52 protein-coding genes, 1 tRNA gene and 1 pseudogene (2 of these 54 cut by a window edge) are annotated in these 56,200 nt (G+C 71.1%); 36 read left to right on the top strand and 18 right to left on the bottom strand.

The genetic code is table 11. The features are described from left to right. From ACLJQM_RS46195 to ACLJQM_RS46130, 14 genes are all read left to right on the top strand, one after another. A protein-coding gene (locus tag ACLJQM_RS46195; protein ID WP_247018365.1) for a DUF501 domain-containing protein crosses the window boundary here: on the top strand, positions 1-113 show its 3' end. Its footprint begins 397 nt before the window's first position; 113 of the gene's 510 nt are visible here — the last part of the coding sequence; its start codon lies beyond the left edge, outside the window; it ends in the stop codon at positions 111-113. Positions 114-253: 140 nt separating this feature from the next. Continuing rightward, complete coding sequence (locus tag ACLJQM_RS46190) at positions 254-1,426, top strand: lytic transglycosylase domain-containing protein (protein ID WP_410636425.1); 1,173 nt, start codon at positions 254-256, stop codon at positions 1,424-1,426. Positions 1,427-1,435: 9 nt separating this feature from the next. Next, the gene (locus ACLJQM_RS46185) at positions 1,436-2,389 is read left to right on the top strand and encodes a Ppx/GppA phosphatase family protein (RefSeq protein ID WP_247018367.1); all 954 of its coding nucleotides are present in this window, start codon (positions 1,436-1,438) and stop codon (positions 2,387-2,389) included. 354 nt (positions 2,390-2,743) lie between these two features. After that, the gene (locus tag ACLJQM_RS46180; RefSeq protein WP_410636424.1) at positions 2,744-4,369 is read left to right on the top strand and encodes an ABC transporter substrate-binding protein; all 1,626 of its coding nucleotides are present in this window, start codon (positions 2,744-2,746) and stop codon (positions 4,367-4,369) included. 105 nt (positions 4,370-4,474) lie between these two features. Next, positions 4,475-5,404, top strand: a complete 930-nt coding sequence (locus ACLJQM_RS46175; protein ID WP_247018370.1) for an ABC transporter permease — start codon at positions 4,475-4,477, stop codon at positions 5,402-5,404. Further along, positions 5,397-6,350 (top strand): ABC transporter permease, encoded by a 954-nt coding sequence (locus ACLJQM_RS46170; protein ID WP_410636423.1) that lies wholly within the window; start codon positions 5,397-5,399, stop codon positions 6,348-6,350. The genes ACLJQM_RS46175 and ACLJQM_RS46170 overlap by 8 nt, the downstream gene beginning before the upstream one ends. Positions 6,351-6,356: 6 nt before the next feature. After that, positions 6,357-7,352 carry an ABC transporter ATP-binding protein gene (locus tag ACLJQM_RS46165; RefSeq protein ID WP_247018373.1) on the top strand — a complete coding sequence of 332 codons (996 nt, stop codon included), beginning with the start codon at positions 6,357-6,359 and terminating at the stop codon, positions 7,350-7,352. After that, positions 7,345-8,343, top strand: coding sequence for an ABC transporter ATP-binding protein (locus tag ACLJQM_RS46160; protein ID WP_247018375.1), 999 nt, complete (start codon positions 7,345-7,347; stop codon positions 8,341-8,343). The genes ACLJQM_RS46165 and ACLJQM_RS46160 overlap by 8 nt, the downstream gene beginning before the upstream one ends. A gap of 103 nt (positions 8,344-8,446) precedes the next feature. Beyond that, positions 8,447-10,138 (top strand): S8 family serine peptidase, encoded by a 1,692-nt coding sequence (locus ACLJQM_RS46155; protein ID WP_247025510.1) that lies wholly within the window; start codon positions 8,447-8,449, stop codon positions 10,136-10,138. Positions 10,139-10,218: 80 nt separating this feature from the next. Beyond that, positions 10,219-11,055, top strand: a complete 837-nt coding sequence (locus ACLJQM_RS46150; protein WP_410636422.1) for a hypothetical protein — start codon at positions 10,219-10,221, stop codon at positions 11,053-11,055. 45 nt (positions 11,056-11,100) lie between these two features. Beyond that, positions 11,101-11,856 carry a hypothetical protein gene (locus ACLJQM_RS46145; protein WP_410636421.1) on the top strand — a complete coding sequence of 252 codons (756 nt, stop codon included), beginning with the start codon at positions 11,101-11,103 and terminating at the stop codon, positions 11,854-11,856. A 166-nt stretch (positions 11,857-12,022) separates the two neighbouring features. Beyond that, positions 12,023-12,808, top strand: a complete 786-nt coding sequence (locus ACLJQM_RS46140; RefSeq protein ID WP_410636420.1) for a hypothetical protein — start codon at positions 12,023-12,025, stop codon at positions 12,806-12,808. After that, the gene (locus ACLJQM_RS46135) at positions 12,805-13,632 is read left to right on the top strand and encodes a hypothetical protein (protein ID WP_410636419.1); all 828 of its coding nucleotides are present in this window, start codon (positions 12,805-12,807) and stop codon (positions 13,630-13,632) included. Before ACLJQM_RS46140 ends, ACLJQM_RS46135 begins: the two co-directional genes overlap by 4 nt. Further along, the gene (locus ACLJQM_RS46130; RefSeq protein WP_410636418.1) at positions 13,629-14,420 is read left to right on the top strand and encodes a hypothetical protein; all 792 of its coding nucleotides are present in this window, start codon (positions 13,629-13,631) and stop codon (positions 14,418-14,420) included. The genes ACLJQM_RS46135 and ACLJQM_RS46130 overlap by 4 nt, the downstream gene beginning before the upstream one ends. Here the strand turns inward: ACLJQM_RS46130 and ACLJQM_RS46125 are convergent. Further along, complete coding sequence (locus tag ACLJQM_RS46125) at positions 14,398-15,891, bottom strand: S10 family peptidase (protein WP_247018388.1); 1,494 nt, start codon at positions 15,889-15,891, stop codon at positions 14,398-14,400. The genes ACLJQM_RS46130 and ACLJQM_RS46125 overlap by 23 nt on opposite strands. Positions 15,892-15,922: 31 nt before the next feature. Here ACLJQM_RS46125 and ACLJQM_RS46120 point away from each other — a divergent pair, with 31 nt between their 5' ends. The 3 genes from ACLJQM_RS46120 to ACLJQM_RS46110 all read left to right on the top strand — a co-directional run bounded on the left by ACLJQM_RS46120 (position 15,923) and on the right by ACLJQM_RS46110 (position 18,681). Further along, on the top strand, positions 15,923-16,582 hold the full coding sequence (locus ACLJQM_RS46120) for an endonuclease V (RefSeq protein ID WP_410636417.1): 660 nt from the start codon (positions 15,923-15,925) through the stop codon (positions 16,580-16,582). Beyond that, complete coding sequence (locus ACLJQM_RS46115) at positions 16,579-17,262, top strand: uracil-DNA glycosylase (protein WP_247018391.1); 684 nt, start codon at positions 16,579-16,581, stop codon at positions 17,260-17,262. Before ACLJQM_RS46120 ends, ACLJQM_RS46115 begins: the two co-directional genes overlap by 4 nt. An 84-nt stretch (positions 17,263-17,346) precedes the next feature. After that, positions 17,347-18,681, top strand: coding sequence for an NAD(P)/FAD-dependent oxidoreductase (locus ACLJQM_RS46110; protein ID WP_247018393.1), 1,335 nt, complete (start codon positions 17,347-17,349; stop codon positions 18,679-18,681). A gap of 241 nt (positions 18,682-18,922) precedes the next feature. Here ACLJQM_RS46110 and ACLJQM_RS46105 read toward each other — a convergent pair whose 3' ends face one another. Beyond that, entirely contained in the window at positions 18,923-19,114 is a 192-nt protein-coding gene (locus tag ACLJQM_RS46105) for a hypothetical protein (RefSeq protein WP_247018397.1), read from the bottom strand. Between the two features lie 79 nt (positions 19,115-19,193). Then, positions 19,194-19,904 (bottom strand): NUDIX hydrolase, encoded by a 711-nt coding sequence (locus ACLJQM_RS46100; RefSeq protein ID WP_247018399.1) that lies wholly within the window; start codon positions 19,902-19,904, stop codon positions 19,194-19,196. A 169-nt stretch (positions 19,905-20,073) separates the two neighbouring features. Here ACLJQM_RS46100 and ACLJQM_RS46095 point away from each other — a divergent pair, with 169 nt between their 5' ends. The 4 genes from ACLJQM_RS46095 to ACLJQM_RS46080 all read left to right on the top strand — a co-directional run bounded on the left by ACLJQM_RS46095 (position 20,074) and on the right by ACLJQM_RS46080 (position 24,696). Then, positions 20,074-20,946, top strand: a complete 873-nt coding sequence (locus ACLJQM_RS46095) for a purine phosphorylase (protein ID WP_410636416.1) — start codon at positions 20,074-20,076, stop codon at positions 20,944-20,946. Beyond that, complete coding sequence (locus ACLJQM_RS46090) at positions 20,943-23,081, top strand: hypothetical protein (RefSeq protein ID WP_410636415.1); 2,139 nt, start codon at positions 20,943-20,945, stop codon at positions 23,079-23,081. The genes ACLJQM_RS46095 and ACLJQM_RS46090 overlap by 4 nt, the downstream gene beginning before the upstream one ends. Before the next feature lie 186 nt (positions 23,082-23,267). After that, positions 23,268-24,596 (top strand): ricin-type beta-trefoil lectin domain protein, encoded by a 1,329-nt coding sequence (locus ACLJQM_RS46085; RefSeq protein WP_360782250.1) that lies wholly within the window; start codon positions 23,268-23,270, stop codon positions 24,594-24,596. Between the two features lie 23 nt (positions 24,597-24,619). Beyond that, positions 24,620-24,696: transfer RNA gene (locus tag ACLJQM_RS46080), tRNA-Leu, on the top strand. 32 nt (positions 24,697-24,728) lie between these two features. Here the strand turns inward: ACLJQM_RS46080 and ACLJQM_RS46075 are convergent. Continuing rightward, on the bottom strand, positions 24,729-25,652 hold the full coding sequence (locus tag ACLJQM_RS46075) for an alpha/beta hydrolase (protein ID WP_410636414.1): 924 nt from the start codon (positions 25,650-25,652) through the stop codon (positions 24,729-24,731). Between the two features lie 66 nt (positions 25,653-25,718). Between ACLJQM_RS46075 and ACLJQM_RS46070 the strand changes: the two genes are divergently transcribed. Further along, positions 25,719-26,315, top strand: a complete 597-nt coding sequence (locus ACLJQM_RS46070; protein WP_410636413.1) for a TetR/AcrR family transcriptional regulator — start codon at positions 25,719-25,721, stop codon at positions 26,313-26,315. A 124-nt stretch (positions 26,316-26,439) separates the two neighbouring features. On the opposite strand, the gene ACLJQM_RS46065 is transcribed toward ACLJQM_RS46070, so the two are convergent. Next, positions 26,440-26,637 (bottom strand): hypothetical protein, encoded by a 198-nt coding sequence (locus tag ACLJQM_RS46065; RefSeq protein ID WP_410636412.1) that lies wholly within the window; start codon positions 26,635-26,637, stop codon positions 26,440-26,442. A 439-nt stretch (positions 26,638-27,076) separates the two neighbouring features. On the opposite strand from ACLJQM_RS46065, the gene ACLJQM_RS46060 reads away from it, so the two are divergent. Next, positions 27,077-27,913, top strand: a complete 837-nt coding sequence (locus ACLJQM_RS46060) for a hypothetical protein (protein WP_410636411.1) — start codon at positions 27,077-27,079, stop codon at positions 27,911-27,913. Between the two features lie 189 nt (positions 27,914-28,102). Next, positions 28,103-28,996, top strand: a complete 894-nt coding sequence (locus ACLJQM_RS46055; RefSeq protein ID WP_410636410.1) for a hypothetical protein — start codon at positions 28,103-28,105, stop codon at positions 28,994-28,996. Positions 28,997-29,168: 172 nt separating this feature from the next. Here ACLJQM_RS46055 and ACLJQM_RS46050 read toward each other — a convergent pair whose 3' ends face one another. Continuing rightward, positions 29,169-30,107, bottom strand: a complete 939-nt coding sequence (locus ACLJQM_RS46050) for a lysyl oxidase family protein (RefSeq protein WP_410636409.1) — start codon at positions 30,105-30,107, stop codon at positions 29,169-29,171. Between the two features lie 104 nt (positions 30,108-30,211). On the opposite strand from ACLJQM_RS46050, the gene wecB reads away from it, so the two are divergent. Beyond that, the gene (gene wecB / locus ACLJQM_RS46045) at positions 30,212-31,375 is read left to right on the top strand and encodes a non-hydrolyzing UDP-N-acetylglucosamine 2-epimerase (protein WP_410636408.1); all 1,164 of its coding nucleotides are present in this window, start codon (positions 30,212-30,214) and stop codon (positions 31,373-31,375) included. On the opposite strand, the gene ACLJQM_RS46040 is transcribed toward wecB, so the two are convergent. Both ACLJQM_RS46040 and ACLJQM_RS46035 read right to left on the bottom strand, forming a co-directional pair. Further along, entirely contained in the window at positions 31,345-32,673 is a 1,329-nt protein-coding gene (locus ACLJQM_RS46040) for an NAD(P)/FAD-dependent oxidoreductase (RefSeq protein WP_410636407.1), read from the bottom strand. The genes wecB and ACLJQM_RS46040 overlap by 31 nt on opposite strands. Before the next feature lie 7 nt (positions 32,674-32,680). Further along, positions 32,681-33,493 carry a glycosyltransferase gene (locus ACLJQM_RS46035; protein ID WP_410636406.1) on the bottom strand — a complete coding sequence of 271 codons (813 nt, stop codon included), beginning with the start codon at positions 33,491-33,493 and terminating at the stop codon, positions 32,681-32,683. A gap of 229 nt (positions 33,494-33,722) precedes the next feature. On the opposite strand from ACLJQM_RS46035, the gene ACLJQM_RS46030 reads away from it, so the two are divergent. Together ACLJQM_RS46030 and ACLJQM_RS46025 are read left to right on the top strand one after the other, a co-directional pair. Then, positions 33,723-35,150, top strand: coding sequence for an exopolysaccharide biosynthesis polyprenyl glycosylphosphotransferase (locus tag ACLJQM_RS46030; RefSeq protein WP_410636405.1), 1,428 nt, complete (start codon positions 33,723-33,725; stop codon positions 35,148-35,150). Continuing rightward, entirely contained in the window at positions 35,150-36,424 is a 1,275-nt protein-coding gene (locus ACLJQM_RS46025; RefSeq protein WP_410636404.1) for a putative glycoside hydrolase family 15 protein, read from the top strand. Before ACLJQM_RS46030 ends, ACLJQM_RS46025 begins: the two co-directional genes overlap by 1 nt. Here ACLJQM_RS46025 and ACLJQM_RS46020 read toward each other — a convergent pair. Genes ACLJQM_RS46020 through ACLJQM_RS45980 form a run of 9 tightly spaced genes read right to left on the bottom strand, consistent with a single transcriptional unit; the run spans position 36,372 to position 46,250 of the window. After that, positions 36,372-37,529, bottom strand: a complete 1,158-nt coding sequence (locus ACLJQM_RS46020; protein WP_410636403.1) for a glycosyltransferase family 4 protein — start codon at positions 37,527-37,529, stop codon at positions 36,372-36,374. The genes ACLJQM_RS46025 and ACLJQM_RS46020 overlap by 53 nt on opposite strands. Next, positions 37,526-38,635: a glycosyltransferase gene (locus tag ACLJQM_RS46015; RefSeq protein ID WP_410636402.1), complete on the bottom strand. Its 1,110-nt coding sequence runs from the start codon at positions 38,633-38,635 to the stop codon at positions 37,526-37,528. The genes ACLJQM_RS46020 and ACLJQM_RS46015 overlap by 4 nt, the downstream gene beginning before the upstream one ends. Next, positions 38,632-40,068 carry an oligosaccharide flippase family protein gene (locus tag ACLJQM_RS46010; protein ID WP_410636401.1) on the bottom strand — a complete coding sequence of 479 codons (1,437 nt, stop codon included), beginning with the start codon at positions 40,066-40,068 and terminating at the stop codon, positions 38,632-38,634. The genes ACLJQM_RS46015 and ACLJQM_RS46010 overlap by 4 nt, the downstream gene beginning before the upstream one ends. Next, positions 40,065-41,324: a glycosyltransferase 87 family protein gene (locus tag ACLJQM_RS46005; protein ID WP_410636400.1), complete on the bottom strand. Its 1,260-nt coding sequence runs from the start codon at positions 41,322-41,324 to the stop codon at positions 40,065-40,067. Before ACLJQM_RS46005 ends, ACLJQM_RS46010 begins: the two co-directional genes overlap by 4 nt. After that, positions 41,321-42,199: a hypothetical protein gene (locus ACLJQM_RS46000; protein ID WP_410636399.1), complete on the bottom strand. Its 879-nt coding sequence runs from the start codon at positions 42,197-42,199 to the stop codon at positions 41,321-41,323. Before ACLJQM_RS46000 ends, ACLJQM_RS46005 begins: the two co-directional genes overlap by 4 nt. Then, positions 42,196-43,251 (bottom strand): glycosyltransferase, encoded by a 1,056-nt coding sequence (locus tag ACLJQM_RS45995; RefSeq protein ID WP_410636398.1) that lies wholly within the window; start codon positions 43,249-43,251, stop codon positions 42,196-42,198. Before ACLJQM_RS45995 ends, ACLJQM_RS46000 begins: the two co-directional genes overlap by 4 nt. Then, positions 43,226-44,464: an O-antigen ligase family protein gene (locus ACLJQM_RS45990; RefSeq protein ID WP_410636397.1), complete on the bottom strand. Its 1,239-nt coding sequence runs from the start codon at positions 44,462-44,464 to the stop codon at positions 43,226-43,228. The genes ACLJQM_RS45995 and ACLJQM_RS45990 overlap by 26 nt, the downstream gene beginning before the upstream one ends. Continuing rightward, on the bottom strand, positions 44,461-45,420 hold the full coding sequence (locus ACLJQM_RS45985) for a polysaccharide deacetylase family protein (protein ID WP_410636396.1): 960 nt from the start codon (positions 45,418-45,420) through the stop codon (positions 44,461-44,463). Before ACLJQM_RS45985 ends, ACLJQM_RS45990 begins: the two co-directional genes overlap by 4 nt. Next, a complete protein-coding gene (locus ACLJQM_RS45980; RefSeq protein ID WP_410636448.1) occupies positions 45,417-46,250 on the bottom strand; it encodes a hypothetical protein in 834 nt (277 codons plus the stop codon). Before ACLJQM_RS45980 ends, ACLJQM_RS45985 begins: the two co-directional genes overlap by 4 nt. A 489-nt stretch (positions 46,251-46,739) precedes the next feature. On the opposite strand from ACLJQM_RS45980, the gene ACLJQM_RS45975 reads away from it, so the two are divergent. The 6 genes and pseudogenes from ACLJQM_RS45975 to ACLJQM_RS45950 all read left to right on the top strand — a co-directional run. Beyond that, positions 46,740-47,105: a hypothetical protein gene (locus ACLJQM_RS45975; protein WP_410636395.1), complete on the top strand. Its 366-nt coding sequence runs from the start codon at positions 46,740-46,742 to the stop codon at positions 47,103-47,105. Between the two features lie 168 nt (positions 47,106-47,273). Then, positions 47,274-47,681 carry an STAS domain-containing protein gene (locus ACLJQM_RS45970; protein WP_410636394.1) on the top strand — a complete coding sequence of 136 codons (408 nt, stop codon included), beginning with the start codon at positions 47,274-47,276 and terminating at the stop codon, positions 47,679-47,681. Between the two features lie 473 nt (positions 47,682-48,154). Beyond that, complete coding sequence (locus ACLJQM_RS45965) at positions 48,155-48,592, top strand: STAS domain-containing protein (protein WP_360782290.1); 438 nt, start codon at positions 48,155-48,157, stop codon at positions 48,590-48,592. A 306-nt stretch (positions 48,593-48,898) separates the two neighbouring features. Beyond that, entirely contained in the window at positions 48,899-49,210 is a 312-nt protein-coding gene (locus ACLJQM_RS45960; protein WP_410636393.1) for an isoamylase, read from the top strand. 412 nt (positions 49,211-49,622) lie between these two features. Continuing rightward, positions 49,623-50,861 carry a hypothetical protein gene (locus tag ACLJQM_RS45955; RefSeq protein WP_410636392.1) on the top strand — a complete coding sequence of 413 codons (1,239 nt, stop codon included), beginning with the start codon at positions 49,623-49,625 and terminating at the stop codon, positions 50,859-50,861. 538 nt (positions 50,862-51,399) lie between these two features. Then, positions 51,400-52,083 (top strand): annotated as a pseudogene (locus ACLJQM_RS45950) (DUF4041 domain-containing protein); the annotation flags it as partial. A gap of 189 nt (positions 52,084-52,272) precedes the next feature. Here ACLJQM_RS45950 and ACLJQM_RS45945 read toward each other — a convergent pair. Beyond that, positions 52,273-53,478 carry a cytochrome P450 gene (locus ACLJQM_RS45945; protein WP_410636391.1) on the bottom strand — a complete coding sequence of 402 codons (1,206 nt, stop codon included), beginning with the start codon at positions 53,476-53,478 and terminating at the stop codon, positions 52,273-52,275. A gap of 61 nt (positions 53,479-53,539) precedes the next feature. Here ACLJQM_RS45945 and ACLJQM_RS45940 point away from each other — a divergent pair, with 61 nt between their 5' ends. The 3 genes from ACLJQM_RS45940 to ACLJQM_RS45930 form a co-directional block, all read left to right on the top strand. Next, positions 53,540-54,148, top strand: a complete 609-nt coding sequence (locus tag ACLJQM_RS45940) for a TetR/AcrR family transcriptional regulator (protein WP_360782294.1) — start codon at positions 53,540-53,542, stop codon at positions 54,146-54,148. Between the two features lie 282 nt (positions 54,149-54,430). Next, a complete protein-coding gene (locus ACLJQM_RS45935; protein ID WP_360782296.1) occupies positions 54,431-55,564 on the top strand; it encodes a thioester domain-containing protein in 1,134 nt (377 codons plus the stop codon). A 131-nt stretch (positions 55,565-55,695) separates the two neighbouring features. Beyond that, a protein-coding gene (locus ACLJQM_RS45930; protein ID WP_247018560.1) for a helix-turn-helix transcriptional regulator crosses the window boundary here: on the top strand, positions 55,696-56,200 show its 5' portion. Its footprint extends 392 nt past the window's final position; 505 of the gene's 897 nt are visible here — the first part of the coding sequence; it begins with the start codon at positions 55,696-55,698; its stop codon lies beyond the right edge, outside the window.

Genomic DNA, 56,200 nt, shown 5'->3' with positions numbered 1-56,200 from the left:
ACGTGCACGTGGCCCACACGCTGGCGGTCGGTCCCGGCGTGAACCCGTTCGGTGACGAGACCCTCGCCCTGCTTAAGGCGAACGGGTGGCCCTCGGGGGACTGTGCCGCGTAACGCTCGCGCCTGGTGAAGAGATAACTGGGCTGGGTGAGCGAAAACCTCCTTCGGGACTCTCGAAGGGGTGAAACCTTGCCTCGGGTAGGGCAGGCTGTCACCCGAGAGCGGGATCGATCCGGCCAGGAGGGCTCTGAGTCATGCGTGTGCGGCGACTGCCAGACGCAGTCGGGAGCTACACCCGAAGATTCGGGTTCCGGCACCGCACGGCGTACCCCCTAATCACCGGCATCTTCGCGGTGATCCCGGCGCTGCTCGCCGGCGGCGGCACGCTCGGCTGGCTCGGCGGCAGCGGTGACCACACCCGCGACGCCGCGCTCGGCCAGGGCTACGACCCCGGCCACGCCGCCATCCAGCAGATCGCCGTCGACGGCACCCTCCCCGGCGCGCCCACCCCGCTGCCGCTCCCGGCGTACGAACTCCCCGACGGCCCCCTCGGCATCCCCGCCACCGCGCTGGCCGCGTACCAGAACGCCGCCGACATCCTCGGCCGCGAGCAGGCCGCGTGCCACATCGACTGGGCCCTGATCGCCAGCATCGGCCGCATCGAGTCCAACCACGCCCGCGGCGGCTACGTCGACGCGAGCGGCACCACCCGCGAACCGATCCTCGGTCCGCAGCTCAACGGCCAGGGCGGGTTCGCCGCGATCCCGGACACCGACCAGGGCCTGCTCGACACCGACCCGGTGTGGGACCGCGCGGTCGGCCCGACCCAGTTCATCCCGGGCACCTGGAAGGGCTACGCGTCGGACGGCAACGGCGACGGCAAGTCCGACCCGAACAACATCTACGACGCGGCGCTGGCCACCGGCCGCTACCTGTGCTCCGGCGGGTTCGACCTGGCCAAGCCGGACCAGCTGCGCGGCGCGATCCACCGCTACAACAACTCCGACACGTACGTGAACACGGTGGTCCTGTGGGCCGACGCCTACCGCAACGGGATCATGCAGGTGCCGGACAGCACGGTCCCGATCGGCGCCCCGAACGCCGCGCTGGCCCCGGCACCGCCGTCGGTCCCGCCGCCCCCGGTGCCGACCACGACACCGACGAGCGCGCCGCCGACCACGCCGGGCACCTCGAGCGTGCCGACGTCGAAGCCGACGTTGCCGTGCGCCTCGCCGACGACGACGACGACCACGACCACGGTCATCAGCACGACGACCACGCCGCCGCCGGACACCACCCCGCCGCCGCCGGAATCCACGACGGGGCCGCCGGCCACGACCCCGGCCCCGACGTGCGGGCAGGTGGTCACGTCGGTCTCGACGACCACCACGACCACGACCGTGGGGACGACGACGCCCGCCGGTTAGGGTGATCGCATGCCTCGTGTTGCCGCGATCGACTGTGGGACCAACTCCATCCGCCTGCTCGTCGCCGAGCTGACGCCGCGCCACGACGGCACGGTCGACCTGCGCGACCTGCACCGTGAGATGCGGATCGTCCGGCTCGGCCAGGGTGTCGACGCCAGCGGGCAGCTCGCGCCCGAAGCCCTCGAACGCACGCGGGCCGCGCTCGCCGACTACACGGTCGCGGCGCGGCGCAAGGGGGCGGAGAAGGTGCGGATGGTCGCCACCTCCGCCACCCGGGACGCCAGGAACCGCGACGACTTCTTCCGGATGACCCGCGAGACCCTCGGCGTCGAGGCCGAAGTGATCAGCGGCGACGAGGAGGCCCGGCTCAGCTTCACCGGCGCCGTCGGGGAGCAGGACCCGGACGACGGCCCGTTCGTCGTGGTCGACGTCGGCGGCGGCTCGACCGAGCTGGTCCTCGGCACCTGGGACGGCAGGCAGGCCGAGGTGCTCGCGGCGAAGTCCGTCGACATCGGCTGCGTCCGCATCACCGAGCGCGCGCTGAAGAGCGACCCGCCGACCGCCGACGAGATCGCCACCGCGCGCGACCTCGCGGGCAAGGTCCTGACCGACGCGTTCGACGTCGTCGACGTCGCTCGCGCGCGCACGTGGATGGGCGTGGCCGGCACGGTGACCACGCTGTCCGCGATCGCGCTGGGACTGTCGGAGTACGACAGCGACCGCGTCCACCTGTCCAAGCTGAGCCCGGCGGACATCGACCGGCTGGCCTCGGAACTGCTGCAGAGCGACCACGCCACCCGCGCGGCGAACCCGGTGATCCACCCGGGCCGGGTCGACGTCATCGGCGGCGGCGCGGTGGTGGTCCAGACCCTGGCCGAGCAACTCGCGGCCCGCGGCGGCCCGACGGAGCTGGTGGTCAGCGAGCACGACATCCTCGACGGCATCGCCCTGTCCCTCGCCTGACCCCCGGCCGCCGCATGACCTTTGGCGAGGCCGCCCGGGCGGGGTGAGAGGGCCGTCTCCGGGCCCCCGCGCCGCAGGCCGGGACGCCGCGGCCGGTGCGTGCCCGCCGCCGATCCGAGTGACCGTCCGCACGTTCGAAAGGGCTTGTGCCGCAAGGGAAACCCTGGGTGAGCGCCCGATGACCAGCAGTCCGCGCTGGGCCGTCCGGAGCATCCGCTTTCCTACCTTGGTTGTGCTCCAACCAGGTGGTCCTGACGGTCGTCACTGATTTGCAACACCGCGATCCTGTGATCGGCTTCACCGCCCCCGATAGCGTGCGTCTCACCTTTCGGGCAGACGGAGATGGAGGGGATCATGCGGCGTTCGCGCAGGCTCTGGGGACCCACGGTGGTGATGACTTCGCTGGCACTCGTGCTCGCCGCGTGCGGTGGCGGGTCGGGTAGTTCCACGGGGGCCGGCGGGGCGGACCCGGACGGCGCCGTCAGCATCTACGGCACCGAACCGCAGAACTCGCTGGTCCCCACCAACACCAACGAGCTGGGCGGCACCAAGGCCGTCCAGCCGATGTTCGCCACGCTCGTCGGCTTCAAGGGAGCGGACGCACAGCCGTTCAACCTGATGGCCGACTCGATCACCACGACCGATTCCAAGGTCTACGACATCAAGATCAAGCAGGGCTGGAAGTTCCACGACGGCACCGAAGTGAAGGCGCACAACTTCGTCGATGCCTGGAACTACGGCGCCTACGCGCAGAACGGCCAGCTCAACACCGACTTCTTCTCGAACATCCAGGGCTACAAGGACGTCCACCCGGCGGACGAGAACGCCAAGCCCGCCACGGACAAGATGTCCGGCCTGGTCACCAAGGGCGACTACGAGTTCCAGGTGACGCTGGACGCGCCGTTCTCCGTCTTCGCCATCAAGATCGGATACACCGCGTTCGCGCCGCTGCCGGACTCCTTCTTCAAGGACCCCAAGGGCTTCGAGCAGCACCCGATCGGCAACGGCCCGCTGAAGTTCGTCTCGCGGACGCCGAACCAGGACATCAAGCTCACCCGCTTCGACGACTACAAGGGTGAGGACAAGGTCCACTTCAAGGACCTCGACATCAAGATCTACACCAGCCAGGAGACGGCCTACCAGGACCTGCTGAGCGGGCGCGTCGACTTCATGGAGGCGCTGCCGCCGTCGGCGGTCGCGGGCGGCAAGTACAAGGCCGACCTCGGCGACCGGCTCGTCACCGGCCACCTGCTCGGCATCAGCACCATCGCCGTGCCGTACTACGTGCCCGGCTACGACAACCTCGAGCTGCGCAAGGCGATCTCGATGGCGATCGACCGCGCGCAGATCACCAAGACCGTCATGAACGACACCTACGTGCCGGCCGACGGCTACATCTCGCAGGGCATCCCGGGCGCGCGGCCCGGCGTCTGCCAGTTCTGCAAGTTCGACCCCGCCGGCGCCAAGGAAGCCTTCGCGAAGTCCGGCTTCAAGGGCAAGCTGACCATCGCGTCCAACGCGGACGGCGGCCGCAAGGAACCGCTGGTCGCGGCGTGCAACAGCATCAAGAACACGCTCGGCGTCGAGTGCGACTTCGTGCCCGCGACCGACTTCGGCCAGTGGCGCAGCATCGTCACCGGCAAGAAGCTGACCGGCATGGGCCGGTCGGACTGGTCCGCGGACTACCCGTCCATCGAGGACTTCCTCAACCCGATCTACAAGACCGGCGGGTCCTCGAACGACTCCGACTACTCGAACCCGCAGGTCGACGCGATGCTCGCGCAGGCGGACGGCACCGCCGACAAGGACGCCGCCGTCAAGCTGTACCAGCAGGCCGAGGACCTGATCGCCAAGGACCTGCCCTCGATCCCGGTGTGGGACGAGAAGGGTGTCGCGGCGAAGTCGAAGAACCTGAAGTCGGCGGCGCTGGACTTCCGCCGCATGCCGGACTACCCGTCCATCGAGGTCCTGAAGAAGTAGTGGCGCGCTGACCTGCCGCAACCACCACCACGCCGTCGTGAGTGTTCAGAGCGGTTCCCACCGCCCTGAACACTCACGACGGCCGGCGCGCACTAGGAACTCGTCATGATCCGCTATGTCCTGCGACGGCTGCTCCAGCTGATCCCGGTCTTCTTCGGCACCACGTTCCTGATCTACGTCCTCGTCTGGGCCGTGCCCGGCGACCCGTTCTCCGGCAAGTGCGGTCAGACGGCCTGCCCGCAGGCCTACATCGCGCAGATGACGGAGAAGTTCCACCTGGGCGACAACGTGTTCGTCCAGTACTTCAAGTACCTCGGGAGCCTGTTCACCGGCGACTGGGGCGAAACCTTCAACGGCACCTCGGTCGGCGAGCTGATCGCGACGTCGTACCCGATCACGTTGCGCCTGGCCGTGGTCGCGGTCGTCATCGAGGCGGTCATCGGGCTCACCGCCGGCGTGTTGACCGGCCTGCGCGGCAAGGGTTTCCTCGACAACCTGGTGCTGGTCTCGACCACGTTCCTGATCTCGCTGCCGGTGTTCGTCACCGCGATCGTGCTGCAGCTGGCTCTGGGCAGCAACGGCCTCGGCCTGATCGAAGCCAGCGTGTCGGACAACCCGAGCGTCGGCGAGCTGATCGTGCCGGGCATCGCGCTCGGCAGCCTCTCGATGGCTTACGTCGCCAGGCTGTCGAGAACGAGCATCGCCGAGAACCGCCGCGCCGACTACGTGCGCACGGCGATCGCGAAGGGCCAGCCGAACAGCCGCGTCGTCGGCGTCCACCTGCTGCGCAACTCGGTGATCCCGGTGCTCACGTTCCTCGGCACCGACCTCGGCGCGCTGATGGGCGGCGCGATCGTCACCGAAGGCGTGTTCAACATCAACGGACTGGGCGGGCTCATCTTCCGCGGCATCCAGAACCGGGAGAGCGCGACCGTCGTCGGGGTCGTCGTCCTGCTGGTGGTGGTGTACCTGCTGATGAGCCTGATCGTCGACCTGCTGTACGCCGTTCTCGACCCGAGGATCCGCTATGACTGACCCGAACCTGGTGGGCGGCGGCGGGGCCGACGCGGCCGAGCTGTCCCGCGTCGACGACTCCGCCAAGGGCCCGCAGAAGCCCCGCAGCCTGTGGGGCGACGCCTGGCGCCAGCTGCGGCGCAAGCCCGCGTTCGTCGTCTCGGCCGTGATCATCGCCCTGATCGTGCTGATCGCGATCGCGCCCGGTCTGTTCAGCTCGCGCGACGCCGGCTTCAGCGATCTCACGCACGCCAACGAAGGCCCGTCCGGGGACGCCTGGTTCGGCTACGACAACCAGGGTTACGACGTCTACGCGCGCACCATTTACGGCGCCCGCGCGTCCCTGCTGGTCGGGGTCTTCTCGACGCTGCTGACCGTCCTCTTCGGATCGCTCGTCGGCATCCTGGCCGGCTACTACGGGCGGTTCGTCGACAGCCTCCTGTCCCGCTTCGGCGACATCTTCGCCGGCCTGCCGTTCGTGCTCGGCGCGATCGTCATCCTGACGACGTTCAACGCGCCCGGCGCGAACCCCGGCGCGGTCACCATCATCGTGCAGGTGGTCTGCTCGATCGCGGTGCTGAGCTGGCCGGTGGCCATGCGCATCATGCGCTCGGCGACGCTGGTGGCCAAGCAGCTCGACTACGTCAAGGCCGCGCGCGGCCTCGGCGCCAGCACCCCGCGGATCATCTTCCGGCACCTGCTGCCGAACACGATCGCGCCGGTGCTGGTGTACGCGACCATCGCGCTCGGCGCGTTCATCGGCGCCGAAGCGACGCTGGCCTACCTCGGCATCGGGGTGCGCCCGCCGGTGATCTCGTGGGGCGTGATGATCAGCGATTCGCGGGACTACTTCCGCGTCGACCCGCACATGCTGCTGTTCCCCGGTGCCTTCGTCACCCTGACCGTGCTGGCCTTCGTGATGCTCGGCGACGGCATCCGCGACGCGCTCGATCCGAAGTCGAGGTAGATCCCCTTGTCCGACAACGAACTCCTGCTCGAAGTAGAGGATCTGCACGTCGAGTTCCGCACCGCCGACGGCGTGGCGAACGTCCTCAACGGCGTCGGCTACTCGGTGCACGCCGGGGAAACCCTGGCCGTGCTCGGGGAATCCGGGTCCGGGAAGAGCGTCACGGCGCAGACCGTGATGGGCATCCTGGACATGCCGCCCGGCGTGATCACCGCCGGGGCCGTGCGCTGGCGCGGCGAAGACCTGCTGACGGCGTCGGAGGAACGGCGCCGCGAAGTCCGCGGCAGCGAAGTCGCGATGATCTTCCAGGACGCGCTTTCCGCGCTGAACCCGGTGTTCACCGTGGGCTTCCAGATCGAGGAACAGCTGCGCGTCCGGCTCGGGATGTCCAAGAAGGACGCCCGGAAGCGCGCGATCGAACTCCTCGACACCGTCCGCATCCCGGCCGCCGAGCGCCGGATCAAGGACTACCCGCACCAGTTCTCCGGCGGCATGCGCCAGCGCGCGATGATCGCGATGTCGCTCGCGCTCGACCCCGACCTGCTCATCGCCGACGAGCCGACCACCGCGCTCGACGTCACCGTGCAGGCCCAGATCATGGACCTGCTGGCCGAGATCCAGGCCGAGCGCAAGATGGGGCTGGTGCTCATCACCCACGACCTCGGGGTCGTCGCCGAGGTCGCCGACCGGATCGCGGTGATGTACGCGGGCCGGATCGTCGAGCAGGCCGACGTCGTCGAGCTGTTCCGCGCCCCGGCCCACCCCTACACCGCCGCGCTGATGGACTCGCTGCCGCGGCTGGACCTCAAAGGACAGACACTGGAGACCATCAAGGGCCTGCCGCCGAGCCTGCTCGACATCCCGCCCGGCTGCGCGTTCCACCCTCGGTGCAAGCGCGCCGAGGCCCGCTGTTCCGAGGAAGTCCCGCCACCGCTGGGGATCGGCTTCGGCCGGACCAGCGCGTGCCACTTCGCCGAAGAGGTGGTGAACTCCCGTGCCTGACCCCATCCTCTCGGTCACCGACCTGAAGAAGTACTTCCCGGTGCGCACCGGCATCCTGTTCAAGCGCACGATCGGGCAGGTCAAGGCGGTCGACGGCGTTTCGTTCGACCTGCAGCCCGGCGAAACCCTCGGCGTCGTCGGCGAATCCGGCTGCGGCAAGTCGACGTTGGCCCAGGTGCTGATGCGCCTGGAGGAGCCGACCGCCGGCACCGCGAAGTTCGAAGGCCGCGACATCTTTTCGATGCGCGGCGCCGAACTGCGCAAGCTGCGGCGCGAGATCCAGATCGTGCTGCAGGACCCGTACACCTCGCTCAACCCGCGGATGACGGTCGGCGACATCGTCGGCGAGCCCTTCGAAATCCACCCCGACGTCGCGCCGAAGGGGTCGCGCGCGGCGAAGGTGCGTGAGCTGCTGGACGTGGTCGGGCTCAACCCCGAGCACCTCAACCGCTACCCGCACCAGTTCTCCGGCGGGCAGCGCCAGCGCATCGGCATCGCGCGGGCGCTGGCCCTGCGGCCCAAGGTGATCATCTGCGACGAGCCGGTGTCCGCGTTGGACGTCTCCATCCAGGCGCAGGTGATGAACCTGCTCGGCGACCTGCAGAGCGAGTTCGGGCTGTCGTACGTGTTCATCGCGCACGACCTGTCGGTGGTGCGCCACCTGTCCACCCGGGTCGCGGTGATGTACCTCGGCAAGATCGTCGAAGTCGGCACCGACGAGGAGATCTACGAACGACCGTCCCACCCGTACACCCAGGCGCTGCTGTCCGCGGTGCCGGTGGCGGACCCGGCCGTGCGCGGCCGCCGCCAGGTGATCCGGCTGACCGGCGACGTGCCGAGTCCCCTGGATCCCCCGTCCGGGTGCCGGTTCCGCACGCGGTGCTGGAAAGCGCAGGAGAAGTGCGCGGAGGAGGTGCCCGAGCTGGTGCCGCGGACGGACGGTCACTTGTCAGCTTGTCACTTCGCGGAGCAGAAGTCGGTTGTTCCATAACGTCCGTTAGGCCGTTGTGGCTGCATTGTCCGGTCTATACGGTGCAGGAACCGCTTTCCCGAGGAGGAGAATCGTGAAGAGACCCAGGCTTTTCGCCGCGGCCATGGCCGTCCCGCTGTTCGGGGCGATCACGGCCGTCGCGGTGCCGGTGGCTTCGGCCCAGCCCGCGCTGGCCGGCCCGGCGACCGAGTTCACCGTGCTCGCCAAGGACGTCCAGAGCATCGCGACCGCGCAGCAGGCGATCCGGGCCGCGGGCGGCACGGTGCTGGAGACCAACTCGGCGGTCGGCCTGATCAAGGCCAGCGCCCCGGCCACCGGCTTCACCGAGCGCGTGTCCTCGAACCGCGCGGTCTTCGGCGCCGCCAAGGCGCAGGTCATCGGCTCGGTGCCGAAGGACGGCAAGAAAACCAAGAACAACAACGTCGAGAAGGAAGGCCGTGGCGCCGCCTCGAAGAAGGCCGCCGCGAACAAGGCCGTCGGGATGGACCCGCTGGACGACCAGCTCTGGGGCCTCAAGTCCGTCCGCTCGGACCTCTCGCGCACCAAGCAGCCCGGCAGCAAGCAGGTCAAGGTCGGCGTCATCGACACCGGCATCGACGGCACGCACCCGGACATCGCGCCGAACTTCGACGCGGCCGACTCGCGCAACTTCGTCAAGGACATCCCGTTCGACGTCAACGGCGTCGAGGTCGACGGCCCGTGCGAGTTCCGCGGCTGCGTCGACCCGGTCAACCACGACGACGGCGCGCACGGCACGCACGTCGCCGGCACGATCGCCGCGGCGGCGAACGGCTTCGGCATCTCGGGCGTCGCGCCGAACGTGTCGCTGGTGAACATCCGCGCCGGCCAGGACTCGGGCTACTTCTTCCTGCAGCCGACCGTCGACGCGCTGACCTACGCCGGCGACGCCGGCATCGACGTGGTCAACATGTCGTTCTACACCGACCCGTGGCTGTACAACTGCACGGCGAACCCGGCCGACTCGGCCGCGGAGCAGGCCGAGCAGCGCACGATCATCGAAGCCACGCAGCGCGCGCTGAACTACGCGCACAAGAAGGGCGTCACGATGGTCGTCGCGCTGGGCAACCAGCACACCGACCTGGGCGCGCCGCAGCCGGACACCACCAGCCCGGACTACCCGGCGAACACGACGCACCCGCGGCAGGTCGACAACAGCTCCTGCCTCAGCCTGCCGGTCGAGGGCAACCACACGATCGGCGTGAGCGCGTTCGGGCCGTCGCAGGCGAAGGCGGACTACTCGAACTACGGCACCGAGCAGATCTCGGTTTCCGCGCCGGGCGGCTACTTCCGCGACGGTTTCGGCACGCCGTGGTTCCGCACGGTCGAGAACGAGATCCTCTCGGCGTACCCGAAGAACGTCGGCGTCGTCGAGGGCAACATCGACGCGGACGGCAACATCACCGAGGCCGGCTTGGCCGCGGGCATCAAGAAGGCGACGGCGCCGGACGGCCGGGTCGGCTACTACCAGTGGCTGCAGGGCACGTCGATGGCGACCCCGCACGCGACCGGCGTCGCGGCGCTGATCGTTTCGCAGTACGGCAAGAAGTCCCACGGCGACTTCGGCCTGGACCCGGACAAGGTCCAGCGGGTCCTCGAGGGCACGGCGTCGGACATCGCCTGCCCGGTGCCGCGGACGGTCGACTACACCGACGAAGGCCGCGGGCCGGAGTTCACGGCCACCTGCGAAGGTGACGCGTCGTTCAACGGCTTCTACGGCAACGGCGCGGTCGACGCCTACGCGGCGGTGACCCGCGGGTCGCAGTACCTGAAGTAGAAGAATTTCGAACGAACCGCCCCGGACAGGCAACCTGTCCGGGGCGGTTCGCGTTTACCGCGGGACTGGGGGGAGTTCCGTTGAACGTGCGTGAACCGGCGCTACCGGTCGATCCGCGGTGGCCGGGCGAGCCGACGGTGCTGGAAGTGGGCCGGGCACGGCGGTGGCTCGCGCGGCGCGGGGTGGCGGTCTGGTTGCCGACCCGGGTGCTCGCCCTGCGCCTCGGCGGCCGGGGCATCGGTACTCGGGGGACTCCCGGTTTCGCGATCGTCCTCGCGGTGCTGTGGACGCTCACCGGGGTCGTGTTCAAGCGGAACGACCTGCCGGGGGAAGCGGCGGTCCTCGCCGTCCTCTACGCCTCGTTCCACGTGGCCCGCTGGCGCCGGGCGCAGCGGCGCGACCGGCTCGCCGAGAGCTTGACCGGGGCCACCGCACCACCGCCGCTGCGGGTGGCGGTCAGGCAGGTCGGCTGGTGGTACCTGGTGTCGACGGGCCTCACGTTCCTCGGCGGGGCGGCCTTGTGCGCGGCGGCGTTCCTGACCGGGCCGCGGTTCACCTGGAAGCACTGGTACCCGCCGGAGGTCGCGATCGGGGTGAACACGGTGGCGCTGGCCTTCGCCGCCGGCGCGACGGCGCTCGTGCTCGGCCGGGTGGTGCGCGGGCCGGTGATCGCCGAGGACGCGGCGTCGCACGCGGTCGACGGGGCGTTGCGCACCCTGGACCCCTACTTGTTCGCCCCGACCGCCCCGTACGTCGTGCTGGCGATGCCGGTGTACGTGGTCGATTGGGCGTGGCCGGGCCCGCTGGGCTGGATTTCGCTCGCGTACCTGGTGACGGTCTTCGCGCTCCAGCTGATCGGCTGGTTGCTGGCTCGCCGCCGGTCCCGCTCGCTCCCACCCGGCTGCTACGGGGGGTAAACCGGGCCGGCTCGTCGGGCGTTACCACGCGACAGGGGAGGTTCGATGGTGGAAGTGGCGTCGACGACGCTCGCCGAGAGGCAGGCCGCGCGGACGTGGCTGGCTCGCCACGGCGCGGAGGTGGACGAGCCGACGCCGCTGCTCGCCGTGCGCGTCGGGGCCCGGGTGCTGGCCACGCGGTCCTACCGGCTCTACAGCGCGCTTTCCTCCGTGTTCTGGATCGTCGCCGTGCTCCCGCCGATCCCGGTGCCGGCCCGGTTCCTGGGGTTCACCGCGCTCGTCGTGGCTTACCCGCTGCTGCAGTGGCGCCGGGTCCGCACGGCCGATCGCGCCGCCACCCGCGTGGTCGCCCCGGGCGCCCGGCCGTCGTTCCGGGTGGCGGCGGGACAGGTGGGCCGGTGGTACCTGGCGGCGGTGGCAACGACCTTCGGCGGCGGCGCGGTGCTGTGCGCGACGCTCGCCGCCGACCCGGTGGGCTGGGCCGCCGCGCTGGTGCTCGGCGCCGCGAGCGTGGCACTGGTCCTCGGCCAGGCCTTGCGCGCCCCGGTGATCGCCGAGGACGAGGCTTCACGCGCCGTCGACGCGGCCTTGCGGACCTACGACACCCGGGCGTTCGCGATGCCGTTCGCGTTCACGTTCCTCGCGTGGATCGACCTGTCCGCCGACTGGCCGTGGCCCCCGGCGCGGTTCGTACCGGTGGTCGCGTACTTCGTCCTGGGGGTGGTGCTCCACCTCCGCGCCGTGTTCGAGGTCCGGGACCGCCGCCTGCCGCCCGGCCACTACGGAACCGAGCCCCGGTGAGCGCCTTGACGGAAGCGGCGGTGGTTCGCCGTCGGGTTGGCGTCGCTGGTTTCTGGCGGTGCCGCTGATCACCTTCGGCGGCGGCGGCCTCAGGCCGCGTTCGGCGGAGTCACGGGAGAAGTTCGGACACGGTGAACCGGCGCGGCCGGGGCAGGGGGAGGTTTTCGTGGGTGGCGGGGTACCGAGACCGATCGACGCGGCGATGGCCGTGCAGTGGCTGGCCCGGCACGGGGTCGTCGTGGGGACGCCGGTCCCGCTGCTGTCCCTGCGTCTCGGCGTGCGGGAACGGATGCGCACCAAGCACCCCGGCGTGGGCTTGGCGGTGGGGTTGGTCATCGCCTTCGTCAACACCTTCGGCATGGAGGTGGCGCACGAGGCGTTCGGGGACCTGGCGGTCGGCAGTGGCTTCATCCTCGGCGCCCTGGTCGTCGTGGCGCAGGTCTGGCGCTGGGTGACGGTCCGCGAATCCGACCGGCCGGCGGCCGCGCTGGTGCGCCCGGCCGCGCGGCCGGCCCTGAGCTGGACCCTCGGTCTTCTCGGCGCCTGGTACCTGACATCGGCGGTGGTCGCCTACGCCGGCGGGCTGGTGCTCTTCCTCGCGCTGGCGCCGTCGGCCGCGCCGTTCTGGCTGGGGCTGCTGGCGCTCGGCGCCGTCCAGTCCGGGTTCGTCTGGTGGTCCGTGCTGCGCGAGCCGGTCGTCGCGGTCGATCCCGCGTCGTTCATGGTCGACGCGGTGCTGCGGGTGGAGGACGCGCACTCCTACGCGGCGCCGGCCGTCCTGCCGTACCTGGCCTGTGGTGACCTCCTCTTCGCGGTGCCGGTTCCGCCGTCGTCCCGGCCCGCGGTCGTCGCCTACGCGGTGCTCGCGGTCGGGACGCAGGTGGTCGGCTGGGTCCTGCACCGCCGGCGGTCCCGTGTCCTCCGGCCCACCCTGGCGGTGGTTCCCCGATGAGGTCCGAACCGAGCCGCGGCGAGTTCGTGCAGGCCGCGGTGTGGCTGGGCAAGCACGGCGTCCGCGTGGGGATCCCGACACCCCTGCTGGCGGCGCGCCTCGGCGTCCGCGCGGGCGGGGACCTGCGGACGCAGCTGATCCGGCTGGCGGTGTTCCTCGCGCTGGCGGTCGCCGCCGCGGTCGGCTACCAGTGCCTGCAGTACCTGCCCGGCGTCCGCGGCGTGGAGATGACCGAGAGCAAGATCCTCTACTTCGTGGTGGCCGGCTTCCAGCTGGCCTTCTGGTTCGCGATCCGGCGGCAGGACCGCCAGGCCGCGCACCGGCTGGGCGGCCGACGGCTCGACCGGCCGCGGCCGTCGTGGCGGGAGCTGCCGGTCGGCTGGTTCCTCGCGTCGGCGGCGGTGACGTTCGCCGGGGGAGCCGCACTCGGGATCACGATGTTCCTGGCGACCCCGTACAAGACCTACGCCTGGAGCTGGCTCGGCGTGCTCGCGCTGGGCGGAGTCGTCTCCGGCGTGATCGTGACCGGGATCGTGCGGCGGCCGGTGCTCGCGGAGGACGAGCCGTCCGCCGCCGTCGACGCGGTGGTGCGGATCGAGGACCTCTACCTGGCGATGCCGTCGTACTACGCGTGGCCGGTGCTCTTCGACCTGCTCACCGGCAACCGGCAACCGCCCGGCTCCGGGCCCTGGCTCATCGGGTACGCGGGACTCGCGCTGGCCCTGCAGATCGTCGGCGGCCTGCGCTACCGGCGGTACCGCCCGGCGCTCCCGCCGGGCGACTACGGCGTCCCGCTGCCGGCCCAGCCCGGGGTGGCCCGGTGATCGCGGTGACTCCCGCCGAGCGGGCGGCGGTCAAGTGGCTGGCGCTGCGCGGTGTCCGCGTTTCCGAGGCGACCGAGCTGCTGACCTACCGGCTGGGCGTCCGCCGCGGGAAGAGCGACGCCGGCGCCTTCACACCGGTGTTCGTCGCCAACGCGCTGCTCTGCGCCGGCCTGCTGGCCTACCAGCTGCTGCCCCCGAGCCACGCCGACCTGCCCGACGCCGGGATCCCGTGGTTCATCTGGACGTCGCTGGTCCTGACGAACTGGCTGCAGATCCGCGCCGGCGACCGGCGGGCGGTCGCCTGGCTGGGCGACCGGCGGCTGATCCGGCCCCGCCCGCGGTGGCGGGAGGTGGTGAACGGCTGGTACGCGGCCTCGCTGGCGGTCACGTTCGGCGGCGGCGCCGTCCTCGCGCTCACGATGGTGGCCGGCGGCTCGGTCTGGGCACGCTTCTGGCTCGGCCTGCTCGTCCTCGGCGCGGCGGTCGACGCCGTCGTCCTGACCGGCATCCTCCGGCGCCCGGTCATCGCGGAGGACGAGGGCTCGCTCGCGGTCGACACCGTGACGCGGCTCCAGGACGTCCACTTCGCCCTGCCGTCGTTGTTCGCCGTCCCGGTGGTCGCGGACCTCGGGTACACCGCCCTGCCGGGCAAGCCGTGGCTCGCCGGCTACGTCGCGCTGGCGGTGACCACGCACGTCATCGGGTGGTTCGCCCAGCGGCGGCGGGTTCCCCCGCTGCCGCCGGGCGCCCGCTACGGGCCGGAACTCAGCGGTTCGAAGCCTTCTTGACGAATTTCGCCAGGTCCTTCGACTGCTGCACCCGGGTCGGCTCGTGGACGTACATCATGTGCCCCGCCGGGTAGTACGCCGTGTCGATGTTCTCCCGCAGTTCCTCCGGGATCTGCAGGCGCGCCAGCACGTGCTCGGCCGCGAAGTAGGCCGTCGCGCCGTCGTAGTGGCCGAACGCCACGTGGACCTGCAGGTGCGGGTTCGTGCGCATCGCCGAGGCGAGCGAGTCGACCACCGACACCGAGCGGCCCTCGAACTCCTTGTACGACCAGGCCTTGAACGTGTCCTCGTGGATGATCTCGTACGGCAGGTCGTTCTCGTACCCGAGCTCCGCCCGCACGTAGTGGTTGAACGCCGCCGCGTAGGCGCCGATCACGCGGGAGATCGACGGGTCGTCGCTCATGTGCTCGCGGCCGCCGTCCGGCTCCCACGTCGTGAAGCGGCCGTCCATCCGGCCGACCGTCAGGCCCCGGTCGCGCAGCAGCTCGGTGAAGAACCGGACGTGCTCGATCCGCAGGTTCACCCGGTCCACATAGGACTCGGTGAGCCCGGTCAGCGACGCCAGCGTGGCCACCGCGTCGGTCCGGTCCTGCGTGGACAGCCGCGCACCGCGCGAAAGCGCCCACGGCAGGTCCTTCGCCGCGAAGTCTTCGGCGTCGGCCAGGACGTCGTCGAGCGGGCGGTCGCCGTGCAGGCCGTGGTAGTGCGCGATCGCCGCGTACGTCGGCACGTACAGCGAGTACGGCAGGTCGTTGCCCTCGGTGAACTGCAGCGTGCCCAGGTCGAGCACGGAGGAGATGAGCAGCAGGCCGTTCAGGTAGAGCCCGTGCCGGTCCTGCAGGTGCGCGGCCAGCCCGGCGGCGCGCAGCGTGCCGTAGGACTCGCCGGCCAGGAACTTCGGCGACAGCCAGCGCTGGTGCCGCGACACCCACAGCCGGATGATCTCGCCGACCGACTCGATGTCGCCCTGGTAGCCGTGGAAGTCCTTGGTCTCCTCGCCGCCCGCGACCCGCGAGTAGCCGGTCGACACCGGGTCGATGAAGACCAGGTCGCTGTGCACCAGCAGCGTCTCGGGGTTGTCGGCCAGCCCGTACGGCGGCGGCACGAGGTCGTCGACGTCGCCGGAGAGCACCCGGCGCGGGCCCAGCAGGCCCAGGTGCAGCCAGATGCTCGACGAGCCGGGGCCACCGTTGAAGGCGAACGTCACCGGCCGCGTGCCCGGGTCGGCGTCGTCGAGGGTGTAGGAGGTGACGAACACCTCCGCCTTCGCCTTGAAGCCCTCCGACTTGCCGTCCTTGACGACCTCCTTGCGGAGGACGACCCGGCCCGCCTTCGCCGTGTACGCGAGTTTCTTCCGCTTCACGGTCAGCGTGTGCTGGGTCGTGACGATGTCGTCGGTCGGCTCGGCCGGGATCTCCGCGGTGTCCGGCGTCTTCTTCTCGGGAGCCTCTTCGGGGGTCGTGTCCGCCATGGCCCCAACTTAGTTGTGGCAGGGTGACTTGGTGCACACCGGGGACTGGCCGTCGACGGCCGAGGAGGCCCTCGCCGTCCAGGAAGCGCTGCGCGGCCGGGTCGAACTCCACGGCGACCTGCCGGAGCTGCCGCCGACGGTGACCGGCCTCGACGTCGCCTACGACGAGGCCGACGGCATCGCCGCGGCGGTCGTCACCCTCGAAACCGCGGGGCTGACCGTGGTCGAGGAGCGGACGCACCGCGCGAAGGCCGTCTTCCCGTACGAGCCGGGCCTGTTCGCCTTCCGCGAGCTGCCGCCGCTGCTGGCCGCCCTCGGCGAGCTGGAACACCGGCCCGACGTCCTGGTCTGCGACGGCCACGGCCTCGCCCACCCGAGGCGCTTCGGCCTGGCCTGCCACCTCGGCGTGCTGACCGGGCTGCCCGCTTTCGGCGTCGGCAAGACGCGGTTCGTCGGCTCCCACGACGTGCCGGGGCCCGAGCGCGGGTCGTCGGTGCCGCTGGTCGACGCCGGGGAGGAGGTCGGCGCGGTGCTGCGGACCCAGGACGGCGTCAAACCGGTGTACGTCTCGGCCGGCCACCGGATCGACCTCGCGCACGCCTGCCGGCTGACCCTCGCGCTGACGCCGCGCTACCGGCTGCCGGAGACGACGCGGCTGGCCGACCGGCTGTCCCGGGAGGCGCTGAAATGAGGTCGCTGGCCGAGCTGGACGTCGCCGTGGCGGGGTGCCGCGCGTGCCCGCGGCTGGTGACCTGGCGCGAAGGCGTCGCGGGCACGAAGGCGGCCTTCCGCGGCGAGGAGTACTGGGCGCGCCCGGTCCCGGGTTTCGGGCCGCCGGACGCGTCGCTCGCGGTCGTCGGGCTGGCGCCGTCGGCGCACGGCGCGAACCGCACCGGCCGCATGTTCACCGGCGACCCGTCGGGTGACTTCCTCTTCCGGGTGCTGCACGAGGTCGGGCTCGCGTCGCAGCCGACGTCCGAGCGCGTCGGCGACGGCCTGGAGCTTTACGGCACGCGGCTCGTCTCACCGGTGCGCTGCGCCCCGCCGGAGAACAAGCCGACGCCGGCCGAGCGCGACACGTGCCGCCCGTGGCTCGCGGAGGAGCTGACGTTGTTACGTCCGACACTGCGCTCGATCGTGGTGCTCGGGGCGTTCGGCTGGCAGGCGTTACTGCCCGTGCTCGCGGCAGCGGGCTGGCCGGTCCCGCAGCCGCGTCCGGCGTTCGCCCACGGAGCCGTCCTGGAACTGGACGACCTGCGTGTTTTCGGCTGTTACCACGTGTCGCCGCGCAATGTCCAGACACACCGCGTGACCCACGACATGGTGGCGGCCGTCTTCCGCGCCGCGACCTCGGTGACAGGTCACGACTGAATCGTTACGGAAACCGCAGCGACGCTGGTCACAGCCGGATGGGGTCCCCGAGCGGGGTGCCCGCGAAGGTGTCACCATGAGGACATGGCTGCTGCGAAGTCGAAGTCGGAACCGACTCGGATCCTCGTCCTCGGTGGTGGGTACGTCGGGCTCTACACGGCGTACGGCCTCCAGAAGATGCTCCGGGCCAACGAGGCCTCCGTGACCGTCGTTGACCCGCAGCCCCACATGACCTACGCGCCGTTCCTCCCGGAGGCCGCGGCCGGCGCGATCGAGCCCCGGCACGTGGTCGTGCCGCTGCGGCGGGTGCTGAAGCGCTGCCACGTGCTGACCGCGCGCGTCACCAAGATCGAGAACGACAAGAAGTCCGTCACGGTCGAGGCCGCCGACGGCCACATCGAGCAGCTCGGCTACGACGTCCTGGTCGTCGCGCTCGGCGCCGTCGCGCGCATCCTGCCGATCCCCGGCCTGGTCGAAGAGGGCATCGCCTTCAAGACCATCGGCGAGGCGATCTACCTGCGCAACCACATCATGACCAAGCTCGACGAGGCCGCCAGCACGCTGGACCCCGAGCTCCGCAAGCGCCTGCTGACCTTCACGGTCGTCGGCGGCGGGTTCGCCGGCATCGAGGCGCTGGCCGAGCTCGAGGACATGACCCGGTTCGCGGTGGAGAACTACTACCCGAACATCCAGCCGTCCGACGTCCGCTGGGTGCTGGTCGAGGCCGCCGGGCGCATCCTGCCCGAGGTCCGCGAGACCCTGGGCGTGTACACGGTCGAGCAGCTGGAGAAGCGCGGCATCGAGGTCTACCTGTCGACCGCGGCGAAGTCGTTCGAAAACGGCCACGTCGTGCTTTCGGACGGCACGGAGTTCGACACCGACACGATCATCTGGACGGCGGGTGTGAAGGCCAACCCGGTGGTGGGCCAGTCGGACCTGCCGGTCGACAAGCGCGGCCGCCTCGAGGCGACGGCCGCCATGCAGGTCGTCGGCCACCCGGACGTCTGGACCGCGGGCGACAACGCGGCGATCCCGGACCTCTCCCGCACGGAGGAGGACCCGACGGCGACGTGCCCGCCGAACGCGCAGCACGCGGTCCGCCAGGCGACGCTGCTGGCGAAGAACATCATCAAGGTGCTCCGCGGCGGCAAGCCGAAGGACTACTACCACAAGAACCTCGGCGCGGTCGCGAGCCTCGGCCTGCACAAGGGCGTGGCCGACGCGCTGAACCTGAAGATCAAGGGCTTCCCGGCGTGGCTCTTCCACCGCGCGTACCACCTCAAGGCGATGCCGACGTGGAACCGCAAGATCCGCATCCTGTTCGACTGGATCCTGGGTGGGCTGTTCCGGCGTGAGGTGATCTCGCTGGGGCAGATCAACAACCCGAAGGATGAGTTCGCGCGCGTTTCGAAGTCCTGACGTTCGCGTTTCGAAGGCCTCCCGTGTCCGCATGGGAGGCCTTCGGCGTTTCAGTCCTCGGGCATGCCTTCGGTGGAGAACCGGACTCGCTCGTCTTTGAAAGCTCTGCTCGCTCGGGCTCATCGAAGTCGCCCGAAGAAATCATCGCGTTTCGCCAGGAACGCCCGGCTGAGCACGACCAAGCCGTGGCGGGCGGTCGCGAGCCCCTTGTCGATCGACAGCGACAGGCTGTCGCCCGCTTTCAGCGAGATGCCAGTTCCGTGACACCAGTCTTCACGATGGCGTGCGCGGGCGCCGTGGTGCCCCGCAAGTCGCTCTGGCCACTCGGCTCCCCGGCCGCGTACCCCACGACCCCGCCGCCCAGCACCGCGCCGATGGTGAACGCCAGTGCCACCGTCCGGAACGCGCGCCCGGCCCCGCAGTGGATCTCCATCCCGACCACTTCCCGTCACTATGACGATTACTGACCTGACGACGGTAACCCGTCCGGCCAGTTAGCGTCAAGGTGACGATTAAGGCCGGCTCCGCAGCATCGCCGGGTGCAACACGGTCGCCGGCCCCCGGCGGTACAGCGCCGCCGGGCGGCCGGGCTGCCGGGAAACGCGTTCGCCGGTCGGGATCAGGAATCCCTCCACCCCCATGATCTTGCGGTGGAAGTTGCGCGGGTCGAGCTGCTCGCCCCAGACGATTTCGTACACCTCGCGCAGGTCCGTCATCGTGAACTCCGGCGCGCAGAACGCCGCCGCGAGCGTCGTGTACTCCAGCTTGGCGCGGGCGCGCTCCACCGCGTCGGCGATGATCTTCTTGTGGTCGAACGCGATCCGCGTCCGGGGCCGCAGGACCTTCTCGACCGGCACCAGCACGGCGTCGCGCGCGTCGCCGCCCGCGATGGGCGCCGGGAGCTGGGGCGAGAACGCGACGTAGCAAACGGTGATCACCCGCTGCCGGGGGTCGCGGCCGGGCGCGCCGTACGTGCGCAGCTGCTCCAGGTGTAACGCTTCCGCGTCCAGACCCGTTTCTTCGGACAGCTCGCGGGTGGCGGCGTGGTCGAGGTCCTCGGACGCGGAGGCGAGGAAGCCGCCGGGGAGCGCGAGCATTCCCTCGAACGGGGGAATTCCCCGCTTGATCAGCATGATCTGCAGGGAACCGTCGTGGATGGTCAACACGGCCAGGTCGACGGCGAGCGCGACCTCGGGGATCGTCCACTCCTCGGCTTCAGGCATGTTCGACAGCCGGGGGAGCGACCGTGACGGAACTGTCCATAGTGCACAGTGTACCGCCCGGTCAATATTCGTCTCGTTGACGAGAACGGTCCGTCAGGACTACCTTGCACCCTGCAAATCGCAACGAGGGAGGAAACGCCATGGTGGAACGCGGGGAAGCGGTGGTCACGTGATCGTGGTCCTGACCGCACTGGAGATCGAGCGGGCCGCCGTGCTCGACCGGATGACCGGCGCCGCGGTCCGCGCGCACCGGGCCGGCACGCTGTTCCACGTCGGGCAGCTCGGCCGGCGCCGGGTCGCCCTCGGGCTCGTCGGGGCGGGCAACGCCGCGGCCGCCGCCGTCGCCGAGCGCGCCGTGGCGGAGTTCTCGCCGGCCGCGATGGTGTTCGTCGGCGTCGCGGGCGGGCTCCGCGACTGGACCCGGCTCGGCGACGTCGTCGTGGCCACCAAGGTCTACGCCTACCACGGCGGCCGCAGCACGGACGCCGGGATGCGGAGCAGCCCGCAGGCGTGGACCCCCTCCTACCGGCTGCTGGAGCTCGCCCGGTCGGTCGGGCGCGCGGGCGAATGGTGCGCCGCGGTGCCGGCGGGCGGCCGTCCCGGCGTCCACTTCGAGCCCGTCGCCTCCGGCGAGGTCGTGCTCGACTCGCGGACGTCCGAGGTCGCGCGGTGGCTGCACGAGAACTACACCGACGCCGTCGCCGTCGAAATGGAAAGCGCCGGCTTCGCGCTGGCCGGCCACCTCAACGACGACCTCCCGGTGGTCAGCGTCCGCGGCGTCAGCGACCGCGCGGGCGGCGCCAAGGACGTCACCGACGAGGCCGGTTGGCAGCCGGTCGCGGCCGGCAACGCGGCCGCCTTCGCCGAAGCGCTCATCGCCCAGATCGAGGACGAGGACGAGGACGCACCCGGCGGTCCGGCGGAGGAGCCGCGCGGGTTCAGCAACCAGAACGTCGCCAACGACCACGCGCGGGTGGGCCAGCAGATCGGCGCCGTGTACGGGGACTTGACCGTCGGGTCGCGACGAGGAGACCGGAAATGACGTTCCCCCAGGGGTTCCCCGGCGTGCGCAACGCCAACGAGGCGAGCGGCCAGGCGCACGTCGAGCAGCAGGTGGGTGCGATCTTCGGGGGCACCTTCCACCGCAACGAGACGACCTACCACATCCACGAGTCCGACCCGCCGGAGCGGAAGTTCGAGGTGGCCCTCAACCACCTGCAGGGCGGCACGTCCCGGATGGCGGAGTCGATCTTCCAGGACCTCCTGCACCACGGCGACGCGTCGACCCGGCTCGCGTACTACTACGCGCTGTCGGTGTTCAGCGAACGCTCCCTCAACGAGATCGACGACGAAGTCCACCTGCGGTTCCGTGCGGCGGACCTGACCGCGCGCCGGTTCCCGCACGACAGCTGGCGCGCCGCGTTCATCGTCGTGGCGGAGCTGGTTTCCTGCGTGTGGCGGCAAGAGATCGGGGAGACGCTCGATTCCGCCGACCTCGCGAAAGCGATCTCGAACTTCGGCGACCTGCCCAGGGAGCGGCAGGGCGAGATCACCCGGCACCTCCGCGGGGTCCTCGGCGGCGCGCTGCAGGACAGCCTGAACGCGGAGGACGCGCAGCGCGTCCGCGAGGAACGGCTGCAGCCGGACCGCGCGGGAAGGGCGTGGAAGTTCTTCGAGCCGGACCCCGCGGCGCCGCGGTACTTCACCACCCCGGCGACGTCGCTGACGCGGCCGGGGTGGGCGAAGCCGGTGCTCGGCGGCCTTGGCCTGCTGCTCGGCCTGATCACGTTCCTCGGTAGCTTCGGCACCGGCCGTCCCGGGATCGCGATCCCGGCGCTGCTGATCTTCGCGGCCGGTGTCGCGGCCGCGTTCTGGGGTGGCGCGGAACGGGAAGTGGCGCTGCGCCGGCTCATGCAGCGCGATCGCGAACACGGGATCCCGCTGCAGTACCAAGCCGCCGCTTCGCCGGGCCACTGGGTGCGGACGGACTTCGTCCAGCAGATCCACAAGCTGGTGGAGGCACGCTTCTGGGACGCGCGCCCGCACGTCGAAGGCAGCTGGCTGAACGACACCAGGGGCCTCTGCGAGTACTACAAGTGGCGGTTCGTGGCCCTGTTCGGCAACGCGCAGGTCGAGGCCAACGCCGTCGACTGGCTCATCCGCTGGCACGCCAAGCGGGTGGCGGCGCAGTGGCGCGCGGGGACGTTGTTCGCCTACCGGCAGGAGCTGCGGCCGTCGGGCACGGCGGTCGCCGTCCACCGGGCCGGGATCGGCGCGTCGATCGTCGGCGCGCTCACGATGGTGGGCGGGCAGAACGGGTTCGCCGTGGCCGCGCTCTTCCTGGCGGCGGGCGGGTTCTTCGCGCTGAAGGGCGCCACGGAGATCGTCGCGGACCGGCGGCACCGGGCCGAAGAGGAACTGCGCGGACAGCAGCTGCTCGCGGAAGAAGAGCAGGGTTTCGCGGACTGGCTCGCGGTCCTGCGCGACCGGCCGGACGACACGGAGATGGCGGACTGGCTCGACCTGGACAAGACGTTCCTGACGACCGAGGCGCTGCGCCGGTCCGGCCTGAGCAACCGGGACCTGGTCACCTACGTGGTGCTGACCGAAGGGGCGGCGAACGCGCTGCGGGCGCGGTTCATCCACGGTCCGATGCGGTACTCGCGCTACGTCGTGCTGATCTTCCTGCTGTCCGGGAGCGGCGTGCGCGAAATCGAGGTCGAACTCGATTTCCTCACCGGCAACGTGCACAACGAGCAGCGGACGTCGTTCCAGTACAGCTCGCTCGCCGCCGCGCGGGTCGCCGAAGTGGGCGTCCGGTACGCCGACGGCTGGCGCTACCAGATCCTCAACGGGGACCAGGCGACGCTCCTGCAGTCGGAATCCCTGCGGCGCCGCGCGTTGCGGCTCAGCCTGATCAGCGGCGAGCAGATTTCGGTGGTGGCGGAGAGCTTCGACGGCCTGACCGACTCCAGCCTCGAGAGCGGGACGGCGCTCCAGCGGATCGCGCTCGAGGTGTCCGGGATCTCCGGCGCCCTGCACGTCCTGGAAGCGGTTTCCGCGGAGGGGCGCGACTGGATCAGCCGCGAGCGGGAGCGACGCCGACGTCGCTCGGAAAACCGGCCCCGCGACGACCGCGGTCCCGGGTTGCTCGAGGCCGGTGCCGCCGAGGAATAGCGGTGTCCGCTGTTCCGGCCTTCTGCGCCGGAACAGCGGATTTCGCCGGATTGTCGGGAAAAACCGGTTGTGTGCCGGTGAGCGACATGGTCTGGACAACTGGGCCGGTGAGCGGGTAAACCCTTTCTTCACAACGCGGAATAAGTCCGCTCCGGCTCCCTCCCCTCACGGTCCCCTGGAGCTCCCATGCCCTTTTCCCGTACCAGAGCCGCTCTCGGCGCGGCGGCGCTGAGCGCCGCGGTCGTCGCGATCCCGTCCACCGCGGCCGCGGCCGGGCCGGCGTTCCCGGCCCACTACGCGGCGCCGTACCTGCAGATCAGCGACGCCGACGCCGGCCAGATGGCCGCCGACATGAACGCCACCGGCACGAAGTTCTTCACGCTGGCGTTCCTGACCCCGCAGTCCGGCTGCACGCCGGTCTGGGAGGCGAACGGCACCGGCGTCGGCTCGTTCAAGTCCCAGATCAGCTCCCTGCAGGCGGCGGGCGGCAACGTCATCCCGTCCTTCGGCGGCGCGGAGGGCGGTGAACTGGCCCAGACCTGCACGAACACGGCGAGCCTGACGGCGGCGTACGCGAACGTGGTCACCACCTACGGAACGCCCCGCCTCGACTTCGACATCGAGGGTGGCGTCCTGAACGACACGGCGTCGAACCAGCGCCGCAATTCGGCGCTGGCGGCGTTGCAGCAGCAGAACCCGGCGGTCCAGGTCGACTACACCCTCGCGGTCGACCCGACGGGCATCCCGTCGAACGAGCTCGACCTGCTGCGCGACGCGAAGAGCAAGGGCGTCAAGGTCAGCGTGGTCAACCTGATGGTGATGGACTTCTACGACGGCCAGCCGGTCCTGGGCGACGCCCTCTCGGCAGCACGCGCATCGGCCTCTCAGCTGGCGAGCCTGTACGGCATTTCGACGTCGGCGGCGTACGCCATGATGGGCCTGACCCCGATCGCCGGCCGCAACGACGACGGCGCCCAGTTCAGCCAGTCCGACGCCCAGCAGCTGGAGAGCTTCGCCGCGTCGAACGGCGTCGCGGAACTGTCGTTCTGGGAACTCCAGGACTACGACCGCGCAACGGGCTACGCGTACTCACGCATCTTCAACGCGATCACCGGCGGCACGACCACCCCGCCCCCGTCCACGGGCGGAACGATCACGGGCTACGGCGGCAAGTGCGTCGACGTGGCGGGCGCGTCGCCGGCGAACGGGACGGCGGTGGACCTGTACACGTGCAACGGCACGAACGCCCAGCAGTGGACGTCCTCGGCCGGCACGCTCCGCGCGTTGGGCAAGTGCCTGGACATCGCCTCGGCCGGGACGGCCAACGGAACCCGCGTGCAGCTGTACGACTGCAACGGAACGGGCGCCCAGCAGTGGACCCGGTCGGGCGCCCAGCTGGTGAACCCGGCCTCGGGCAAGTGCCTGGACGCGACGGGCCCCAGCTCGGCGGACGGGACACCCCTGCAGATCTGGACCTGCACGGGCGCGGCGAACCAGTCGTGGACGCTGAACTGAGCGCGTGACCTAGAGTGTGTGGTGCCCCCGTAGCCCAATCGGCAGAGGCAGTCGACTTAAAATCGACGCAGTGCGGGTTCGAGTCCCGTCGGGGGCACCAACGCAATCCGCACGTTGTCATCCCCCTGCCCGCTAGGGGTGGGCGTGGGTGCGCAGGAAGTCCAGCTGGTCGGTGACGACCCGCTCGAAAGGCTCGCCGGTGTAGATGTCGAAGTGCCCCGCCGGGTAGCGCCTGATCTGGCCGTGGGGTGCTTTGCCGGCGTGACGCAGGGTGGCTTCGGCGGGCGCGACCGTGTCGTCGTCGCACACGCAGAACAGGATCGGGCAGCGGACCCGCGCGGCTTTGCGGCCCGGTGCGTAGAGCGGGATCTGCAGGGCCACCCGGGCGGGGACGTCGTTGCGGTAGTCGGCCTCGGTCAGGCCGGAGGCGTGCAGCAGGCCGATGATGCCGTCGAACACGTCCGGGGCGTCGTCGGTGCTCATCAGGCCCAGTTCGCCCGGGCGGGCCGCGACCTTGATCCGCACCGGTGGCCGGCCGACGGCCGTTGCGGCGAGGTCCTTGCCGGCCGCGATGGTGAGCCGCGCGGTGGTGCGCGGGGACAGCGCCTGGGTCGAGGCGAGGCCGTCGGTGAACGGGCACTGGGCGATCGCCGCGATGATCCGCGGGTCCTCGGCGGCGGTGGTGATGGCGTGCCCGCCGGCGAACGAGGTGCCCCACAGCACCACCCGGTCGCCGTCGACCTCGGGCAGGGTGCGGGCGAAGGCGACCGCGGCGTGCCAGTCCTGGCGCTGGCGGCGGACGCTGAGCAGCTCGCGGGGCTGCCCGTCGCTCTCGCCGAAGTGGCGGTAGTCGAAGACCAGGCAGGCGTAGCCCTCAGCCTGGAAACGCCGGGCGAAGGCGTCCAGGCGCAGCGCCTTGACCGCGCCCAGCCCGTGGGCCATCACCAGAACCGGCGGCAGCGCTGCGGCGGTGGCGGGCAGGTACAGCCAGGCGTGGCAGCGGCCGTCCCCGGCGGGGAAGTGCAGGTCGCGGCGCTCGGGTGCGGAACCGGTCATGGCCACCTCTCTTGATGGGTATTCAAGAGAGGTTGGCGGTTTCTTGAATGCCTGTCAAGATGAGGTGTGCCGACCAACCGCCGCCCGGTCCCCAAGGAGCAGAAGCGTGAGGAGCTGCTGGCCGCCGCCGCGGAGCTGTTCGTGCGCGACGGCTACGACGCGACGTCGATGAGCAAGCTCGCCGCGCACGCCGGAGTCACCGCGAACACGCTGTACTGGTACTTCCGGGACAAGGACGAGCTGCTGGTCGCGGTCGCCGATCGCTACCTGCAGGGCCTGCTCCGCCACCACGCCACGGTCGCCGACCGGCCGCTCGCCGAGCAGCTGCGGTGGCTGGTGGAGCGCCTGCGTCCGGTCAAGCACCTGGTGGCGACCGTGCACAACCGCGTCGCGGCGGCGGAGTCGGTCGCCGCCTGGCACACCGGGTTCCACCGCAGCATCGAAGCGCTTTTCGAACGTCAGCTGCCCGGTCCGTTCCCCGCCGAACGCCGCGCCGCCGAGGCCGCCGCCGCGACCTTCGCCCTGGAAGGCGCCCTCGTCCACGACCTCGACGACACCACCACCGGCCAGCTCTGCGAAATCGTCGCGGCGCACCTGCGCGACGCCGTCGACCCCGATCGGCGGACGCCGACGGACGACGGCTCGGCCCGCTCGCCCCGATGAGCACGGCGACCTGTCCATCAAGGACGGTCGCCGGGCACGGGGGATCGAGGGCGCCACCGGCGAAAGCCGGCTGTGCTCGATCCTGCTCTCGGTCGCGGGATGGTCGCCGGCCGGAACCGGACGGTCAGGCGCCTGGGACGATGAGGATGGGGTAGGTGCGGTCGACGACGCAGAGGGCGTTGGTGGCCCACATCGCGAGCGAGCTGCCCACGCACCTCACGCCCGGCGTGGATTCCGTCTGGGCGGAGGCTGTTCCGGTGGCACCGAGGAGGATTCCGGTCGTCAACGTGATGGCACCGATCGTGGCAGTGATGCGTCGCATGGCGATACTCCTGTCCTAGAGCCGGTCTTCGTTGGTCGTGCCGTCGGGGATTGCCCCGGAACCGGGGTGGCGGAACGGATCGACGGCTCGTGACACCGTCTCGGGTGACACCCACTGGAGCCCCACAGCGGATCTCCCACGTCGGACGACCGTGTGTGGAGAGCACCGTGACCGCGATTCACGCTCTGATCTCCCCGATCGTGTTGCGGCACATCGCCGAAATTCAGCGGGATTGTCGCTATATCAGGTGAATCGACGATGTCGTGCCATATGTGCGATCGCTCGGCCCCGTGGAAGGGTTTCTGCTGGTCGGCGGCCTCGATATCGGCACTCGAATGGAAAGGATCCAGATCTGTGCGGCTCCTGGAGCGGGGTCAATTGAAAGGGGTGAATGGCATGTGGTTTGGTGGAGCGGTCGAATCGGCGTGATTGACCGCCGATGGTGGAAAAGCTGACGACAGGCGGGATCGAGATCGTGACGAGTGCGACGAAGCGGGGAGGCGACGTGGTGAATGCCGGTCGGATCCTCGTGCGCGCACTGGTCGTGATCGGCGGTGCTGTCGCGCTCTCCGCGGTCGCGTGGCTCACCGCGACGGCGTTCGCCAGCACCATCACCCAGATCGCCGACGGGCCGGGAACTCCGGCCGTCGTGACGGTCGCCGACGACCTGAAGCCGCCGACGCTCTCGGCGGTGACCGGTGCGACGCCCGCGCTTGTCCGCGTGCGCGACCTGTCCGGAGCGGTTGCGCACACGGACCACTTGGTCGATGTGCTCGAGGCGAACGTGACCGATGCCGTGGCTTCGACCCCCGCTGCCGTCCTCGCGGTCGGGCGCATCGCCGTGGTGGCGGCCGATTCGACGACGGGGCTGGTCGGCCCGGCCGACGACGCCCGCGACCTCGTCGGACACCCGCCCGCCGGCCCCGGTGCCGCAGGACCGGAAGACTCCGCGGGTTCCTCGGCCGGCACCGGCCCGAAGGAACGACCGGCCGGTCACTCCTCGGCGATCGCGGTCGGCGCGGCTACCGCAGCGATCGCGAGCGAGTCGCGCGCTGACCAGCGGGCTGACCTCGGTGCGGGTGGGCCCGGACGGTCAACGCTGCCGTCCTGCGTGGTTCCGGCCAGTACCGGTCTTGCCGCCGGTCACGACCGCAGTTCCAGCGACGCGGTCCAGCCGCCTGCCGCGGCACACCCGCGGTCGTCGCACAGCCGAAATGGCGTGTCGTGCCGAGCGGTGACGTCGACCGAGATCCAGCCCGGCGTCACACCGGACTGACCCCTCCGCCTTCTGGCTCGTAATCCCGCGGCGCATTCGTGTGCCTGGTGCGGGTACCCCTCAGGACGCCGGCCCGTGCCCAGTCCCGTCGGCTGATCCTGCCTGCTCTGCATTTTTCCCATTCCCTTTCGTCGACAACTTTTCGTTGTCCGGCGAACCATTTTAATGTTGATCGAAGGAGTATTTGTCATGCGCATCCAGACGAAGCGGACCCTGAAGGTCGCGCTGGTCAGTGGCGGCCTGCTGATGCTGGGCACCGGCGTTGCCTCCGCGGCCGAGACCGCCACCCCCGATGTCCCGGCCTCGTCGCTCGGTCAGCTGGCCACCGGGCTGCACGGGGTCGCGGACGGCGTGAACGGCGCCTCCGGAGACCTCCAGTCGGCGCGGCCGCTGCAGCAGGCAACGCCCGTAGCGGACCTGCAGCACCCGGTCCAGGCTCTCGGCACGGTGCTGCCCACGGACACCCGGCAACAACGTCCCGGCCCGGTCGCCGACGCTCCGGCCACCGCGACGGTGCTGCACACGGTGCCGGTGCACCTGTTCCAGCACGATCTGGCTCCGAGCGCCGACGTCGACGGCGATCTGCCGGAACAGGACCTCACCGCGCCACTGGGCAGTGAGCTGGCCGCTTCCGATCTGCCCGTGCTGCCGGTCGTCCTGCCGCTGACGGCGACGCCGGGCACGCTGCCGGGACAGGCGGCGGTAACGCCGATCGTCGGCCAGCTGGCGGAGCTGCCGCTGCGCGGGGACGTGTCGGCCCAGCCCCTGAACCCCAGTGCGGGGACTCGGGTCACCGGTTTGCGCACTTCCGCGGCGCCCCACGGGCAGCGAGCGGACGCGGGGACGATTCCGCTGCTGGGCGGGCTGCTGCCGAGCACCGGCGGAATCCTCCCGACACGGATGCCGGGGTTGACCGGGGTGCCCGACGTGGCCCAGCTGACCTCGCTCGCCGGGCTGACCCAGCTGGCCGGGAGCACTCCGCTCACCCACGGCGGGCGCTACAACGCCGGTGCGCTCACCTCGCCGGTGAGCCAGCACGGTTCGAACTCCCTCGAGTCGGCAACCGCACTCTTGAGCAAGTAGCCGCACCGCGCAGTCACGCTCAGGGCCGGAAGCACGAACGCTTCCGGCCCTGAGCTCGGTCCGGGCTCGGCCGTCATCCCGCCACAGGTGCCCTCCGGGCCCGGCCGTCCGTCGTGTGTTCGGAAGCCGGCCGAGGGCAAGGAAATCCGGTAACGCGGCCCCGTCAACGTCGTCAAGGACAGCGTGGTCGGCCAGGGCACGTACGCAGGAACCTGACGACCGGCGCGGCGGTGATCGCCTGGTCCGGCCCCGGCGTGCCTTGCGGCCACCGGATGGAGACCGAGACCGCCGAGGAATTGTTCCCGTAGTTCGTTTCCAGCAGTGTCCGGTCGTCGTTCACGGTGTTCACGAGCTCGTAAGTCCCTGAAGGCACGTGCGTGATGTCCAGCCACTGGAAGTCCACGTCGTACTTGTAGTCGTCACCGGACCCGACCGAGATGCCTTCCACCACCTCGAGAGCCGTCGGTTCGTGGTGGCGGCACCGGTTCGCGCGGAGGCGTCCGGCGAGGTCGGCGTCCGCGCCGGTGTCGCCCGGTACGTGCGTCAGGCGGTCGCTTCCGGCCACCGGGTACCGGTCGCCGAGGCAGAAGCCGTTCTTCCGATCGGTGACGATCGTCTTGCCCGCCGCGGAAACCAGCGCGAAGTGTTCGAAGTTCATCAGGTGCCAGTGCTGGTGCGCCATGGCCGGTTCGTAGTAGGTGAAGGCACGGGTGGCGCGCTGCGCGGACGCGTAGCCGGCCGGGATGGAACCGTCGGTGCCGTTGCGCAACGCCTGCCGGACCGACATGGTGCTCTGCCCCGTGCTGTCGCGGCGACCGTAGAGCAGCAAGGGCCCGTCGCCGACGTTTTCTTCCGAACTGGTGAAGCGCAGCCGGACGGCTTTGGCCGCGGTCGGCGGAACGCAGCGCCCGTTGGGTGCGGCGGGATCGACCACCAGGCACACGTCCCAGTCGCCGCACTGTGCGGGATCGCCCGCGTTGCCGCTCGCGCACCCCGGAGGGACCTGGCGGAGATCGGGCAGCAGCAGAGCAGCTGCGTCGGCGCGCGGAGCCGGGGCGGAGCCCGCGACCAGCACGGCCACCGCCGCCAACGTCACAAGTTTCTTGAGCAAGAGCTGGACCGTCCTGTCGATTCACACAATGGACTGATACGTCACGGGGTTCGGGTTCTCGGTGAGTAGCGTGCGGGCGAACACCGCCGTCGCAAAGGAAAACCATGTCGACCACCGCTGACATTCGCGAAGCCGTCACGAGTTGCCCGGAGGCGGCGGCCGGCGGGGCGACGCTCGTGTGCGGGACCCGGCCGGAACTCATCAAGCTGGCCCCGCTGGTGCGGTTGTTCGGCGATGGGTGTTCGGTCGTCTACACGGGACAGCACTACGACGAGTCGCTCTACTCGCGCATCCGCGTGGATCTCCCGCCGTCGAACCGGTTCCACGAACTCGGCGTCGGCGGCGGCCGGCGCGGGGACCAGCTCGGCCGGACGATCAGTGCCGTCGACGAGGTCCTCGCGGCCCACCGCGCCCGGGTGGTCATCGTGCAAGGCGACACGACCTCGGCGCTCGCCGGCGCGCTGGCGGCGAACGCGCACAGCCTTCCCCTCGTGCACGTCGAGGCCGGGCTGCGCAGCCACGACCGTGCGATGCCCGAAGAGCACAACCGGGTGCTGATCGACCACCTGGCCGACCTGTGCTGTGCGCCGACCGGGCTGAACCGCGAGAACCTCCTCGCCGAAAACGTCCCCGCCGAACGGATCGTGGTCACGGGCAACACCGTCGTGGAAGCGTTGCACACCGCGCTCCCGCCCGCCTGCGAACGCGAAGCCGTCTTGGCGGCCCGGGGCCTGGTGCGGGACGGTTACGCGCTGGCCACCCTGCACCGGCCGGAGAACGTCGACGATCCCGGGCCGCTGGCGCTGATCCTCAAGGAGCTGGGCCGGCTGCCGGTACCGGTGGTGTTCCCGTTGCACCCGCGCACCGCGAAGAGCGTGACGCGGTTCGGGCTGGGCCGGCTGCTCGAGCCGCTCGTCGTGCTGGAGCCCCAGGCCTACCCGGCTTTCCTCGCTTTGGCCGCGGAGGCGGCGGTGCTCGTGTCCGACTCGGGTGGCATCCAAGAGGAAGCGAGTGTCCTCAAGCGACCGGTGATCGTCGTGCGGCGGAGCACGGAGCGACCCGAGATCGCCGGGACGTTCGGAGTGCGGGTGCCCGCCGGACCGCGGATCGGGGAGGAGGCGGCACGCTGGCTCGAGGACGTCGCCGGTCACCGCGAGCGTCTCCGGTACCTCCCTTCGCCCTACGGTGACGGGACCGCGGCTGCCCGGATCGCGGCTGCCGCGGGCTCGGTTCCGGTTCACCGGACCGGTTCGGCGGCCGCGGGCTGATCGAGTTCGGCCGCGATCCGGTCGACGACGTCGTTCGCGAGCGCGACGCTGGAGTTCCAGCTCGTGACCTCGGGGTAGACGTGGGCCGTCGTCGCCAGGAGCAGGTTCGTGCCCGCCACCGCGACGGCGGGGCGCTGCGACAGGTAGCCCAGCGGGTACACGGGCTCGACGAACGGCGCCTTGAACACCCGCACGTCCTCGATCTCCTCCGGTCCGAGGTCCGGGTACAGCCCCCTGAGCTGAGCCGACCACCGGGCCGCGATCCCCGCCTCGTCGTCGAGGTACAGCTGCGAGTCGCGATCGGTGTAGCGCATGACGTAGACGAGGTGGCGACCGCCGGTGGCCTCCGTGCCGGCGAGCTCGGACATCGCGACGACACCGTCGAACTCGGTCCCCGAACGCAGCACCGGCGTCCAGTAGTGTCCGGTCAGCCGGCGGCGCAGGAAGAACACGGCGGTGACGACTCCCTGGTAGGGCAAGTCGGTCCGGGGCAGCCGCGCGGCCAGAGCGTCGTCGGCGATGCGTCGCAGCAGGGGCAGCGGCACGGTCGACACGACGTGGTCCGCGCCGAGCACCTCGCCCCCGTCCAAGGTGATGATCGAGCTGTCGCCCGCACTGTGCAGCCGCCGGACCGGGGTCGACGTCCGCACGGTTCCACCGGCCTGCTCGATGGAGTCCCGCACCGCGTCGATGATGGCCTTGTAGCCGCCTGCCGGGTAGCCGCGGGTGGCCACGTTGCGCTCGCGGCCCAGCCGCTGCCACAGGTACAGCGCGGGTACGTCGCCGAAGGACGGCCCGAACTTCGAGCCGAACATCGGCGCGAAGAGCCGGTCCCAGACGGTGTCCCCGTAGAGTCCGCGGAGCCAGTCCTCGGCGCGGAGCGCGTCGAGATCGCGTCCCCGCCCCAACCGCCGCAGCAGCACGGAGACCAGGCCGAAGCGCAGCCGGTCGCGCAGTCGCAAGGGGGAGAACCGCAGGAGGTCGAAAGCCGAGTTGAACGGGTACCGCCGTCCGGCCACGACCATGCCCATCGTCGTTTTCCGCCACCGGATCGAGTCCTTCAAGCCGAGCTCGTCCAGCAGCCCGAGCAGACCGGCGTCCGAAGGCATGATGCAGTGGTAGAACCGCTCGATCCACCGGTCGTCGTACGGGAAGAACGTTCCGAGGCCGCCGAGCTGGTCGCCGGCCTCCAGCAGGGTCACCCGGGTGCCGCGGTGGGCGAGGCGGTGTGCGGTGGCGAGGCCGCAGATGCCGCCGCCGATGACGGCGACGTGCGGGGCGGTGGTCGTTGGAGTCACCGGTGGGTCACAGCTTTCGGAAGGGCGCCGGGCTCAGCCGGTCGCGGGCGAGCAACTTCAGGTACTGCACGACGGTCCGCCGCAGCTTGAGCTTGCTCGGCCCCTGCTTGCGGTCGTACTGCAGGGTGAGCGGGACTTCGGTGATGACCGGCCGGCAGTGGCGGAGCTTGAGCAGGAGTTCGACCATGCACGCGAAACCCTGCTCTTCGATGAGCCGTTCGCCCCAGTGGGCGGTGGCGCGTTTGAGCAGGGACGCGCGGTAGGCGCGGTAGCCGCTGGTGAAGTCCCGGACGCCGTCGACGTCGAGGGTGTGGCGGAAGAGTTTCGCCGCGCCGCGCGACAACACCCGCCTCGCGGCCGGGGCGGTCCGGTCGTCGCCACCGGGGACGAAGCGCGAGCAGATCGCGACGTCGGCACCGGCGGCGATTTCCGCCCGCAGCCCGCGGATCAGCGCCGGATCGTGGGTGTCGTCGGCATCCATGACGACAACGGAGTCGTCGGGCCCGGCCTCTTCCAGCGCCGCGCGCAGCCCGGACAGCACGGCACGGCCGAGTCCGAGGTTGACCAGGTGCCGCACGACGCGGACATCGAGCCCGCCGAAACCCGATTCGGCCACCGCGACGGTCGCGTCGGCGGAACCGTCGTCGACGACCCAGACGGTGAGCCGTTCGGTGCCGGCCACTTCGGCGAGCCGTCGCAGCAGGGCCGGCAACGACGCTTCCTCGTTGAACGCGGGCAGGACGACGTGCGCCCGTCCACCGGTCGGTCTCTCGGCGCGGTCGGTTTCCGGGAGTGTGGCCAAGGTGGCTTCTTCGTGCACCACGGTTCCTTTGTTCGATCGGCTTGTCACCCGACCGGCATCGATCTCCGGCTGGTCGGCAGGACGTATTCGGCTATGTTGTGTGGTTTCTTTAGCGGCCTTGAATGTCCCCCGGAAGGATGGGCGTCAGCTTCACTCGATAGAACCGGCTTCGCCTCGAAAGGCTGACGCGTGAAGAAAAGGAAGAAATGACCACCACCACCGATCGCCCCCGAAGAGGCCGAGACCGATGACCGAACTGAGAGACGCGGTCGTCACCGGATCTCTGCCCTTTCCGCGCCGCCCGCGGCCGAATCTCCGGTCGGGAACCCCGGCGGGCTCCCGCCCGTTGCTGGCCCGGGTCAACGCGGTGGCCGTGCTGCTCCTCGCGCTCGACTGCGCCGCCTGGGCCACCGCGGTCGTGCGGACGGCCCCGGGACCCGCCGGTGCCGCGGTGACCGCTGCGGCGCTGGCCGGTGCCCGGTTGGGCGGGCGGGTGCACCGCCGCCGTCTCTGGCTTTCCTGGCTGCAGGACCTCCCGCGCTCCGTCACCACCGCCGCCCTCGCGTTCGCGCTCGTCACGGGCGTGGGGATCGTGGCCGGGATGGACGGAAACCGCACGGCGGCGATGCAGGAGGTCGTCCTGTTCTCCGCTGTCCTCGGCGAAAGCGTCCGTCCGCTGGTCTTCGCGCTCGGCAGGTGGGGACGTCGCCGGTTGCGGCGGTGCGACCGGGCCGTCGTCGTGGGGTCCGGGCACCTCGCCGGTGAGCTGGTCCGGACCATGCTCGAACACCCCGAGTTCGGCCTGCTGCCGGTCGGCGTGGCCGTGCCGGCCGGTGATCCCGCACCGGCCGGCCTGCCGATCGAGACGATCGGAGACGACCTCACCGAAGCCATCACCCGGTTGCGCGCGGGGACGGTGATCCTGGCCCCCGGCGACGACCGGGACAGCGCCGTCGTCGCCGCGATCAGCGCCCACCGGGCCGGCTGCGTCACCTTGGTGCTGCCGCACCTGTTCGAGCTCTGCCCGGACGGACCCGGAGTCGACCGGCTCCGCAGCTATCCGCTGGTGTGGCTGGGCGGTGTGCCGACCCGGCGGCCCAGCTGGTGGGTCAAGCGCTTCGTGGAGACGGCGCTGGCCGCGGCCGCGCTCGTCGTGCTCATGCCGGTCATCGCCGGGTGCGCGCTCGCCGTTCTGCTGGAAAGCGGCTTCCCGGTCTTCTTCCGCCAGGTGCGGGTGGGGATGGACGGCCGCACCTTCCTGCTCTACAAGCTGCGCAGTGTGCGACCGTCCGGTGTGGACGATTCGCAGGTTCGCTGGTCGGTCGCCGGGGACAGCCGGGTGGGGCCGGTCGGCCGGTTCCTGCGCAAGACGTCGCTGGACGAGCTCCCGCAGCTGTGGAACGTCGTGCGTGGTGACATGTCGCTGGTCGGGCCGCGGCCGGAACGGCCGGTGTTCGTGCACGAGTTTTCCGCCGTGCACGACCTGTACTGGGCGCGGCACCGCGTTCCGACCGGGCTGACCGGGCTGGCTCAGGTGCACGGCCTGCGCGGCGACACCTCGATCGCCGATCGGGCGCGCTACGACAACTACTACATCGCGAACTGGTCGCTCTGGCTGGACGTGAAGATCATCATCCTCACCGTGGGAGAACTGCTGTGCCGAAGGCAACGCTGATGCGCCGGAACCGCATCCGGGTCTGGACCGGTCTGCTCGTGCTGGTCGCCGGCTGCCTTTCCGGGTGCGTGACGAGTTCGGCGCAGGGGGTGTCGGTCCCGCCGCCGACGCCGTCGGCTCCGTGCGCGTGGTGGTACGGGATCGGCCGGCCGCCCACGGCCGGCCAGATCGAGCTGGCCGCCAAGCGGTACCGGTTCGTCGTGCTCAACGCCGACCAGGGCGCGGCGATGCGCCGGCTGCACCAGCTCAACCCGCAGGTGAAGGTGCTGGTGTACAAGGATCTTTCCAGCACCCGCAACTACCCGGGCGCCGTCGACGGTGGCCGTGACGCGGCCTTCCTGCCCAGCGGGATCGGCTACGTCGCCGCGCAGCAGGACCATCCCGACTGGTTCGCCACGGACCGCAACGGCCGCCGCATCGAGTGGCAGGGTTACCCGAAGCACTGGCAGATGACCGTGTGGAACCCGGACTACCAGCAGGCCTGGACCGACGCCGTCGTCGCGGAGACGACCCGCGAAGGCTGGGACGGGGTCCTGGCGGACAACGACTTCAACTCCTTGAGCCACTACTCGTCCGCGGTCCTCGCCGGAACCGCGAGCGTCGCGGAGACCGACCGGAAGCTCCGCGACGGGCTCGACGCGTTCCTCTCCCTCACCGGCGACGCCTTCGTGAAAGCGGGCAAGCTGCTGGTGCCCAACGTGTCCGAGACGCACCTGGTCCCGGGCCGGTGGACCGCGCACTCCCGCTTCGGCGGCGCCATGGAGGAGAACTTCGGCTTCCGCGAAGACGGCGGCACCGGTGGTCTCCTGACGTTCCGCGGCAACGAGTTCCAGGAGCTGCGTGCCCAGGCGGCGCTGGGCGAGTCGTTGCTGCTGCTGGTGACGCGGACGCGGAACGCCCGGGAGGAGCGGGCCGGGTACGCGAGCGCGGCGTTGCTCGCCGGCCCCCGGACCTGCTGGACCCGGGCGACGACCGACGACTACCGCGAACCCGAGTGGTCGACCCTGCAGGACAGCGGCCTCGGGGAGGCGGTGGACGCCGCGGGCCGCCTGCCGAACGGGGTCTGGACGCGGACGTTCAGCCACGGCTGGGTCGCGGTGAACACGACCGCGGCGACGCAGACGGTGACTCCCCCCGAGGGGCTCGTCGAGCCCGGCTCCCCGCCCCCGAGCCCGCCACCGGCTACGCCTCCGCCGACGCCTTCTCCGACACCCACGCCGATCACGCTCGAAGCCGCGGACGGAGTCGTGCTCGTCCAGCCGGCGAAACCCTAGCCCCGGCCAGCTCTTCGTACAGGGCCAGATGCCTTCGCGCGCAGGCTTCCGGCCGGTAGCGCGCGTCGGCGCGCGCGGCCAGGAGCCGCCCGATCCGGCCGGGATCCGGTTCGGCGAACAGGGTCCGGAGCCGGTCGGCGAGCGCGGGTACGTCACCGGGCGGGGCGAGGAAGGACGGGACACCGGCGACGTCGAGCATGTCGGCCACGCCGCCGGTCGCGGTGGCCACCACGGGCTTGCCCGCCGCCATCGCTTCGGCCACGACCAGCGGCTGTTGCTCCATCGAAGAGGGCAGCACCAGCGCGTCGGCCCCGGCCAGCAGCGCGGGCGCATCCGGCCGGAACCCGAGGAAGGTGACACGACCGGTGAGCGGGGACGTCTGCGCCGCTCGTTCCGCGTCGGCGCGCTGAGGGCCGTCGCCGACCACGGTGAGCCGGGCGTCCGGCGGCAACACACCGGGCAGGGCCAGCGCGGCCAGCAGATCGAGGATGCCCTTGCGGTCCACCAGCAGCCCGACGAAAACGAGGTGCCGCACCGGTCCGCGCGGCGGGTCCGGCTCGGCCGGGTCGACGCAGTTGTCGATGTGCGTCAGCCGCGCCACGGGCAGCTTCAAGCGGCGGTGCAGGAAACGGCCCATCGCTTCGGCGGGCACGACCGTGCGGTCGAGGAGCCGGGCGACCACGGCGTCGGCCGCGAGGACGGTCCTGGTGTAGGCGGCCGGACCGGCGGTGGGGCGCTCGCCGCGGAACCACGGCTCGGTCACGTCGTCCGGCACTCCGTGGTAGGTCTGGACCAGTGCGGGCCGCGGGCCGCGGCCCGCACGCAAGCCCGCGATCACCAGGCCGGCGCGCCGGTCCTGCGCGTGCACGACGTCGGGCTGCCACCCGCGGATCGCGGCCCGGGCGCGCGCCGCCGCCGTGAGGTCGTGTTTGCCGGCCACCCGCAGCTCCTCGTGCAGTCCCCGGACCGATTTGGCGCCGCGAGCGGGCGTGGGACCGAAGATCCGCACGTCGAGGTCACGGGCTGCGAGTGCGGTCGCCAACCGGACGGTGACGTCGACCGGGCCGCCTCGATCCTGGGTGAGCAAGTAGGCGATCCGGGTCATGAGACGTGCTCCCTGCGGTTGAGGTCGTCGACGAGGGCGGCGATCCGCGCGGTCATGTGGCCGCGGTCGAAGGACAGTTCCGCGCGCCGGCGGCCGCGTTTCCCCTCCAAGGTGGCCAGCTCCGGATCGGCGAGGCGGGCCGAGACGGCGTCCGCGAGGCCGGCGAGGTCGCCGGGCGGCAGCACCGCGCCGGCGGCGGAGACGCTCTGGAGGACGCCGCCGACGTCGAACGCGACCACCGGCCGGGCGCACGCCATGGCCTCCAGCGGGACGAGGGCCATGCCCTCGGCGCGGGACGGGAGGACCACGACGTCCGCGGCGGTGTACCACGCCACCGGGTCGTCGGTGTGCCCAGGCCAGAGCACGGATTCGTGGCCCGCCAAGGGGTGCCGCTCCCGCCACACGGCACCCATCGGCCCGTCGCCGGCGAGCACGAGCCGGGCGCCCGGCACCCGCCGCAGCACCGCGGGCCAGGCCGACAGCAGCTGGTCCTGGCCCTTGAGCTCGGCCAGCCGGCCGAGGCAGACGGCGATCGGGGCGTGCTCGGGCAGGCCGAGCCGACGGCGGGCCGAGCCGCGGTCACCGGGGGAGAACCGCACGGTGTCGACGCCGTTGCAGACCACCTCGGCTCTCGCCCGCACGCCGGCGGCCCGGCCGGCGACGAGTTCGTCGTCGCTCACGCACACGACGAGATCGGTCCAGCGCGAGGCGAACCGCTCCCACGCCGCGGTCGCGCGGCGCAGCGGCCCGCGGGCGGTCTCGAAGGACCACAAGTGCGGCTGGAAGACCGTCGCCCGGCCACCGCGCACGGCCAGCCGGCCGGCCAGCCCGGCTTTCGAACTGTGCAGGTGCACGACATCCGGGTCCAGCTCGGACAGGAGCCGGTGCAGCCGCAGCGTTTCGGCGACGGAACGCACACCGGGGGAACGGGTCGCCGTCCAGGCGCGGACGGGGACGCCGAGTTCGCGGGCACGGCGGGCCAGCCAGCCCGACGGCGGGCACACGACGGTCACCGAGCAGCCCCGGTTTCGCTGGGCCACCGCGAGTTCCAGCACGACGACGGCGACGCCGGCCGCCACCGGCTGGGAAACGTGCACGACTCTCATCCGTGGCCACCTCGGCGCAGTTCGGCGAGGGCGGGTCGCTGCAGCAGCAGGGTCGCGCCGGCGTAGGTCGCCATGAGGAGCAGGGCCTCGGCGATCCCGCCCGGCAAGGATTCCGCGGTCCCGAACCACCCGGCGTGGGCCAGCGTGACGGTGGGCACGGCCGCGGCGGCACACGCGAGCAGGACGCGAACCACCATCCCGGCCAGCTTCGCCACCGGGGGCGCCACGCCGATCCCGGCCAGCAGCCGCCACGCGAACGGCACGACCAGCCACGCCGCGCCGAGCTGCACCGCGGCGACGGCCCCGATCCCCGCACTGGTCAGCAAAACCAGCCCCAGCCCCAGCAGGACCAGGTGCGTCGTCTCCAGCACGAGGTACCGCCGGACGTGCCCGGTGGCCTTCAGCGCCTGGTACCAGATCTGCAGCAGGCAGATCCCCGCGCCGTAGCCCGACAACAGCACGAGCGGGGCCGCCGCGTCCGCCCACCGGGCACCCAGGAGCACGACGCGGTCGGCGAGCAGCGCCAGCGCGAGGTACAGGCCACCGGTCACGACGAGCACCGCCCCCGTGAACCGGGCGACGGCCTCGTCCAGTGCCCGGCCCTCGCGCCGCAACCGCGCGAACACCGGGAAGGCGACCGCGCCGAGCACGACCGCCACCATGATGTACGGCACCCAGGCCAGCCGGTAAGCCAGCGAATAGACGCCGACCGCGGCCGGCCCGAGCACGTGTCCCACCGCGAGGTAGTCGAGGTTGACCAGCAGGGCGGCCACGACCGCGGCCGGGCCGACCACCGCGATCCACCGCAGCGCCTCCCCGGCCGCGCCGGTGTCCCAGCACGGGCGCACCCCGCCGCGGACGAGCGAGCCCAGCAGCGGCTGGGCAACCGCGGTGCAGAGCAGGCCGAGCACCAGCGACACCGGCCCGGCCCCGCCCACCGCGAGCACCACGGTCAGCGCGGCGCCCAGCACCGCGCCGCCGGCGTCGGGCACGATCCGGCGCCGGAAGTCGAGCTCCCGGTGCATCAGGCCCAGCTGCACACCGCCCGCCGCCGAGAACGGCAAGCCGAGCGCGGCCAAGCGGACCAAGCCGGCCGCCTCCGGGGTGCCGAGCAGCGCGGTGAGGGGACCGGCGACGGCCACCAGGGCCGCGGTCAGAAACAGGGATGCGCCGACGCTCGACGTCAGCAGGGTGCCCGCCACCCGGCGCGGGTCCCGCTCGGTGCGGCCGATCAGGTCGTAGACGCCGATCGACTGCACCACCTGGCCGAGGTTGACCACCGCCACCGCCAGCGCCACGGCCCCGAGCTGCCCCTCGGTCAGCAGGGCCGCCAGCACCAGCGTGACCAGCATCTGGCTGCTCTTGCTGACGAGGTTGACCACGCCGAGCCACAGGGAACCGCGGACCGCGCGGCTCCCGAGCGTGTCGGTCATCCGGCCACCACGGGTTCGGCGGTCCGCGCCGGAGTCAGCCGGACCGCGGCGAACACCGCCAAGCCCCACGCGAGGACCACGGCGAGACCGTCCACCGTGACCGCCGCCCGGGCCCCGAACACCGAGACCACCGCGGTGTCCACTGTGTACAGATGCGCGAAGGGGACGGCCAGCGCGAGGACCGCCGCGGCCGCGGCGCCCCAGCCCGGCTCGGCGCGGTGCCGCCACCCCAGCGCGGCCGTCGCCGCCATCGCGGGCACGGCGATCAGCACGTCGCCGGGCTGGTGCACCACGCAGACCACCACGGCCAGGCACGTCAGCAGGTCGGCGACCGGCCCCGCCGAGACCCGGTCGAGGCGCCGGACCAGCAGCACGCTCACGACCAGCACCGCGGCCAAAACCACCAGCTCAACCCCGGAAGGCGCCCAGCCCGTGACGCGGAACAGCACCGCGGCGACGTCGATCCGTTGCGCTGTCGGCGAATCCACCGCGCCGTAGTCGGTCGCCCGCGCGTGGGTGAGGTTCGCGGTCACGACGTCGAGGAACGAGCCGATCCCGCCACCGCGCACCACCAGGAGCAGCACGACCGGAAGACTGGCCGCCGCCGCGATCGCGGTGCCCCGCACCGCCACCCGGTGCGAGCCACGGGCGAACAGCAGGACGGCCAGCGGGAAGCCGTATTGCGGCTTCAGCCACGCCAGCGCGAGCGCCACCGCCGCCCACCCCGGCCGGTCCCGCCTCGCCAGCAGGGCACCCGCGGCGCCGAGGGCGATCAGCGGGTTGACCTGGCCGACGTAGAGCTGCGCCTTCCCCACCTGGCTCGCCACCAGGAGCGCGGAGACCACGACCGCGGTGACCGCGAACGGCACCGGGACGTGCCGCCGGACCGCGTGCGCGGCCAGCGCCCCGAGCGCGACCAGCAGCAGCAACGAGAACACCGAGAACGCGACCGCGCCGGCCCGGTACCCCGCCACGGCGAACGGCGCGTGCAGCAGGAGGTGGTAGGGCTGGTAGAGGTTGAAGTCCTGGCGCACCGGCCAGTGCGCGAACATCGCGGCGGGATCGTAGGGGTTGCCGCCGCCGAGGAACTCCCGGATCGGGAAGTACAGGGCGTCGCGGAAGTCCTGCAGCCTTTCCTCCGCCAGGTCGGCCGGCGTCGGCAGCGGCACCCGCCACGACGGCGCGAGCGCGTGCCACGCACCCAGCACCCCGGCGACGGCCGCGACGAGGAGCACGGACCGCTGTTTAGGGCTCATGCCAGCACCACCGCCACGAGCACGGCGTCGCCCGGCAGCACCCCGGTGACAGCGGTCAGCTCGTCATGGCCGCGTCCGCCGGCCGCCACCGCGACCACCGACGTGCCGGCTCCGCTTTGCCCGTCCGGCAGACCGGCTCCCAGCTTCGCCGCGACCTCCGCGAGGTGCGGGCTCACCGGCAGCACGCGAACGGGACGGCCGGCCGCGCGGCACAGGACGGCGAGCCGGTCGGCGGTCGCCGGATCGCCCTCGGGCAGCACCGCCACCGGGCGCCGGATGCCCGCCGCGGCCAGCGCCCGGCGCAGCGAGCGTGGTCCGCCGGCCGGGGAAAGCCGGCGGACCGCCGCCGTCGCCAGCCCCGCGGCGACCGCGGCCACCAAGGCCAGCCCGGTCACCAGGGTCGCGTCCGGGGCCACCGCGATCACCTCGGGCCGCGGATCCAGCGTCCGCAGCTTGCCGGCCGGGGCGAGCAGGTCCGCCTTGATCACCGCTTGGCCCAGCGCCGCCGCTGCCGCGCCCGCCTGCCCGGCCGACGGCGCCCGCACCGAAAGGCGGGCGAGGCCGGACGCCGGCACCAGCTCCACGGACACGTGCTCGCCGAGTTCGCCGGGACCGTAGCCGGACACCGGAGCCGCCGCCTGCAGCACGGACGGGCTGCGGGCCAGCTCGACGAGCGCGGGCAGGGCGAGTGACACGACTTCGCCGTACTGCGGCGCCGCTTCCGGGGTGGCGACGGGCCCGGCGAGCAGGCTGACCCGGCCCTGGTACTCGGCGCCGCGCGTGAGGCCGGCGACGAGCACGATCGCCCCGGCCAGCAGCGCCACCGCGACGCTCAGCAGGACGGTGCGCGGGAAGCGCGTCAAGAGATCCTTCACCGGGCACCTCGGAGCAGTTCGTCGTAGGACTTCATCAGCGTGTGCGCGTCGTACTCCCGCTCGACGGCGCGGCGCCCGTCGGTGCCCGCGCGGTCCCGCCTGGCCCGGTCGGACAGCAGCGTGTTCAGCGCTTCGGCCGTCGCCGCCGGATCGGCGGGGGGCACCAGGAGCCCGCCGCCGTCCGCGAGGACCTCGGCGACCCCGCCGACGTCGGTGGCGACCACCGGCCGGCCCGCCGCCATCGACTCGAGCACCGCCAGCGGCAGGCCCTCCCAGTCGCTGGTGAGGACGGTGACGTCCGCGGCCGCGAGCAGATCGGGTACGTCCGCCCGGGTGCCGAGGAACTCGACCCGGCGGCCCAGCGCCTCGGCGCGCCGCTCGAGGTCCGCGCGCAGGCTGCCGTCACCCGCCAGCCACAGCACGGCGTCGCACTCGACCGCGGCCCAGGCGTCCAGCAGCACGTCGTGGCGCTTCTGCGGCTCCAGCCGGGCGAGGCAGAGCGCGACTGGCGTCCGCTCCGGGACACCGAGGGACGCGCGCACCTCCGCGCGCCCGAAGACCGGCGGCCGGGCGAACACGGCGTTGCGGATGACCCTCGGCCGGTCCGCACCCGCTTCGGCGAGCCGGTCCGCGGTGGCGGGGGAGACGGCGACGACTCCGTCGGACACGTGGCGCAGGACCCTGGCGGCGGCGGGGTAGTCGTCCTCGGCGACGCCGTGGAAGACGGTCAGCACGGGCCGCCGCCGGGGCAGGACGGCCAGCCGGGCCACCAGGCTCGCGCCGACGTTGTGGGCCAGCACGACGTCGGGCCGGAACCGCGCGACCGCGCGGCGAGTGGCCCAGGCCGCCTTCAGCACCCCCGCCTTGCTGCGGCGGGCGAGCGGGACGGGGAACACCTGCGTGCCGGCCGCGGCCAGCGCGTCGGCGCGGAAGCCCCCGGCACTGGCGACCGCGGACACCCAGCCGTACTCCTCGCCCCGGCCGGCCATCCCGGCCACGAGTGTTTCCGCTCCGCCGGACCCCATCTCACTGATCACGTGCAGCACCCGCATCGGCGCTTTCCCCTCCTTCTCGGCGAATCCGCGTTTCGGCCGCGACGGCCAGCGCGGTCAGCGACCACAACGGCAGGTAGTACTGCTCGGACAGGAACGTCGAGGTCACCAGCACGGCGAGCAGCGCCGCCTGGATCGCGGCCGCTTCCGTCCGCCGCGGACCGGAACCGGCCCGCCGGACCGTCCGCTCGCTCGCGACCGCGGCGACGCCGGGCACCGCGGCGAACAACGCGAACCCCGGCAGGCCCAGCTCGGCGGCGACCTCGAGGTACATGTTGTGCGCCACCGGTGTCTGTTCGTCGACTTCGGCGTCGTGCGACTCCGCGGCGTACTGCTCGCGGAACCCGCCGGGGCCGACGCCGAGCACCGGGTGGGCGGTCACCATCCGGGCGGCCGCCTGCCAGCGCAGCTCCCGTGTGTCCACATTGGACGCGGCGATGAACGTCTTCTCCCGCACGGCGCGGTCCAGGTGCGGCCCGGCGACCAGCAATGCGCCGGCACCCACCACGACGACCGCCGCGGTCGCGGCGGCCAGCACCCGCCACGGCACTACCCGGCGCAGCAGCAACCAGCCGACCGCGGCGGCCAGGCCCAGCGCACCCCCGCGCGAGAACGTCGCCGCCGCCCCCACGACCAGGACTACTCCGGTCGTGGCCAAGGGCACGCTCCAGCGCCGTCGATCCAGGGCCGCGAGCAGGGGAAGCGCGGCGACGAGGAAGTAGGCCAGGTCGTTCGGGTCCGGTTGCGGGCCGCTCGCGCGGGCCTGGCCTTCGACGACGAGGCTGTACAGCGCGCCGGTGCCGGCGACCGTCGCGCCCGCGGCCGCGGCCAGCAGCAGCCACCGGATCGGCACCTCGTGGCTCGCGACGTCGGCCAGCACCGCCGTGACCACCAGGAACGGCAGCCACCGCACGGTGTACTCCGCGGTGAACGGGCCGCTGGAGTGCAGCGCCGCCGTCGCCGCCAGCACCACGGCGAGCGACGCGAGCACCGCGTCCAGTGGCGTCGGCGGGGGGAAGCGCCGCTCGCGGATGCGCACGGCGAGCCAGGTCGCCGTGAGCAGCGCGGGCGCTAGCTTGCCGAGCTGGCCCTGCACGGCCGTGAGGTACCCCTCGACCGGCGCCAGCCCGACGGTGGCGCAGGCGAGGACCCGCAGCAGGGTGACCGCCCGCGTCCCGGTGCGGGCCGGGACGACGACGGCGAACGCGGTCACCGCCCGTCGTCCAGCCGCGTGACGGGACGGGTCCGCCGCACGTCCGCGCGGCGGACGTATTCGCCGGTGCCGACGACGTCGAAGTGCGCGCGCAGCGCGGAAAGCACCCAGCCCAGCCACGCCGCTTTCCGGCCGGCCGGCGCCGCCATGCCGGGGAAGAACTCCATGCCGGGCGCCTCGGCGCCACCGAGGACGTCGGTCGGGTGCACCAGCAGGGAAGGGGCGACTCCCCGGGCGAGGCACAACCTCAGCGCCGCCCGGAAGTAGCCACGCGCCACCCTCGGGGAAAACTCGTGCAGCTGCACGAGGTAGGAGCAGTGGATCGGCGTGCGCAGCAAGGGCATCGTCGTCACCGGCAGCTCCACGAGGGCGCTGCCGTCGCACGTGCGCCAGCGGTAGGCGTGCACCGGTGCCGCCACGCGGGAAAAGCCGCCGAACAGCTCGTTCGCGGCTCCGTGCGGTGCGGTGCGGTTGTGGTAGGCGCGGGCCAGCGGACCGATCCACGTCGGCAGGGTGCTGGCGTCGTAGGCGTAACCCCGTTCGGCGAGCAGCTCGATCAAGTCGCGCGTGACGCTGTAACCAGGACCGCGGAAGCCGTGGGGCCGCGGCGCTCCGGCGGCGACGATCGCTTCCTCGGTCCGGCTCAGCTCGTCCTCGAGCCGGTCGCGGGAATAGCGGTGCAGCCAGGGTTCGTGACCGAACGAGTGGTTGGCGACCTCGTGCCCCGCCGCGGCGATCCCGGCGACCGCCTCGGCACCGTCCTCGCGGACGACGTCGGCGCCCACGGCGAACACCGTCGTCGTGAGCCGGTGCTCGCCGAAGATCTCCAGCAGCCGGGGGACCGCGGCGGGGAGAAAGCTGGGGTGGTCCCGCCAGCTCGGGTCGCCGTGGGTTTTCAGGTAGGCCCAGAGGTTGTCGAGGTCGACCGACACGCTCGCGAGCGGCCGCGGGGTCACGCGGCCTCCCGGGCGAGCCGGTTTGCGCCGGTGCGCGACTGCGCGCCGAGCAGGAGGACACCGCACACCACCACGGCGAGCCCGAAGGCGACCCAGGGGCCGTGTCCGCCGAGGACGTGGTCGCCGAGCACGGTGATGCCGGTGACCGACGCCAGCACGAGGGTGGTGGCATCCGCGGTGGCCACGACGGCCGCCGCCGGCCCGCGCTGCAGCGCGACGGCCATCGACGCCTGGCCGAGCACGGCCGCGACCAGCATCAGCCAGGTCAGCGGATTACCCGGTACGGCAACGAGATCGAGGTGGGCGAGCGAGCGGCTCGCGACCGCGACGACGGCGAACGCCACTCCGGACAGCACCGCGGCCGGCAGGAACGCACCCGTCCGGCCGGCCGGGATCATGGCCAGCCCGGTCCCGAGCACGACGACGGCGAGCGTCGCGGTGCCGGCGGGCCGGAGGTCGTCGGCCACCGAGGTCGCCGACGACCCCGCGAGCACCACGAGCCCGGTCGCCAGCAGCACCAGCGTCGCGACCTCTCCGGCGCGGATCCGCCAGCCCAGGACCGCGACCCCGAACACCGTGGCCAGGCCGATCGCCGAGGACGACGCGGTTTGGACGAGGTACAGCGGCAACGACGCGCGCGCGAAGAACGCCAATGCGAAGCCCCCGGCTTGCCCGGCGAAGCCGAGGAGGTACAGCCGGTCGGCAGCCAGCCGGGCGAGCAACCCCAGCCCGGTGCCCGGCCGGTTCTCGGCCCGGTGGGCAGCGACGCTCTGGGCGACGATCCCCGCGGCGTAACACACCGCGGACGCCACCAGCACTGCGTAATCCATCACGAACGACTCCCTAGCCGGGTACCGCGGACGGGTTCCGGCTGACAACAGGGGCGGGTGCCCACGTCGCAGCGTAGGAACGGCCAACGGGTTTCTCGTTCGAAGGACCGGAAAAGGGGTTTTGTGACGCAGTGGCACGGTGGGCGCGCGAAAATCAAGCCCTAACGCGTGAAGTGAAAAGGGGTTCGAGCGGGGACGAGCCACACTGCGTAATGGGGATCCGGATTTCCCGACGCACCTGGCCTGAATATCCGGCGGCCGGCCCATTCAGCCGGCCGATTCGCCCGAACGACCTGGCGTGAATATCTCGGGACGTCGGGTAGGTACCCATTCGAGTTACGCGAACCCCGGTCAGGGGCTCGCGCACCCCACACGATCGGCGAAACCGGCTGGAATGAATAGCACGCCATCAGTACGTTCTCCCCACCGAGGCGGAACACACCTTCATTGCCGTCGCCGCTGTCTCACCATCAATCGAGGGAGTAACCCATGCTGAAGAAGATCGGTTTCATCGCGGCCGCCATGGCGGCCGGCGCATTCGTGACCGGCGGGATCGCGGCCGCCGGAACGCCGGACGAGGACGGGCACCACCACGGTCACCACGGCTACGACTACACCGGTCAGGTCGGCGTGGTCAACCTGAACAACACCGACGTGCTGCACAACGTCAACGGCACGGTCGGCTTCTGCGGCAACGACGTCAACGTGCTCGGCGTCCAGGTGCCGGTCCGCGACTCGCTGGACGGGATCGGCGTGCCGGTCCTGTCGCCGGGCGAGACCGAGGCCAGCGGCGAGTCGCCGTACAACTGCGCCTCGGGCGGCGTCACCGACGGCGGCACCAGCCAGGACAACTGAGTCCGCCTGCCGAGCCGCCCTTGGTGTACAAGGAAGGGCGACTGATCGCCCCAAGCCGAAACCGCCGCGCCCATTCCGGCGCGGCGGTTTCGGCTTGGTTCTTCCGGCCCGGCACTGCGGGGAGGCCCGGCCTGCCCGGCCCTCCCGCGTCGACGAGGAGGCCACCGCATGCCCTCCACCGCCGGACCCCGCAGTCACTTCGAACTCGGACTTTCCGTCCAGACCCGGTTCGCCGTAACCACGACTGCCGACGCGGCCACCGTCGCCGTCATCGGCGACCTCGACCTGTCGAACACGGCGCAACTGCGGGAACGGCTGGACGACGAACTGACGCTGCGTCCCGCCGCGCTCATCATCGACCTCGCCGCCGTGGGGTTCTGCTCCGCCGGCGCCCTGTCGGTCCTGGTCGACACCGTCACCAGCGCCGACGCCCGCGGACTCGCCTGCGCGGTCATCGCCCACCAGCGCGCCGTGGTCCGCCCGATCAGGCTCCTGCGCCTCGACCGCATCCTGCCGGTCCACGCCGACCGGGCCGACGCGGAGAAATGGCTGTCGCTGGTAGCGCGGCTACGGTGAGCCCCACTGGGCGAGGAAACGGGGTGACGTCGGGGAAGGCGAAACGAGCCGTGACCGGGACGGTGTGTTCGGCCGGCGGCAGGTGCCAGGTGATCACCCTCAATTTCCCGTGCCGGAGGACCTCCGGCGGACAGATTTCTTTCGGGTGCTCGGACAACCGTGTGGGTTCGTTACCTCCTCGCCGCCGAAACCACACGATCGGCTACTCCTGCATGCGGGGGGAGTACGGCCCTGGAAAGAAATTTGAGTACGTTTGCCGCGGAATGCGACGACTGGCTCCGACGGTGCGCCCGCGGGCATTCGCGGTCGTCGTGTTCCGTTGTACGAGAAGAGACCGCGGCGATGCTGCAGCGGCTGCTCGACGGCGGTACCGTCGATGTTGTGGTGCAAATCGCCGGCCCGGCGACCCGGTGGTGGGGTTGAACCGGGTGGCGCGGTAGTGCGGTCTCACAAGAGGTGAGGAGGCCATGGTCATGCCGTCGATGTCCGTCCCGCGGCCGCGGGATCCACGTCGCCGCCCGCCGGCGACGTTGTCAGTGGGCCGGACCGGCGAAGCGAGCGTGGTCATCGCAGCGGGCGAGCTCGACTTGTCCGTCACCGCTCAGCTCTCCGCGTTGCTGGCCGGGGAACTACGCCGCCAACCACCGGCGCTCGTCTGCGACACCTCGGCGGTCCAGTTCTGCGCCGCACGCATCCTGACGATCTTGATCGACGCCACCGCCGACGCGGCCGTGGCTCAGGTGCCGTTCGCCGTGGCCGGGCGACCACGAGCGCTGGTGCGGCCGATCACCGCGCTGGGGCTGCAGCACGTTCTGCCCGTTCACCGCAGCGTCGCCGAAGCTCTGAACTGGCTGGCGTTGTCCGTCGATCCGACCAGCCTGGACGCCGGCGGGTACCCGCCAAGCGCGTGAGGTCCGCGCCGGCCACAGCCGAAACTCGCTAGTTCTCCAGTGCGCTTTCACTCCACCGCACGCGCGACCCCGTCCACCGTGACGTCCGGAACGCGGGTCGGCAGCGCCCACTCGATCGGGCTACCCGGCGCGCCCGTACTCACCCCGCACAGCCGGGTGCTCCGGCAGCCAGCTTGCCGTCCCGAGCCGCCGTTGTGCGTTGTGTCGGCGACCCATCGATGGGGTGAAGGTCGCGTCGGCGAGGGTGAAATACGCGGCGTCCGAGTGGCATCATGGACGCGCTCAGCGTCGAGTGCACTGTTCCGAATGGACATCCCGAGAGGCTTCCGCCGAGTGATCAAGATTTGCCAAGGCCGTGACGGAAACGGCGCGAAGCGCCTCGTCTTCAACTTGCCCACCGACGAGCCTCCGGGTCGCGTCAGCGTCGTGGGATCGTTCAACGGCTGGACTCCCGGCCGGCACCACTTGCAACCCCACACCACCGGCCGCCGCACCGCCACCGTCGAAGTCGCCCCCGACGCCGCCGTCCAGTTCCGCTACCTCGGGGAGAACGGCTATTGGTTCGACGACCCCGATAATCCGGACGCACTCGATCGGGCCGACAACACATCGGCGTAGGAACGGCAAGCCGCGACCGGGCCAGCGCAAATTCTCCGACTGGGAGCCTGTCCGACGTCGCTCGCGGTTGGAGAGAGTCCTCCGCCTCGGCGCGCTGCTCATCGCCGCCGCGACCGCAGTGGGAACCGGTGCTGCGGGTGTCGACTTCGCCCGTGGGCGTCCCGACGTGCAGAGGGTGGCCGAGCTGGGTCAGGGGCACCATTCACGCTGGTCAGGGCTCTGGTTTGGGGCGTTGGTCGACCAATCGCCGCGCTTGCACTGCCCCGCCGTCGACCGGTGTTCCGCCCTCCCGATCCCCAAGATGGTCACTCGAGTGTGAAACATTCAGCCCGCCTCAGCGATATTGAACAGCACTGAGATCGCTGAGGTCGGAGGCACATCGATGGGGCGGCGCCGAGGGTTCTTCGCCGAAATGCAGTACCAGGCTGCCAAGGCGCAGAAGGAGCGAGCGCGTCAAGCCGCTACTGCCGAGCGCGAGCGTGTGCGCCTGGAGAGGGAGATGCACCGCGCTGCCGCGGCTGCGGCAGCTGCGCGAGAGCGGATGACGCGCGCTGACGCGCAGGCGGCCGTCCAGGCGGAACGGGAGGCCAAGCGGCTCCACGTCGAGGCCCAGCAGATGCGAGTCGAGTCGCTCAACGCGGACTTGCGGGAAGAGCTGGCGGCCATCGACGGTGTCCTCGAGTCGACCTTGGCCGTCGACGACTACGTCGACCTGGAAAAACTTCGCCGCGTCGCTCAGCACCCGCCGTTCCAGTCGGCGTACTTGGTTCCATTGCCCCCGCCGGCGCCGGTCGTGGCTCCTCCCGAGCCGGTCTTCCGGCCTCCGGTGCCGCCTACCGGTATTTCGGCGGTCTTCGCCAAGAAGAAACACGCGGCGACCACGGCGGTTGCCCAGGGGCAATTCGAGCAGGCGCACGCGATGTGGCGGGCGTTCGTAGCGCAGATTCCCCAGCAGCAACGGGCCGCAGCCGAACAACACCAGGCTGCGGAGGGCGAGCGGTTGCGGAGGCTGGCCGGTGACCGAAAGCGGTACGACGCCGAGTGCGCTGAACGCCAGCGGGAGGTCGACGAGGAGAACCGGCGCCTCGACGACCTGATCGGCAGGCTTGCGGCGGGTGAAGCCGAGGCAGTGGAGGAGTACGTCGGCATCGTCTTCGGCAACTCGATCTACCCGGACGTCATCGCCGCCCACAGCGACATCGACTTCTCGTTCAGTCCGGAATTCCGCGAACTGTCGATCACACTCGTGTTCCCGCCGCCCGAAGCGATCCCGGCGACCAAGTCCTTCCGGTACGTGCGCGCGAGCGACGAGATCGCGGAGACCAAGCTGGCGCAGCGGGATTCCACGATCAGGTACGCCGACTTGATCAACAACATGACGTTGCGCACCGTCCACGAGGTCTGGGAATCGGACCGCAACGGCAAGATCGACAGCATTTCGCTGGTCGGCGGCGTCAACCACGTCGATCCGGCTGTCGGCAAGGACGTGTTCGTCCGGCTGATCGCCTTGGCGGTCGACCGCGCGGACTTCCTGGAGATCGACCTGGCGCGGATCACGCCATCCGAGACTTTGAAACACCTTCGTGCCGTGGTGTCCAAGGCACCCCACCGCTTGACGCCGATCGACGACAAGAAGGGCGTTCGTGGATGACGTCCTTCGGCACGGGGAAGGTCCGGTGAACGGGCTCCGATTCGCTCCGCCGCCAGGGTGGCCGCCGCCGGAGCCGGGCTGGGTGCCGCCGCCGGGCTGGCAGCCGCACCCGTCTTGGCCGCCCGCACCGCCGGGCTGGCAGTTCTGGGTTGCCGAAGTGCAGCAGGAAGAACCAACGGCTTCGGGTTCTGCTTGGGAAGAACTGGCACCCGCGACGGGAACGCTTGCGCCCGATGTCCCCGACGCACGGCCCGGCGGCGACGAGTCAGACGAAATCCGGTTCGTGGCCGAGCGGGAATTGCAGGCCCTTCGCGAGCAGATCGACCAGGCGAGGAGTGAGCTGGTCGAGCTCGACGATGCGGCTTTGCTGCAGCAGGTCGGCATCTACGAGTACCACCACCCGCTCGAGAACGCCGTGCAGTACAAGGAGGCGCTGACCGCGATCCGTCAGCAGGTGAAGGACTTCGTCAAGAACGGCAGCGCCATCCTCGCCGCCGAACGGTTCGCCTACAACAACTCGCTGGCGCAGGGGCGGAAGATGACCGCCGACTTCTCGAAGTTGATGCTCCGGGCGTACAACGCCGAGGCCGACAACTGCGTGCGGTCGGTGCGCGCCGGTACGGTGGCTTCGGCGAAACAGCGACTCGAGAGGTCGGTCGAATCGATCGCGAAGCTCGGCAAAATGATGGAGATGCGAGTCTCGACGGAGTACCACGAGCTTCGCCTGCGTGAGATAGAGCTGACGGGGGACTACCAGTTCAAGCTGCAGGAGGAACGCGAAGCGGCTCGGGCCGAACGCGAACTTCTGCGTGAGGAGAAGCGCGCTGAAGCCGAGTTGCAGGCTGAACGTGAGCGCTTGGAGAAAGAACGCGACCACTACAGCAATGCACTCGCGAGACTCGCGGAGCAAGGCAAGCACGACGAGGCCGGCGAGCTGCGTGAACGGCTGTCCGCCATCGAGTCGGCGATCACGCAGAACGACTACCGCATCGCCAACATCCGGGCCGGCTATGTGTACGTCATCAGCAACATCGGTGCTTTCGGTGAGAACGTGGTGAAGATCGGGATGACCCGACGTCGCGAGCCGAACGACCGCATCCACGAACTGGGTGACGCGTCGGTTCCCTTTCCCTTCGACACCCACCTGTTGTACTTCTCGAAGGATGCCGTCGCGCTCGAGAACGAGCTGCACACCATGTTCGCCGACCGGCGGCTGAACCGGGTCAACCTGCGCCGCGAGTTCTTTTTCATCACACCGCAGGAAGTTCGTGCCGCGCTGGCGGAGAAGCTGGGGAACGTCCTCGAGTTCAACGACAACCCGGAGGCCTCGCAGTACTTCCAAAGCCGCTCAGGGTGGCCTGAAGCCAGCCAGCGCCGGCGCGACACCGAAGGGATCAGCCGGCGTTCACCGTCACCGGGAACTTCGCCGGCCCCCGCAGTTGATCCGCCCGTTCCACTCCAGCTGCCCCGCGAACCCCAGGTCCGGGAACCGCTGCACCAGGCGGCTGATCGCCACCTGACCTTCCAGCCGGGCCAAAGCCGCACCCAGACAGTGGTGGGGCCCCGCGCCGAACGAAACCTGGTGGCGGGCCTCCGGGCGGTCCAACCGCAACTCGTCAGCGTCCGGCCCGAAGAACCGCTCGTCCCGGTTAGCCGAGGCCAAGCAAGCCAGCACAAATGTCCCCGCCGGGATTTCCTTCCCCGCCACCGAATACGGCGAAGTCGTGATCCGCCGCGTCTGCTGCACCGGCGAGTCGTACCGCAAGAACTCCTCCACCGCGTTCGACGCCAACTCCGGCCGAGAGCGCAGCAAAACCAGCTGATCCGGGTTCCGCAGCAACGCGTTCACCCCGTTGGCGATCAGGTTGACCGTCGTCTCGTGGCCCGCCACGTACAGCAGCACCACCTGGGCCACCAGCTCGTCGCCGTCCAGGACCTGGCCGTCGTGTTCCGCTGCGATCAACGCCGTAAGCAGGTCGTCCGCCGGGTGGTTGCGCTTCCACTCGATCACCGAACGGGTGATCGCCGACAGCTCGGCGTCCGCCGACGCGATCGCCCGGGCCGTTTCCTCGTCCGCCACGATCTCCAGCGAGCGCACCAGGGTTCCGCTCAGCTCGCGGATGCGCGCGTGGTCCGTCGGCGGCATGCCGAGCATCGTCGAGATCACCGCGAACGGCAGCGGGAACGCCAGTTCCTCGACCAGGTCCGACGTGCCCTTCTCCGCCATCCGGTCCAACGAGGCGTCGACGAGCGAGACGATCTGCGGTTCCAACGCCGCGACGGCCCGGCGGGTGAACACCTTCGTCACCAGGGACCGGAGGCGGGTGTGGTCGGGCGGGTCGCGGTCGAGCATCGACAGGTTCAGCGCGCCGGGGTTCGCGTCCGGGGTCAGCGCGGCCTGCTGGTCGAGGAACGGGCCCGCGGCCAGGTTCTCGATCTCCACCGACAGCCCCGCGCGCAGCAGCGCCGAGACGTCTTCGTAGCGCGAGACGAACCAGAAGCCCAGCGGGTGGCTCTGCACCGGGTCCTCGTCGCGCAGCAGCCGGTACTGCGCGTACGGGTCTTCGAAGAACCCCGGTGCGAACGGGTTGAACAGCAGCTCGTCGGTGTTCGTCATGCAAACCCCCGGAGATACGCCGTGTCGGTGACATACGCAGTGTATGTCGTATGCTCTGCGCATGTCGACCGTCAAGAGCCGGCGGGAGCAGTACTCCGAGGCCACCCGGGCCGCCCTGCTGGTGGCGGCCACCCGCCGGTTCGGCGAGCACGGCTTCAGCGGCACCGCGCTGGAGGACATCGCCGCCGACATCCAGGCGACGCGCGGCGCCATCTACCACCACTTCGCGAACAAGACGGCGCTCTTCGAGGCCGTGTTCGAGCAGCTGGAAACCGAGGCGATGGAACTGTCCGCGAGCGCGGCCGCCCGCGCTGCGGACCCGTGGGCGGCGGCCTTCGCGGCGCTCGACGCGTTCCTCGACCGCTGCTGCGACCCGGTGTACGGCCGGCTCGTCTGGCAGGAAGCGCCGATCGCCCTCGGCTGGGTGCGCTGGCAGGCGGCCGAAGCGCAGTTCGCCTACGGCCTCGTCGAGCAGCTGATCAAGGCGCTGGTGGACGGCGGCGACTTCGACGAGCAGCCGCTGGAGACGACGACCCGGCTGGTGTTCGGCATGCTCGGCACGGCCGGGATGGCGCTGGCCGAGGCGTCCGATGTGGACAAACCACAGCTGAAGGCGGAGTACACGTCCGTCATCGGGAGGATGGCTTCCGGGTTGCGCAGACCGGCTTGACAGCGCCCCGGCGATGATTCGCCGGAGGCGACGCCGATCCGTCCGGAAAGAACAGTGCCGTGCGCCTTTTTCAAGAGGATTTCTGCGGCTATTCGGACACATTCGTGTTTAAGGGGGCACCCTGCGTAGCACTTGTGGTGTCTGTGTAAGCTCCGGATTCGCTTGACCGGGTGATCACTCACCCGAATCGGTGGCCGCCGCGATCGACGCTGCTCATCTGCGCGGTCCCCACGTCGTGGTTCGGGCTCGGATAGGAGATTTATGCAGGTCAGGTCCACTCTCGTGCGTGGCGGGATCGCGGTTCTCGCCGCGGCCGCCGCGGTCATGGTCGGCGCCCCGTCGGCCCTCGCGGACGACGGCGCGGCGCGCGGCCGGGTCAGCGAAAACGCCGGCACCGTCGGCTACCGGCTGAACCTCGACGGCGGTGGTGACTACATCACCAAGCTGTTCTCGCTGAAGCTGACCGACGGCAGCACGCTGAAGCTCTACTGCGTGCAGATCACCGTCGGCATGCGCACCGACGTCGACATGGTCGAGCGCCCGTGGAACAAGTACCCCGCCGCGAACTCGCCCTTCGAGAAGAACAGCGCGAAGATCAACTGGGTGCTGCACCACGGCTACCCGGGTGTCGCGCTCGACGCGCTGGGCAGCGCGCTGGCGAAGTCCGGCGTCAAGGTCAACGACGGCATCTCCGAGCGCGAGGCCATCGCCGCGACGCAGGCCGCCGTGTGGCACTTCAGCGACGGCGTGAACCTGAACCTCACGAAGCCGCTGGCCGAGGACAACCCGGCCGAGGCCAACGCCGACGTCGCGTCGCTGTACAGCTACCTGACCGGTGACGAGAACAAGGGCATCGGCGAGCAGCCGAAGCCGGCGCTGAACATCGCGTCGCCGAAGACCGAGGGCAAGGCCGGCACCAAGATCGGCCCGTTCGAGGTCGCCACGTCCGGTGACATCACGTCGCTCACCACCGAGCTGCCCGAGGGCGTCAAGGTCACCGACGCCGACGGCAAGGAGCTGAAGACCGCGGACGTCAAGGACGGCAGCAAGCTGTTCGTCGACGTCCCGGCCGAGGCGAAGCCGGGCAACGGCTCGTTCTCGCTCAAGGTCACCGGCGAGCTGGACACCGGCCGCCTGTTCGTCGCCGACAACTACGCCAAGAAGCCGGCGCAGTCGCTGATCGTCGCCGACTCGGAGAAGACCCAGGTGACCGCGAAGGCGGCCGCGACCTGGACCGAGGCGGGCGCCCCGGCCACCAGCACCGCGCCGACCACCACCCCGGGTGGCGCGCAGTCCGGTGGCGGCGACCTGGCCAACACCGGTGTCGACGCCGCGGTTCCGTTCGGCGTGGGCGGCCTGCTGCTGGGCGGTGGCGCGCTGATGCTGCTGGTGAACCGGCGTCGCAGCCGCGCGTAAGCAAGACCCGTGAACGGGGCCGGTCCACTGTGGACCGGCCCCGTTTTCGTGTCCGGACTACGACGTTCGGATTGCGATCATCGGGGCACAACCGGACGAAACGCCCGGTAATTGGTCTAGACTTTTCCGCCATGCGCGGTACCACCGTTCCGCCGGGGACGCCCTGCCCGCCGCCGCGGGCCGGCGAACTGCCGATGCACCGGCTGGAGGTGCCGGCCCCGAACGCGCCGCCGATCGCCGTCGGCACGTTCGATTCGATCGGGCCGCTGGCGCGTGCGGATTTCCCGCACCGGCACACCTTCCACGAGCTCGTCCACGTCACCGGCGGCACCGGGACGCACGTCGTCGAGCTGGCGCGCTGGCCGCTGCGGCCGCCGCACCTCGGCTTCATCGCCCCGGGGCAGGTGCACCAGTGGGCGGACGTCCGCGGCCTGACCGGCCACGTCGTCGTGTTCACCGACGACTTCCTCCTCGACTACCCGGCCGACCGCGAGCTGCTGCGACGCCTCAGCGCACGGCCGTGGCTGGGGCTGGACGCCCGCGCGAACGCCGGCGTCACGCGGCTCATCGCCGATCTGGAGGACGAATACCGCCGCGGTGGCGACGACGCCGAGTCGGTGCTGCGGGCGCTGCTGC

This window comes from Amycolatopsis sp. cmx-4-83 (genome assembly GCF_046548815.1).
Lineage (GTDB): Bacteria > Actinomycetota > Actinomycetes > Mycobacteriales > Pseudonocardiaceae > Amycolatopsis > Amycolatopsis pretoriensis_A.
The sequence above is the reverse complement of the archived record's forward strand: the minus strand, read 5'-3'. Positions and strand labels throughout refer to the sequence as shown.

What these genes read in the sequence shown, in the direction of transcription:
- ACLJQM_RS46030 (WP_410636405.1), top strand. Translation starts at nt 33,723, where the DNA reads ATGACCGAACTGAGAGACGCGGTCGTCACCGGATCTCTGCCCTTTCCG.
- ACLJQM_RS46015 (WP_410636402.1), bottom strand. Translation starts at nt 38,635, where the DNA reads ATGAGAGTCGTGCACGTTTCCCAGCCGGTGGCGGCCGGCGTCGCCGTC.
- ACLJQM_RS45945 (WP_410636391.1), bottom strand. Translation starts at nt 53,478, where the DNA reads ATGACGAACACCGACGAGCTGCTGTTCAACCCGTTCGCACCGGGGTTC.
- ACLJQM_RS46125 (WP_247018388.1), bottom strand. Translation starts at nt 15,891, where the DNA reads ATGGCGGACACGACCCCCGAAGAGGCTCCCGAGAAGAAGACGCCGGAC.
- ACLJQM_RS46065 (WP_410636412.1), bottom strand. Translation starts at nt 26,637, where the DNA reads ATGCGACGCATCACTGCCACGATCGGTGCCATCACGTTGACGACCGGA.
- ACLJQM_RS46075 (WP_410636414.1), bottom strand. Translation starts at nt 25,652, where the DNA reads ATGACCGGTTCCGCACCCGAGCGCCGCGACCTGCACTTCCCCGCCGGG.
- ACLJQM_RS45980 (WP_410636448.1), bottom strand. Translation starts at nt 46,250, where the DNA reads ATGGATTACGCAGTGCTGGTGGCGTCCGCGGTGTGTTACGCCGCGGGG.
- ACLJQM_RS46025 (WP_410636404.1), top strand. Translation starts at nt 35,150, where the DNA reads ATGCGCCGGAACCGCATCCGGGTCTGGACCGGTCTGCTCGTGCTGGTC.
- ACLJQM_RS45995 (WP_410636398.1), bottom strand. Translation starts at nt 43,251, where the DNA reads ATGCGGGTGCTGCACGTGATCAGTGAGATGGGGTCCGGCGGAGCGGAA.
- ACLJQM_RS45960 (WP_410636393.1), top strand. Translation starts at nt 48,899, where the DNA reads ATGGACATCCCGAGAGGCTTCCGCCGAGTGATCAAGATTTGCCAAGGC.
- ACLJQM_RS46190 (WP_410636425.1), top strand. Translation starts at nt 254, where the DNA reads ATGCGTGTGCGGCGACTGCCAGACGCAGTCGGGAGCTACACCCGAAGA.
- ACLJQM_RS45955 (WP_410636392.1), top strand. Translation starts at nt 49,623, where the DNA reads ATGCAGTACCAGGCTGCCAAGGCGCAGAAGGAGCGAGCGCGTCAAGCC.
- ACLJQM_RS46010 (WP_410636401.1), bottom strand. Translation starts at nt 40,068, where the DNA reads ATGACCGACACGCTCGGGAGCCGCGCGGTCCGCGGTTCCCTGTGGCTC.
- ACLJQM_RS46020 (WP_410636403.1), bottom strand. Translation starts at nt 37,529, where the DNA reads ATGACCCGGATCGCCTACTTGCTCACCCAGGATCGAGGCGGCCCGGTC.
- ACLJQM_RS45965 (WP_360782290.1), top strand. Translation starts at nt 48,155, where the DNA reads ATGCCGTCGATGTCCGTCCCGCGGCCGCGGGATCCACGTCGCCGCCCG.
- ACLJQM_RS46005 (WP_410636400.1), bottom strand. Translation starts at nt 41,324, where the DNA reads ATGAGCCCTAAACAGCGGTCCGTGCTCCTCGTCGCGGCCGTCGCCGGG.
- ACLJQM_RS46115 (WP_247018391.1), top strand. Translation starts at nt 16,579, where the DNA reads ATGAGGTCGCTGGCCGAGCTGGACGTCGCCGTGGCGGGGTGCCGCGCG.
- ACLJQM_RS46055 (WP_410636410.1), top strand. Translation starts at nt 28,103, where the DNA reads ATGCGCATCCAGACGAAGCGGACCCTGAAGGTCGCGCTGGTCAGTGGC.
- ACLJQM_RS46185 (WP_247018367.1), top strand. Translation starts at nt 1,436, where the DNA reads ATGCCTCGTGTTGCCGCGATCGACTGTGGGACCAACTCCATCCGCCTG.
- ACLJQM_RS46155 (WP_247025510.1), top strand. Translation starts at nt 8,447, where the DNA reads ATGGCCGTCCCGCTGTTCGGGGCGATCACGGCCGTCGCGGTGCCGGTG.
- ACLJQM_RS45940 (WP_360782294.1), top strand. Translation starts at nt 53,540, where the DNA reads ATGTCGACCGTCAAGAGCCGGCGGGAGCAGTACTCCGAGGCCACCCGG.
- ACLJQM_RS46060 (WP_410636411.1), top strand. Translation starts at nt 27,077, where the DNA reads ATGGTGGAAAAGCTGACGACAGGCGGGATCGAGATCGTGACGAGTGCG.
- ACLJQM_RS45970 (WP_410636394.1), top strand. Translation starts at nt 47,274, where the DNA reads ATGCCCTCCACCGCCGGACCCCGCAGTCACTTCGAACTCGGACTTTCC.
- wecB (WP_410636408.1), top strand. Translation starts at nt 30,212, where the DNA reads ATGTCGACCACCGCTGACATTCGCGAAGCCGTCACGAGTTGCCCGGAG.
- ACLJQM_RS46105 (WP_247018397.1), bottom strand. Translation starts at nt 19,114, where the DNA reads ATGGAGATCCACTGCGGGGCCGGGCGCGCGTTCCGGACGGTGGCACTG.
- ACLJQM_RS46090 (WP_410636415.1), top strand. Translation starts at nt 20,943, where the DNA reads ATGACGTTCCCCCAGGGGTTCCCCGGCGTGCGCAACGCCAACGAGGCG.
- ACLJQM_RS46110 (WP_247018393.1), top strand. Translation starts at nt 17,347, where the DNA reads ATGGCTGCTGCGAAGTCGAAGTCGGAACCGACTCGGATCCTCGTCCTC.
- ACLJQM_RS46180 (WP_410636424.1), top strand. Translation starts at nt 2,744, where the DNA reads ATGCGGCGTTCGCGCAGGCTCTGGGGACCCACGGTGGTGATGACTTCG.
- ACLJQM_RS46175 (WP_247018370.1), top strand. Translation starts at nt 4,475, where the DNA reads ATGATCCGCTATGTCCTGCGACGGCTGCTCCAGCTGATCCCGGTCTTC.
- ACLJQM_RS46085 (WP_360782250.1), top strand. Translation starts at nt 23,268, where the DNA reads ATGCCCTTTTCCCGTACCAGAGCCGCTCTCGGCGCGGCGGCGCTGAGC.
- ACLJQM_RS46100 (WP_247018399.1), bottom strand. Translation starts at nt 19,904, where the DNA reads ATGCCTGAAGCCGAGGAGTGGACGATCCCCGAGGTCGCGCTCGCCGTC.
- ACLJQM_RS46135 (WP_410636419.1), top strand. Translation starts at nt 12,805, where the DNA reads ATGAGGTCCGAACCGAGCCGCGGCGAGTTCGTGCAGGCCGCGGTGTGG.
- ACLJQM_RS46170 (WP_410636423.1), top strand. Translation starts at nt 5,397, where the DNA reads ATGACTGACCCGAACCTGGTGGGCGGCGGCGGGGCCGACGCGGCCGAG.
- ACLJQM_RS45975 (WP_410636395.1), top strand. Translation starts at nt 46,740, where the DNA reads ATGCTGAAGAAGATCGGTTTCATCGCGGCCGCCATGGCGGCCGGCGCA.
- ACLJQM_RS46145 (WP_410636421.1), top strand. Translation starts at nt 11,101, where the DNA reads ATGGTGGAAGTGGCGTCGACGACGCTCGCCGAGAGGCAGGCCGCGCGG.